Annotated in this window: 59 protein-coding genes, 1 tRNA gene and 2 pseudogenes (1 of these 62 running past the window's edge); 32 read left to right on the forward strand and 30 right to left on the reverse strand. The window is 63.0% G+C overall.

Annotated elements, in window-relative coordinates:
* Positions 1-120: 120 nt before the first annotated feature.
* The 3 genes from NKI88_RS12630 (at position 121) to NKI88_RS12640 (ending at position 2,408) form a co-directional block, all read left to right on the forward strand.
* The gene (locus NKI88_RS12630) at positions 121-699 is read left to right on the forward strand and encodes a cytochrome b (RefSeq protein ID WP_023687445.1); all 579 of its coding nucleotides are present in this window, start codon (positions 121-123) and stop codon (positions 697-699) included.
* A gap of 68 nt (positions 700-767) precedes the next feature.
* Positions 768-1,343, forward strand: a complete 576-nt coding sequence (locus NKI88_RS12635) for a YceI family protein (RefSeq protein ID WP_023681381.1) — start codon at positions 768-770, stop codon at positions 1,341-1,343.
* A 78-nt stretch (positions 1,344-1,421) separates the two neighbouring features.
* Positions 1,422-2,408 (forward strand): Gfo/Idh/MocA family protein, encoded by a 987-nt coding sequence (locus NKI88_RS12640; RefSeq protein ID WP_352655403.1) that lies wholly within the window; start codon positions 1,422-1,424, stop codon positions 2,406-2,408.
* Between the two features lie 86 nt (positions 2,409-2,494).
* Here NKI88_RS12640 and NKI88_RS12645 read toward each other — a convergent pair whose 3' ends face one another.
* A complete protein-coding gene (locus NKI88_RS12645; RefSeq protein ID WP_352655405.1) occupies positions 2,495-3,343 on the reverse strand; it encodes an alpha/beta hydrolase in 849 nt (282 codons plus the stop codon).
* Between the two features lie 53 nt (positions 3,344-3,396).
* Positions 3,397-3,762, reverse strand: coding sequence for a VOC family protein (locus NKI88_RS12650; RefSeq protein WP_352655407.1), 366 nt, complete (start codon positions 3,760-3,762; stop codon positions 3,397-3,399).
* A 147-nt stretch (positions 3,763-3,909) separates the two neighbouring features.
* Between NKI88_RS12650 and NKI88_RS12655 the strand changes: the two genes are divergently transcribed.
* Positions 3,910-4,218 (forward strand): hypothetical protein, encoded by a 309-nt coding sequence (locus NKI88_RS12655; protein WP_023687449.1) that lies wholly within the window; start codon positions 3,910-3,912, stop codon positions 4,216-4,218.
* A 32-nt stretch (positions 4,219-4,250) separates the two neighbouring features.
* The gene (locus NKI88_RS12660; RefSeq protein WP_352655409.1) at positions 4,251-5,141 is read left to right on the forward strand and encodes a sigma-70 family RNA polymerase sigma factor; all 891 of its coding nucleotides are present in this window, start codon (positions 4,251-4,253) and stop codon (positions 5,139-5,141) included.
* Between the two features lie 30 nt (positions 5,142-5,171).
* Here the strand turns inward: NKI88_RS12660 and NKI88_RS12665 are convergent, their stop codons facing one another.
* Positions 5,172-5,900 carry a GntR family transcriptional regulator gene (locus NKI88_RS12665; protein WP_023714481.1) on the reverse strand — a complete coding sequence of 243 codons (729 nt, stop codon included), beginning with the start codon at positions 5,898-5,900 and terminating at the stop codon, positions 5,172-5,174.
* A 160-nt stretch (positions 5,901-6,060) separates the two neighbouring features.
* On the opposite strand from NKI88_RS12665, the gene NKI88_RS12670 reads away from it, so the two are divergent.
* On the forward strand, positions 6,061-6,603 hold the full coding sequence (locus tag NKI88_RS12670) for an autotransporter (RefSeq protein ID WP_352655412.1): 543 nt from the start codon (positions 6,061-6,063) through the stop codon (positions 6,601-6,603).
* Positions 6,604-6,857: 254 nt separating this feature from the next.
* Here the strand turns inward: NKI88_RS12670 and NKI88_RS12675 are convergent.
* Together NKI88_RS12675 and NKI88_RS12680 are read right to left on the reverse strand one after the other, a co-directional pair.
* A tRNA-Arg gene (locus NKI88_RS12675) sits at positions 6,858-6,934 on the reverse strand.
* 195 nt (positions 6,935-7,129) lie between these two features.
* Positions 7,130-8,662, reverse strand: a complete 1,533-nt coding sequence (locus NKI88_RS12680) for an ATP-binding protein (RefSeq protein WP_352655414.1) — start codon at positions 8,660-8,662, stop codon at positions 7,130-7,132.
* A 301-nt stretch (positions 8,663-8,963) separates the two neighbouring features.
* On the opposite strand from NKI88_RS12680, the gene rpmH reads away from it, so the two are divergent.
* The 6 genes from rpmH (at position 8,964) to yihA (ending at position 13,818) form a co-directional block, all read left to right on the forward strand.
* Positions 8,964-9,098, forward strand: a complete 135-nt coding sequence (rpmH, locus tag NKI88_RS12685; protein ID WP_008833937.1) for a 50S ribosomal protein L34 — start codon at positions 8,964-8,966, stop codon at positions 9,096-9,098.
* Positions 9,099-9,114: 16 nt separating this feature from the next.
* Positions 9,115-9,468 carry a ribonuclease P protein component gene (gene rnpA, locus NKI88_RS12690; RefSeq protein WP_023672264.1) on the forward strand — a complete coding sequence of 118 codons (354 nt, stop codon included), beginning with the start codon at positions 9,115-9,117 and terminating at the stop codon, positions 9,466-9,468.
* 14 nt (positions 9,469-9,482) lie between these two features.
* The gene (yidC, locus tag NKI88_RS12695; RefSeq protein ID WP_023828837.1) at positions 9,483-11,297 is read left to right on the forward strand and encodes a membrane protein insertase YidC; all 1,815 of its coding nucleotides are present in this window, start codon (positions 9,483-9,485) and stop codon (positions 11,295-11,297) included.
* 340 nt (positions 11,298-11,637) lie between these two features.
* On the forward strand, positions 11,638-12,204 hold the full coding sequence (locus NKI88_RS12700; protein ID WP_023696020.1) for a fasciclin domain-containing protein: 567 nt from the start codon (positions 11,638-11,640) through the stop codon (positions 12,202-12,204).
* A 319-nt stretch (positions 12,205-12,523) separates the two neighbouring features.
* Positions 12,524-13,162, forward strand: coding sequence for a CatB-related O-acetyltransferase (locus tag NKI88_RS12705; protein WP_023673243.1), 639 nt, complete (start codon positions 12,524-12,526; stop codon positions 13,160-13,162).
* Positions 13,159-13,818: a ribosome biogenesis GTP-binding protein YihA/YsxC gene (gene yihA / locus NKI88_RS12710; protein ID WP_023673242.1), complete on the forward strand. Its 660-nt coding sequence runs from the start codon at positions 13,159-13,161 to the stop codon at positions 13,816-13,818. The genes NKI88_RS12705 and yihA overlap by 4 nt, the downstream gene beginning before the upstream one ends.
* 66 nt (positions 13,819-13,884) lie before the next feature.
* On the opposite strand, the gene NKI88_RS12715 is transcribed toward yihA, so the two are convergent.
* A complete protein-coding gene (locus NKI88_RS12715) occupies positions 13,885-14,628 on the reverse strand; it encodes a TetR/AcrR family transcriptional regulator (RefSeq protein ID WP_023673241.1) in 744 nt (247 codons plus the stop codon).
* Positions 14,629-14,774: 146 nt separating this feature from the next.
* Here NKI88_RS12715 and NKI88_RS12720 point away from each other — a divergent pair, with 146 nt between their 5' ends.
* On the forward strand, positions 14,775-15,956 hold the full coding sequence (locus NKI88_RS12720; RefSeq protein ID WP_352655417.1) for an HlyD family secretion protein: 1,182 nt from the start codon (positions 14,775-14,777) through the stop codon (positions 15,954-15,956).
* Positions 15,957-15,977: 21 nt separating this feature from the next.
* Positions 15,978-17,579, forward strand: coding sequence for a DHA2 family efflux MFS transporter permease subunit (locus NKI88_RS12725; protein ID WP_352655419.1), 1,602 nt, complete (start codon positions 15,978-15,980; stop codon positions 17,577-17,579).
* A 71-nt stretch (positions 17,580-17,650) separates the two neighbouring features.
* Here the strand turns inward: NKI88_RS12725 and NKI88_RS12730 are convergent.
* The 5 genes and pseudogenes from NKI88_RS12730 to NKI88_RS12750 all read right to left on the reverse strand — a co-directional run bounded on the left by NKI88_RS12730 (position 17,651) and on the right by NKI88_RS12750 (position 22,117).
* Positions 17,651-19,085 (reverse strand): annotated as a pseudogene (locus NKI88_RS12730) (FAD-dependent monooxygenase).
* A 285-nt stretch (positions 19,086-19,370) separates the two neighbouring features.
* On the reverse strand, positions 19,371-19,865 hold the full coding sequence (msrB, locus tag NKI88_RS12735; protein WP_352655421.1) for a peptide-methionine (R)-S-oxide reductase MsrB: 495 nt from the start codon (positions 19,863-19,865) through the stop codon (positions 19,371-19,373).
* A 211-nt stretch (positions 19,866-20,076) separates the two neighbouring features.
* Positions 20,077-20,634 (reverse strand): fasciclin domain-containing protein, encoded by a 558-nt coding sequence (locus NKI88_RS12740; protein ID WP_023693011.1) that lies wholly within the window; start codon positions 20,632-20,634, stop codon positions 20,077-20,079.
* A gap of 224 nt (positions 20,635-20,858) precedes the next feature.
* A complete protein-coding gene (locus NKI88_RS12745) occupies positions 20,859-21,581 on the reverse strand; it encodes an anti-sigma factor (protein WP_023703790.1) in 723 nt (240 codons plus the stop codon).
* Complete coding sequence (locus tag NKI88_RS12750; RefSeq protein ID WP_023673234.1) at positions 21,578-22,117, reverse strand: sigma-70 family RNA polymerase sigma factor; 540 nt, start codon at positions 22,115-22,117, stop codon at positions 21,578-21,580. The genes NKI88_RS12745 and NKI88_RS12750 overlap by 4 nt, the downstream gene beginning before the upstream one ends.
* Positions 22,118-22,419: 302 nt before the next feature.
* Between NKI88_RS12750 and NKI88_RS12755 the strand changes: the two genes are divergently transcribed.
* Together NKI88_RS12755 and argB are read left to right on the forward strand one after the other, a co-directional pair.
* A complete protein-coding gene (locus NKI88_RS12755) occupies positions 22,420-22,761 on the forward strand; it encodes an amidase family protein (RefSeq protein ID WP_023703791.1) in 342 nt (113 codons plus the stop codon).
* Positions 22,762-22,838: 77 nt separating this feature from the next.
* Positions 22,839-23,732: an acetylglutamate kinase gene (gene argB / locus NKI88_RS12760; protein WP_013528489.1), complete on the forward strand. Its 894-nt coding sequence runs from the start codon at positions 22,839-22,841 to the stop codon at positions 23,730-23,732.
* Positions 23,733-23,774: 42 nt separating this feature from the next.
* On the opposite strand, the gene NKI88_RS12765 is transcribed toward argB, so the two are convergent.
* The 3 genes and pseudogenes from NKI88_RS12765 to NKI88_RS12775 form a co-directional block, all read right to left on the reverse strand.
* Entirely contained in the window at positions 23,775-24,173 is a 399-nt protein-coding gene (locus tag NKI88_RS12765; protein WP_352655424.1) for a RidA family protein, read from the reverse strand.
* A gap of 314 nt (positions 24,174-24,487) precedes the next feature.
* Positions 24,488-24,820 (reverse strand): annotated as a pseudogene (locus tag NKI88_RS12770) (cobalamin-dependent protein); the annotation flags it as partial.
* Positions 24,821-24,931: 111 nt separating this feature from the next.
* The gene (locus tag NKI88_RS12775) at positions 24,932-25,408 is read right to left on the reverse strand and encodes an Lrp/AsnC family transcriptional regulator (RefSeq protein ID WP_352655426.1); all 477 of its coding nucleotides are present in this window, start codon (positions 25,406-25,408) and stop codon (positions 24,932-24,934) included.
* A gap of 139 nt (positions 25,409-25,547) precedes the next feature.
* Here NKI88_RS12775 and phhA point away from each other — a divergent pair, with 139 nt between their 5' ends.
* Complete coding sequence (phhA, locus tag NKI88_RS12780) at positions 25,548-26,384, forward strand: phenylalanine 4-monooxygenase (protein ID WP_352655428.1); 837 nt, start codon at positions 25,548-25,550, stop codon at positions 26,382-26,384.
* 196 nt (positions 26,385-26,580) lie between these two features.
* Here phhA and NKI88_RS12785 read toward each other — a convergent pair whose 3' ends face one another.
* The 3 genes from NKI88_RS12785 to NKI88_RS12795 all read right to left on the reverse strand — a co-directional run bounded on the left by NKI88_RS12785 (position 26,581) and on the right by NKI88_RS12795 (position 29,126).
* The gene (locus tag NKI88_RS12785; RefSeq protein WP_352655430.1) at positions 26,581-28,020 is read right to left on the reverse strand and encodes a GMC oxidoreductase; all 1,440 of its coding nucleotides are present in this window, start codon (positions 28,018-28,020) and stop codon (positions 26,581-26,583) included.
* On the reverse strand, positions 28,017-28,187 hold the full coding sequence (locus NKI88_RS12790) for a hypothetical protein (protein ID WP_023673226.1): 171 nt from the start codon (positions 28,185-28,187) through the stop codon (positions 28,017-28,019). Before NKI88_RS12790 ends, NKI88_RS12785 begins: the two co-directional genes overlap by 4 nt.
* 177 nt (positions 28,188-28,364) lie before the next feature.
* The gene (locus NKI88_RS12795) at positions 28,365-29,126 is read right to left on the reverse strand and encodes a GGDEF domain-containing protein (protein WP_352655432.1); all 762 of its coding nucleotides are present in this window, start codon (positions 29,124-29,126) and stop codon (positions 28,365-28,367) included.
* Between the two features lie 175 nt (positions 29,127-29,301).
* Here NKI88_RS12795 and NKI88_RS12800 point away from each other — a divergent pair, with 175 nt between their 5' ends.
* Positions 29,302-30,021: a pyrimidine 5'-nucleotidase gene (locus NKI88_RS12800; protein WP_023687469.1), complete on the forward strand. Its 720-nt coding sequence runs from the start codon at positions 29,302-29,304 to the stop codon at positions 30,019-30,021.
* A gap of 80 nt (positions 30,022-30,101) precedes the next feature.
* Here NKI88_RS12800 and NKI88_RS12805 read toward each other — a convergent pair whose 3' ends face one another.
* Positions 30,102-30,947: an LOG family protein gene (locus NKI88_RS12805; protein ID WP_023681343.1), complete on the reverse strand. Its 846-nt coding sequence runs from the start codon at positions 30,945-30,947 to the stop codon at positions 30,102-30,104.
* 148 nt (positions 30,948-31,095) lie between these two features.
* Here NKI88_RS12805 and dapD point away from each other — a divergent pair, with 148 nt between their 5' ends.
* The 3 genes from dapD to NKI88_RS12820 are packed head-to-tail and all read left to right on the forward strand — an operon-like array spanning position 31,096 to position 33,143.
* Entirely contained in the window at positions 31,096-31,950 is an 855-nt protein-coding gene (gene dapD, locus NKI88_RS12810; protein ID WP_023673222.1) for a 2,3,4,5-tetrahydropyridine-2,6-dicarboxylate N-succinyltransferase, read from the forward strand.
* Positions 31,947-32,351 (forward strand): DUF805 domain-containing protein, encoded by a 405-nt coding sequence (locus NKI88_RS12815; protein WP_081725464.1) that lies wholly within the window; start codon positions 31,947-31,949, stop codon positions 32,349-32,351. Before dapD ends, NKI88_RS12815 begins: the two co-directional genes overlap by 4 nt.
* Before the next feature lie 21 nt (positions 32,352-32,372).
* The gene (locus NKI88_RS12820; RefSeq protein ID WP_352655434.1) at positions 32,373-33,143 is read left to right on the forward strand and encodes a hypothetical protein; all 771 of its coding nucleotides are present in this window, start codon (positions 32,373-32,375) and stop codon (positions 33,141-33,143) included.
* Positions 33,144-33,201: 58 nt separating this feature from the next.
* On the opposite strand, the gene NKI88_RS12825 is transcribed toward NKI88_RS12820, so the two are convergent.
* Positions 33,202-34,239, reverse strand: a complete 1,038-nt coding sequence (locus NKI88_RS12825; RefSeq protein WP_352655436.1) for a 2-dehydropantoate 2-reductase — start codon at positions 34,237-34,239, stop codon at positions 33,202-33,204.
* A gap of 47 nt (positions 34,240-34,286) precedes the next feature.
* On the opposite strand from NKI88_RS12825, the gene dapE reads away from it, so the two are divergent.
* Together dapE and NKI88_RS12835 are read left to right on the forward strand one after the other, a co-directional pair.
* A complete protein-coding gene (dapE, locus tag NKI88_RS12830; protein ID WP_352655438.1) occupies positions 34,287-35,477 on the forward strand; it encodes a succinyl-diaminopimelate desuccinylase in 1,191 nt (396 codons plus the stop codon).
* A 2-nt stretch (positions 35,478-35,479) separates the two neighbouring features.
* The gene (locus NKI88_RS12835; RefSeq protein ID WP_352655440.1) at positions 35,480-36,085 is read left to right on the forward strand and encodes a transporter; all 606 of its coding nucleotides are present in this window, start codon (positions 35,480-35,482) and stop codon (positions 36,083-36,085) included.
* On the opposite strand, the gene truA is transcribed toward NKI88_RS12835, so the two are convergent.
* The 6 genes from truA to def form a co-directional block, all read right to left on the reverse strand.
* The gene (gene truA / locus NKI88_RS12840) at positions 36,082-36,837 is read right to left on the reverse strand and encodes a tRNA pseudouridine(38-40) synthase TruA (RefSeq protein ID WP_352595192.1); all 756 of its coding nucleotides are present in this window, start codon (positions 36,835-36,837) and stop codon (positions 36,082-36,084) included. The two genes, NKI88_RS12835 and truA, sit on opposite strands and share 4 nt — an antisense overlap.
* An 11-nt stretch (positions 36,838-36,848) precedes the next feature.
* Positions 36,849-37,355: a GNAT family N-acetyltransferase gene (locus tag NKI88_RS12845; RefSeq protein ID WP_023681337.1), complete on the reverse strand. Its 507-nt coding sequence runs from the start codon at positions 37,353-37,355 to the stop codon at positions 36,849-36,851.
* Entirely contained in the window at positions 37,352-38,302 is a 951-nt protein-coding gene (fmt, locus tag NKI88_RS12850) for a methionyl-tRNA formyltransferase (RefSeq protein WP_352655443.1), read from the reverse strand. The genes NKI88_RS12845 and fmt overlap by 4 nt, the downstream gene beginning before the upstream one ends.
* A 38-nt stretch (positions 38,303-38,340) precedes the next feature.
* Positions 38,341-38,766, reverse strand: coding sequence for a type II toxin-antitoxin system VapC family toxin (locus tag NKI88_RS12855; protein ID WP_023732763.1), 426 nt, complete (start codon positions 38,764-38,766; stop codon positions 38,341-38,343).
* On the reverse strand, positions 38,763-39,050 hold the full coding sequence (locus NKI88_RS12860; RefSeq protein WP_352655445.1) for a plasmid stabilization protein: 288 nt from the start codon (positions 39,048-39,050) through the stop codon (positions 38,763-38,765). The genes NKI88_RS12855 and NKI88_RS12860 overlap by 4 nt, the downstream gene beginning before the upstream one ends.
* A 99-nt stretch (positions 39,051-39,149) precedes the next feature.
* Positions 39,150-39,680 carry a peptide deformylase gene (def, locus tag NKI88_RS12865; RefSeq protein WP_023673213.1) on the reverse strand — a complete coding sequence of 177 codons (531 nt, stop codon included), beginning with the start codon at positions 39,678-39,680 and terminating at the stop codon, positions 39,150-39,152.
* Positions 39,681-39,783: 103 nt separating this feature from the next.
* Between def and NKI88_RS12870 the strand changes: the two genes are divergently transcribed.
* The gene (locus tag NKI88_RS12870) at positions 39,784-41,037 is read left to right on the forward strand and encodes a DNA recombination protein RmuC (protein ID WP_023692996.1); all 1,254 of its coding nucleotides are present in this window, start codon (positions 39,784-39,786) and stop codon (positions 41,035-41,037) included.
* A 101-nt stretch (positions 41,038-41,138) separates the two neighbouring features.
* On the opposite strand, the gene NKI88_RS12875 is transcribed toward NKI88_RS12870, so the two are convergent.
* The 4 genes from NKI88_RS12875 to NKI88_RS12890 all read right to left on the reverse strand — a co-directional run bounded on the left by NKI88_RS12875 (position 41,139) and on the right by NKI88_RS12890 (position 44,387).
* Positions 41,139-41,945, reverse strand: coding sequence for a class I SAM-dependent methyltransferase (locus tag NKI88_RS12875; protein WP_023703801.1), 807 nt, complete (start codon positions 41,943-41,945; stop codon positions 41,139-41,141).
* Between the two features lie 81 nt (positions 41,946-42,026).
* Entirely contained in the window at positions 42,027-42,431 is a 405-nt protein-coding gene (locus tag NKI88_RS12880) for a GFA family protein (protein WP_023703802.1), read from the reverse strand.
* A gap of 77 nt (positions 42,432-42,508) precedes the next feature.
* On the reverse strand, positions 42,509-43,462 hold the full coding sequence (locus tag NKI88_RS12885) for a cation diffusion facilitator family transporter (protein ID WP_352655448.1): 954 nt from the start codon (positions 43,460-43,462) through the stop codon (positions 42,509-42,511).
* 115 nt (positions 43,463-43,577) lie between these two features.
* Complete coding sequence (locus NKI88_RS12890) at positions 43,578-44,387, reverse strand: transglutaminase-like domain-containing protein (protein WP_023687480.1); 810 nt, start codon at positions 44,385-44,387, stop codon at positions 43,578-43,580.
* Positions 44,388-44,600: 213 nt separating this feature from the next.
* Between NKI88_RS12890 and NKI88_RS12895 the strand changes: the two genes are divergently transcribed.
* Both NKI88_RS12895 and sugE read left to right on the forward strand, forming a co-directional pair.
* Positions 44,601-44,726, forward strand: coding sequence for a hypothetical protein (locus NKI88_RS12895; protein ID WP_006200611.1), 126 nt, complete (start codon positions 44,601-44,603; stop codon positions 44,724-44,726).
* Positions 44,727-44,939: 213 nt separating this feature from the next.
* Positions 44,940-45,254 (forward strand): quaternary ammonium compound efflux SMR transporter SugE, encoded by a 315-nt coding sequence (gene sugE / locus NKI88_RS12900; protein WP_352655450.1) that lies wholly within the window; start codon positions 44,940-44,942, stop codon positions 45,252-45,254.
* 85 nt (positions 45,255-45,339) lie between these two features.
* Here sugE and NKI88_RS12905 read toward each other — a convergent pair whose 3' ends face one another.
* On the reverse strand, positions 45,340-45,768 hold the full coding sequence (locus tag NKI88_RS12905) for a DUF6481 family protein (protein WP_352655452.1): 429 nt from the start codon (positions 45,766-45,768) through the stop codon (positions 45,340-45,342).
* Between the two features lie 234 nt (positions 45,769-46,002).
* Here NKI88_RS12905 and NKI88_RS12910 point away from each other — a divergent pair, with 234 nt between their 5' ends.
* The 6 genes from NKI88_RS12910 to dnaJ form a co-directional block, all read left to right on the forward strand.
* Positions 46,003-47,064 (forward strand): LLM class flavin-dependent oxidoreductase, encoded by a 1,062-nt coding sequence (locus NKI88_RS12910; RefSeq protein ID WP_352655454.1) that lies wholly within the window; start codon positions 46,003-46,005, stop codon positions 47,062-47,064.
* A 110-nt stretch (positions 47,065-47,174) separates the two neighbouring features.
* Positions 47,175-48,344, forward strand: coding sequence for an AI-2E family transporter (locus tag NKI88_RS12915; protein ID WP_023673203.1), 1,170 nt, complete (start codon positions 47,175-47,177; stop codon positions 48,342-48,344).
* A gap of 82 nt (positions 48,345-48,426) precedes the next feature.
* Positions 48,427-48,630, forward strand: coding sequence for an arylamine N-acetyltransferase (locus tag NKI88_RS12920; RefSeq protein WP_352655456.1), 204 nt, complete (start codon positions 48,427-48,429; stop codon positions 48,628-48,630).
* 22 nt (positions 48,631-48,652) lie between these two features.
* Positions 48,653-49,651 (forward strand): LLM class flavin-dependent oxidoreductase, encoded by a 999-nt coding sequence (locus NKI88_RS12925; RefSeq protein WP_023673201.1) that lies wholly within the window; start codon positions 48,653-48,655, stop codon positions 49,649-49,651.
* Positions 49,652-50,022: 371 nt separating this feature from the next.
* Entirely contained in the window at positions 50,023-51,939 is a 1,917-nt protein-coding gene (gene dnaK, locus NKI88_RS12930) for a molecular chaperone DnaK (protein WP_023673200.1), read from the forward strand.
* Positions 51,940-52,158: 219 nt separating this feature from the next.
* On the forward strand, positions 52,159-53,246 hold the 5' portion of the coding sequence (dnaJ, locus tag NKI88_RS12935; RefSeq protein ID WP_023681322.1) for a molecular chaperone DnaJ. Its footprint extends 43 nt past the window's final position; 1,088 of the gene's 1,131 nt are visible here — the first part of the coding sequence; the start codon lies at positions 52,159-52,161; its stop codon lies beyond the right edge, outside the window.

The following is a 53,246-nucleotide window of genomic DNA, read 5'->3' on the forward strand; positions in this document are numbered from 1 at the left end:
GCGTCGGGGTGGGGGGGGGGCGGCTGCGTCGGCGCCCCCCCCCCCCCCGGGCGCTGCCCGCCCCCCCTCCCCACAAGGGGGAGGGTGGAAGAAAGCCCAGCTGCCATTCGTTCACCAGCCATGCCGGCATTCATCACCAACAACTCAACCCGCTACGGCTGGGCGGCGATCGTCCTCCACTGGCTGATCGGCATCCTGTTCATCGGCCAGTTCATGCTCGGCTTCATCATGGTGCGGTTGACCAGCCAGCGCACCGCCTTCGAGCTGATCCAGCTGCACAAATCCTTCGGCTTCCTGCTGCTCGGCCTCCTCATCCTGCGCATTGCCTGGCGGCTCGGCAACGCGGCCCCGGCCTTGCCGGCCTCGGTCGGAGGCCTGGAGCGTCGGACGGCGCCGCTGGCGCATCTGGCACTTTATGGCTTCCAGCTCGCGGTGCCGCTGTCCGGCTGGGCACTGGTTTCGGTGTCGATGCTGGAGATCCCCAGCATGCCGTTCAACCTTTTCGTGATGCCGAACCTGCCGCTCGGCGTGTCCGATGCGGCGGAAAACTTCTGGGCGGTAGCACACTGGTATCTCGCCTATGCCGGCATTGCCTTGGTTGCGCTGCATGCGCTGGCGGCGCTGCGGCATCATTTCTGGCTGCGCGACAGCGTGCTCACGCGCATGATCACGCCTTCGTCAGATCAGGACATGGAATAGCGCGCGCCGCGCATTCGTTCATTGGAGTGAGGGCGCAACACTTCGCCTGCCCCAGAAGGACAAAACCCATGTATGCGCGCATCTTCGGATTGGCGGCTGTTGCCGCTTGCCTTGCCATGCCTGTCTCCGCCGCTGTGGACCTCGGCGACGCCGCCGGCAGCTACACGGTCAACCCGGCCAGCTCCAGCATTCGCTTCTCCATCGGCAAGGTCGGTGGCGGCGGCCTCGACGGCGCCTTTGGCCGCTTCAAGGGCTCCATCCGCATCGACAACAGCGATGTCGGCCGTTCCGCGGTCAACTTCACCATCTATCCCGAAAGCGTCGGCACCGGCCAGGGCCGCATCGACGCCTTCCTGCGCTCCGATGCGGTGTTCGACGTGGCCAACAGCCCCGAAATCCAGTTCCGCTCGACCAGCGTAACCCGAACCAGCGACACCACGGCGCTGGTCAGCGGCCGGCTGACGGCGCGCGGCAAGACGTTTGCGGAAAAGTTCACTGCCGAGCTCGGCGGGCTGAAGGGCGGCGTCATTAAATTCCACGTCACCGGCAAGGTGCTGCGCTCCCGGTACGGCATGGATGTCGGCACGCCGATCTATTCGAATATCGTCAATTTCGACATGACGCTAACGGGCAAGCGAGGCTAGCAGGACCAGCGATCCGCATTGGCTTTTCCCGCAATTTCGGGCAAACCTCCTCGCCTGTAAATCGATAGGAGAAGCCTGATGTTCCGATGGGGTGTTTTGTCGACGGCCAAGATCGGCCGCGAGCAATTGTTGCCGGCAATCGTCGAGGCCGAGAATGGCGTTTTGTCCGCGATCGCCAGCCGCGACCTGTCGAAGGCCGAGGCCCTGGGCGAGCGGTTCGGCGCCAGGCATGCCTTTGGCTCGTATGAGGAGCTGCTGGCTTCGAAAGACGTCGACGGCGTCTACATCCCGCTGCCGACATCGCAGCATGTCGAATGGACGGCCAAGGCCATCGAAGCGGGAAAACATGTGCTGGTGGAAAAGCCGCTGGCGCTCGACGCCAAGGACATCGCGCCGCTGATCAAGCTGCGCGACCAGAAGAAGGTGCTGGTCTGCGAGGCTTTCATGGTTATCTACCATCCGCAATGGATCAAGGTGCGCGATCTCATCGCCGACGGCGCCATCGGCCGGCTGCGCCATGTGCAGGGCGCCTTCTCCTATTACAATGTCGATCCCACCAACATGCGCAACCAGCTCGATCTGGGCGGCGGCGCGCTGCCCGACATCGGCGTCTATCCTACGGTGTCGACGCGGTTTTCGACCGGCAAGGAGCCACTGCGCGTGCAGGCGACGATCGAGCGCGACAAGAAATTCGGCACCGACATCTATTCCTCGATCCGCGCCGATTTCGGCGATTTCGAACTGTCCTTCTATCTGTCGACGCAGATGGCGGCGCGACAGGTGATGGTGTTCCACGGCGAGAAAGGTTTCATCGAGGTGTTCTCGCCGTTCAATGCCGGGCTCTACGACCATCACCGCATCGAACTGCACAACCAGAACCATACGGAGGCGCAGGTGTTCCGCTTTCCCGGCACCCAGCAATACCGGTGCGAGGTAGAGACTTTTGCCAGGGCGGCACAGGGCGGCAAGGAGCGTGTCTTCACGCTGGAGGAGTCCGTGCTCAACCAGAAGGTCATCGACGCCATCTTCCGCGCCGGCGGCAAGGAAGGCTGGGAGGCCGTCTGATACAGCAATCTTAGCAGTTAATTTCATGGGAGAAGGGCGTCCGCATTGTGCATGCGGACGCTTCCTTTCCTATTGGACTGACGATCTCACGCGCCTCTGAGCGTCAGGTGCAAGGTCTCGGCGAAGCGGTCGGGATAGGGCGCAAAGCCCATATGGTCGCCGGGGAAGGCGGCGCGCTTGCTGCCGAGCCTGTCGGCCAGCGCCTTGCCCATGCCGTCGATCGGCTGGCCGATGGACTCTTCGCCGATGCCGACCACGACCGGGCGGCCGCGCAGCGCCTCGATATCGGGACGATAGAGCGACAGCGGCATGACGCCATGCGCCAGCCAGTATTCGAAATTGCCGCTGACCCTGGCAAAGGTCTCGGCCTCCTCGGGCGACGGTTCGAACGAAGGCGGTCCGTCCTGCGGCCCGGCTTCATCCTGGCCCGGCCCTTCCGACAGGCTGTTCTCGCTGAAGAATTTCTGCATCGCCGCCTCGACGCCCTGGCTGCGATAGGTGTCGTGCAGGTCGCGCATGCCGGCCAGTGACGGCGACGGGTCGTCGAGCAGCATCATGCTGGGCGGCTCATGCGCCACCAGCGCACGAACCCGGCCGGGATGGCGGGCGGCGAGGTTGAGCCCGATCTGGGCGCCGCCGCTGGTGCCGAACACATAGGCCGGTCCGGCGCCAAGCGCCTCGATCAATCGCGCGGCATCGTCGCCATGGACATTGAGGTCCTGCTCTTGCTGCTCTCCGTCGAAGGTGCTGCGCGAATTGCCGCGCGGATCATAGGCGACCACCGTGTAGCGGTCGGCGAGGTAGCCCGCGACATCGGCGAAGACGCCGGCATCCTGCGGTCCGCCGGGGATTATCAACAGTACGGGGCCGGAACCGCGCATCTCATAATAGAGGCTGGCGCCCGGTACTTTCAGCGTCGACGTTTGGGGGGTCATGTCCATCTCTCCTGTTGTTCTCATGTCAAAGTTCGGCTTTGCGCCGGGTCCGATCATTTGCCGGCGACAACCATGCGGTTGCCCTCGCTGTCGCGGAATTCGGCGACCGTGCGGCCCCGCTGCCAAGGCGTTTCCTGCGGCTCGGTGATGATTTCGACGCCGCGCGCCTTCAGGCCCGCGACCGTTGCCTCGACATCGCCATCAACGAGCACCAGCACGGGCTCAGTGCCCGGCGTGTCATCGGGGCGTTTGACGAAATGCAAATTGGTGACGGCGCCGGGAAATGTCAGCTCGATCCAGCGCCAGCCGCTGTCGCCCATCAGCTGGTCCTCCGCCACCTGGCAAGCAAGATGGCCGGTGTAGAAGGCCTTGGCGCGGTCCTGGTCGAACACCGGCAATTCGGCAAACTGGATGTGCATGATGGATCTCTCCTGCTCCTCGATGGCTGCCGCGCAGCCGTCGACGGGAAAGACGATCCGGACGATCGAAAAGATTCGCCGGCCGACGAATCTTTTCGAGGTCGCGAAACGTCTTCTCCGTGCAGAGTTGAAAAATAGGAGACGACAATGGGCTACAATCTCGTCCGCTACGGCGTGAAGGACGAAAGCATCGCCGAGAACCGTATGCTGGTTGCACAGGTGTTCGAGGCACTCGACGACACGAAGCCGCAATCCGTGCGCTACCTCGTCCTGGAACTGGAGAATGGCGAGTTCATCCATCTTGTCAGCCAGGATGGCGACGGCCTGACCGGGCTCGCAGCCTTCAAGGCCTTCAGCGCCGATCATGCCGGACGCCGCTCGACGCCGCTTGCCAGATCGCCGGCAAAGATCGTCGGCAATTATCGTATGCTGGCCGGCGAGGTCGTGCCGGCTTGAATGCAAAGACCGGCATTTTGGGAACGGACAGGATGAACACAGCAAAACTCGACCGCGTTGCCCTGGAGGCGATGCTCGGCTCCTTGCGACCGAAGCTGCACCGCTACTGCGCCCGCATGGCCGGCTCGGTGATCGATGGCGAGGACATCGTCCAGGAGACACTGATCAAGGCACTGCAGGCCATCGACGGCGACGCCGCGGTCGAGCGTCCGGAGCAATGGCTGTTCCGCATAGCCCACAATGCCGCGCAGGATCATCTGCGCCGGCGCCAGCGGGAGCAGGCGCGCATGAGCGAGACCGACATGACGACGATCGAAGACCCCTCCGCAAGCGCCGATGCGAGGCTCGCCACCGCCGCCAGCCTGCGAAGCTTCATGCAGCTGGCAACAGTGCAGCGCAGCGCCGTGATCCTTGTCGACGTGCTTGGCCTCAGCCTGCACGAAACCTGCGAAGTGTCCGGCGCGACGCTGGCCGCGACCAAGGCAGCGCTGCATCGCGGGCGGTCTAAGCTGCGCCTGCTGGCGTCACAGGACGAGCAGGCGCCTGCCCCAAAACTCGACGCCGGTGACGAGCGGCGCCTGCGCCGCTATGTCGACCTGTTCAACGCGCGCGACTTCGACGCCGTGCGCGCGTTGATCGCCGAGGACATCCAGCTTGAAGTCGTCAATCGCACCCGCATGCGCGGCAAAGCGCAGGTTTCCAACTATTTCGGCAATTACGACCGTGTCCAGGACTGGGCGCTGTCGCTCGGCTTCGTCGACGGCAGGCCGGCCATCCTGATCCGCAGCCCGCAAGCGGGAGATGACGCCGTGCGCGGCTTCATGCTGGTCGACTGGCAGGATGGAAAGGTCAGCCATATCCGCGATTTCCGCTACGCGCCTTATTGCCTTGCCGATGCGGACATCCGCTTCATCGACGAGTAAGCATCGGCCAGAGAGCGCGGGCTTCGCGCCTCAGGCGAAGCTTTGCAAATTGGCGTCCTGCAGCTTGGAGCCGGCGAGCAAGGCCTCGAGCACCTGCTTCTTGAGCGACAGGCACTGCGAGCGGGCAAGCTTTGCGATGGCCGAGACTTCGGCCAGCTCGCAGGCAAGCACCAACTCCTTCTGCTGGCCGATGATCGCTTGCGTGAAGTCGCGCGATTTGAAGCCGAGATGGAGGACACGCTCCGACTGGTCGAGCGTTTGGTCGAGCAGGCGAACCAGCCGCAGATTGCCGGAGAGTTCGGCCAGGGCCAGGCGAAAGGCGCGGTCGGCCGCCAGAAAGGCGACATGGCTGCGCAGCGTCTCCGGCTTCAGCACCTTCTGCGCCGCCAGCCTGATGTCGTCGAGCCCGCGTTCGGTGAGGTTTGCCGCGGCCACCCGGAACACTTCCGGTTCGATCAGGCTGCGGACGTCGAAGATCTCGTTGACGTCGCGCAGGCTAAGCGGTGCGATGACATAGCCGCGGCGCGGCTCGCTCTTGATCAGCCCTTCCTGCGTCAGGCGGGCCAAAGCCGAGCGGATCGTCGCCTTTCTGATCTGGTAGCGGTCGCCGATCTGCTTTTCGGTCAGGCTTTCGCCGGGTTGCAGGACGCAGGCGACGATGTCGCTCTTCAGCTGCTCATAAGCTTCCTCGCTGCGCAATATGTCGGCGGTCGACGGCGCCTTGACGGCGGACGGTGACACTGATTTCGGAAGAGCCATATCTGCCTGCCCGTGTGGTCTGCCCGCGTGGTCTGCCCGCGTGGTCTGCCCGCGTAGTCTGCTTGCCGGTTTCGACCATCCGGTTGACGGGTCTGCCGGCATTCGCTAGCCTGAGCATCTCAGTTGTATTGATTGAGCTTCCCAATGGAGATGACGACAAATGTCTCTTGCCGCCAACTCGCCTCTCTACGCCGTAACCGCCGATATCGTCAACGCAGCCAAAGGTGCTCATGCCTTCGAACGGGTCAAGGCGGTGCTGCGCGAACACACCGACCGCTTCCATGCATCAGGCGTGCTCGCGCATGAGGAAGACGACGATGAGGTGCTGCTGCATGCCAGCCCTGACTTGACCATCTACCACATCACGCTGTCGCCCGGCGTGCAGTACCCGCCGCACAACCATCTGATGGATGCGCTGATCGGCATCTACAAGGGCAGCGAGACCAACTTCATCTATCCCGTCGACGGCAGCGAGATCGATGCGCCGGAACGCCACGACATCGCGGCGCCCGCGGTGGTGCATATGACCCCGGATACGGTGCATGCGGTCGCCAACACCGGCAGCGCCCGCTCAGGCGCCCTGCATGTCTATCTCGGCAATCTGACCGAGACCCACCGCCACATGTGGAGCCCGGACAGCACCCACGCCGAGCCGTTCGACAATGAGCGGTATCTGGCTGGTGCGAGGCCGATTGGGTCCTGATCCGGGATAGGCGGAATAACGGTCGCCGCATACCGGCCCATTTCAAGAACACCGCAGCGCGTTGATTAGCGCAGTTAGTGCGGCAGGCTGATGCTGGCGACTGGGGTAATACATGAAGAAGCCTGGAATAGGCGGCGTCCAGTTCTCCAGCACTCGAATGAGGCGGTGCTCGGCAACGTGTTCCGCGACCTGCTCTTCATATGTGAGGCCAAGACCGGCTAGCGGATCGCAGGAAATCACAGTTTCGGCGGAAATGGCGCGCCCGAAGAGATTCGAACTCCTGACCCCCAGATTCGTAGTCTGGTGCTCTATCCAGCTGAGCTACGGGCGCGCAACAGGCCATGCTTTACATAGCCCCGCTAACCGATCCTGACGACCGGCCGCGACAAGACGTGTTCCCTAGCGACTGAATTTCCGAAAAGCAAGCCAATCCGGCAAAAGTTTTGTCGCAGCTGCTTTCGACGGTGCCGATCAAAGGGGTGCTGAGATTCAGCTCAGTCCGGCTTCGGCTGAATATCAATACAGCTCAGGCAGGGCGGCGCAGGCCGTTGCGGGCCTGGTCGAGGCGGACCGGCTGGTCGGGGATGGTGACGGCGAAGGTGGTGCGGCCGCCGATCGATTCGACCAGTTCCACCGTGCCGCCATGGGCGCGGATCAGCTCGTGCGCGATGGCCAGGCCAAGGCCGGTGCCGCCGCTGCGGGCCGAGCCTCGAAACGCCGCGAACAGGTTTTCTCGCGCCTTCGCCGGCAGGCCGGGACCGGTGTCGGTGACAATGATGCGGCTTACGCTGCCTATGCGCTCGGCCGATACGGCGAGCCGGCGCACCAGCGCGCTCTCGGCGTCGGCCGCCATCGCCTGCACCGCGTTTCGGCACAGATTGGTGAGCACGCGAAACAGCTGGTCGGAATCGGCATCGACCTCGAAGGCGAGCTCGACGGCATTGACGAATTCGATGCCGTCCTCGATGTCGAGCAGGCCGTGGACGTCGTCGACCAGCTGGCGCAGCCGCAAGCGGCGGCGTGAGGGCGCCGGCTCCTGTGTGCGGCCATAGTGGAGCACGCCTTCGGAATAGGAGACGGCGCGGTCGAGCGCGCGCAACAGCTTTGGCGCGAAGGCCTGCACCGTCGGGTCCTTGACCAGGCGCAGGCGGTCCGACATCAGTTGCGCCGAGGCCAGGATGTTGCGCATATCATGGTTGATCTTGGAGACGGCGAGGCCAAGATCGGCAAGATGCTTCTGCTCCGACAGCATCTTTTGCAGCCGTTCCTGCATCTGCGACAGTTCGCGCTCGGCAACGCCGATCTCGTCGGCACGGGCGGCCGGGTGGATGATGCGCCCTGGATCGTCGGGCGCCTCGGAAAAGGACAGCATCGAGCGCGTCATGGTGCGGATCGGGCCGATCATGATCAGGTCGATCGCGGCATAGACCAGCATTGCGGTGAACAGCGAGATCAGCAGCGAGACGAAGGCGACGTTGCGCGAATAGCGCAGCATGGCGTTGCGCAGGGAATAGTCGGGCATGATCAGCTCGAATTCCTTGTCGCTGTCGCCGACCGGGCCGAACACCCGCAGCATGCGCTTGCCGCCGAAGAACAGCGTATCCAGCGCCCCGGTCATGCCCTTGATCATGCCGACATTGGCGATGTCGATATGCTCGTCGACCTGCGGCGGCATCTCGGCCACGACCAGCAGGCGCGATACGCCGCCGTCGCGCACCGCGATCGCCTTGGCGCCGATTGCCATCAGCACGTCGTTCTGGGCGGCGCGGGAGAGCGAATTGGGCTCGCCCTGCACCAGCACGATCGACACCGCGGCAGCGGTGCTTAGCCGCTCCTTCAGCCAGGCCAGGCGGTAGCTGGCGATCCAGGGCAGGAAAATGAGGACTTCGGCCAGGAGCACGAAGACAATGGTGAGCAAGAGCAGCTTGGTCGACAGGCCGCGCGCCAAGGGCACTGAACGATTGGGCACCGAACGGCTCGCAACCGGGCGAACGGTCGCCGGGCTGGCATCGGCTGTCGCCCGGCCGCTCCCTTCATCCGCTGATGCAACTTCGCTCATTAAGGCCTGTCTTCACAAACGCTTGATCGGTTGAGATTAGGCGATTGCGGCTTTTTTGCCAATTTCATCCTTCGTTGGACGATGGTGCCAGCAATAAAAGACCGCCTCGAACTGGGTGTTCGCGCTGCGACGAACTCATAGTTCGCGCTGGATTGACTCCCAAAACCCTTCTTTCTATAAGCCGCTCACGCTCGGGCCATTCGTCCCGGCGCGGTTTCGATCGCGCCAATGCCGGCCCGGCAAAGCTCCTGTTACACAGTGACAGAATCAAGAAGGGCCGCACCCCGCGGTATTAAAACAAATGAAGCGTACCTACCAACCGTCCAAACTCGTCCGCAAGCGCCGGCACGGTTTCCGTGCTCGCATGGCCACCAAGGGTGGTCGCGGCGTCGTCGCAGCTCGCCGCAACCGCGGCCGCAAGCGGCTCAGCGCCTGAACGGAAGACGAGATCGTTGCCCGCAACCGGCAAGCCAGTGGGACCAAACCCCAAGCGGCTTCTGAAACGTGCGGAATTCCTGGCCGTCCGCCGCGGTGAAAAGCGGCGCGGGCGGCTTTTTCTCGTCGAAGTTCTCGACCGCAATGACGGCCTGCCGCCGCGCGTCGGCTTCACCGTCACCAAGAAGGTCGGCAATGCGGTTGTCCGCAACCGCGTCAGGCGGCGGCTGAAAGAAGCCGTGCGCACCCATGCCGCAAGTGACATGGCGCCCGGCAATGACTATGTCATCGTCGGGCGTGAAGACGTGCTCACCATTCCGTTCGGCCAGTTGAAGGCCGAACTCTCCCGCCGTCTCAGCGGAACACGATAGGCCAAGGGCTTTCGATGGAAAACAACCGGAACTTCTACATCACCATCGTCTTGTCGGTGCTGATCCTCGGGCTGTGGCAATATTTCTATGTGCTGCCGCGCAGCGAACAGCAGCGCGAGGCGGCCCGCATCGAAGAGCAGCGGGCGGCGGAGCAGAAGAAGGCGGCCGAGGCCGCCAACCCCGGCGGCACGCCGGCGCCCGCAGCGCCCGGCGCCATTCCAAACGCGCCCGGCACCTATGTCACGACGCCGGAAGGCCGCGCGCAGGAAGTGGCCAAGACGGCCCGCGTCAACATCGACACGCCGAGCCTGTCGGGCTCGATCAACCTCACCGGCGCCCGCCTCGACGACCTAAAGCTCAAGCACTACACCGAGACGGTCGACAAGACATCGCCGCAGATCCAGCTGCTCAATCCGCAGGCGCTGCCCACCGGCTATTATGCCGAGATCGGCTTTGTCGGCAGTGACACGACCGGCACGGTGCCAGGCCCGGAAACGGTCTGGAGCGTCGACGGCAATGCGACTCTGACGCCGGCGACGCCAGTGACGCTGACCTTCACCAACGACAAGGGCCTGACCTTCAAGCGCACGATCTCCGTCGACGGCGACTACATGTTCACCGTTTCCGATGCGGTGCAGAATTCAGGCTCGGCCCCGGTCACGCTGTCCAATTACGGCCGGGTCATCCGTTTCGACAAGCCGGCCGTCGCCAGCTCCTATGTGCTGCATGAAGGGCTGATCGGCGTCACCGGCACGGAAGGCCTGCAGGAGCACAAATACGCCGACATCGAGAAGAACAAGCTCTATACGCCGAGCAAATCGACCGATGGCTGGCTTGGCATCACCGACAAATATTGGGCGGTTACCCTGGTGCCGACCGAGAAGCAGCCGTTCCAGCCGCACTATGCCTATTACGACAATGGCCGCCCGCGCTACCAGTCGGACTTCCTCACCGACCCGATCACCATTGCCGCCGGGCAGTCGGCGACGGTCGAGACCGAGATCTTCGCCGGCGCCAAGGAAGTCAACAAGATCAACGCCTACGCCCAGGACCGCCAGATCAGGCTGTTCGACCGGCTGATCGATTGGGGATGGTTCATCTGGATCACCAAGCCGATGTTCTACCTGATCGACACGCTGTACAAATTCTTCGGCAATTTCGGTCTGGCCATCCTTGCCACCACCGTCGTCGTCAAAACCCTCTTCTTCCCGCTCGCCAACAAATCCTATGCGTCGATGGCGAACATGAAGAAGGTGCAGCCCAAGATGCTCGAGATCCGCGAGAAATACGCGGACGACAAGATGAAGCAGCAACAGGCGATGATGGAGCTGTACAAGACCGAGAAGATCAATCCGCTCGCCGGCTGCTGGCCGGTGGCGCTGCAGATCCCGGTGTTCTTCTCGCTCTACAAGGTGCTCTACATCACCATCGAGATGCGGCACGCGCCGTTCTTCGGCTGGGTCCAGGATCTGGCCGCGCCCGATCCGACCTCGGTCTTCAACCTGTTCGGCCTGCTGCCCTTCGCGCCGCCGGCATTCCTGCCGCATATGGGCGCCTGGGCGGTGGTCATGGGCATCACCATGTTCCTGCAGATGCGCATGAACCCGACGCCGCCGGATCCGACGCAGGCGCAGATCTTCACCTGGATGCCGGTGATCTTCACCTTCATGATGGGCAGCTTCCCGGCCGGTCTCGTCATCTACTGGGCCTGGAACAACACGCTGTCGATCCTGCAGCAGGGCGTGATCATGAAGCGCCAGGGCGCCAAGATCGAATTGTGGGACAATCTGACGGCATTGTTCCGAAAGAAACCCTCGCCGGCTGAATAAACGGCGTGGCAATCAAAGCCCCGGCTCGTCCGGTGTTTTTTGTGGACGAGGCGCTCATCACGTTCCCGTGAGGCGCGAAACTTGCGGCGTGCAACCGGCGTGGCTGCTGCTTGTACCGCCAAGGCCGATCAACACCGATCAGCCCTAATCCGAAGACCGTTGTTTTTGATCCGTGACCCCGTCATGTCCATCGCGGGGATGCGGCGCGTGGAATGGGCATTCGCCTTTAAGTATTTGTTATCATTATCATTTTTTACGCTGCACCGAAACTTTCCCGCAATCGCCGCGTAACTCTTCCCGACAATCGAATCAACAATTGTCGCACCAGAAGGGTTCTCCAATGGCAAAGTCCATCCTCAAGGCATTATGCTTTTCCGCCGGCCTGGCTCTATCGGGCCTCGCAGCGACGACGGCCTATACGCTCGCCAATCCCGCCGTTGGCGGCGCTGCGATGCTGACCTCCAAGAACATCGTCGAGAACGCCCTCAACTCGCCGATCCACAAGACGCTGGTTGCCGCCGTCAAGGCCGCCGGCCTGGTCGACACGCTGGAAAGCGCGGGACCCTTCACGGTGTTTGCGCCGACCGATTCCGCCTTCAAGAAACTTCCGGCCGGCACCGTCGCCACGCTGGTGAAGCCCGAAAACAAGGACAAGCTGACCAAGATCCTGACCGCCCATGTCGTGGCCGGAAAGATCTCGGCCAAGGAGATGATGACCAAGGCCAAGGCGATGGGCGGCAAGTATGAGATGAAGACCGTTAGCGGCGACACGCTGATCGCCGAGGTCAAGGGCGGCTCGCTCTACATCGTCGACGAGTCCGGCGGCGCCGCCAAGGTGACGGTCGCCGACGTCAACCAGTCGAACGGCGTCATCCACGTCGTCAACAAGGTGCTGTTGCCGAAGTAACGGCTTTACGCAACGGGGAATGACGGCGGGCTGCGACGGGCTTTCTCGGTCTGCCTTCCCCACCTCACGAGGAGGTGCCATTCTTTTGAAGCCGTCTTCGACACCACCGGGGTCCTGCTTGTCCTTCGCAGGGCCCCGTTTTTTTGGGTTTCAGGGCGCCTTAGCCGACGGCGGCGGTCGACCTGATCGTGATCTGCCGCGGCACGAACTGAACATCGAAGCCCAGCAGGGCTCGCTCATCGGGCGATTGGTGCTATAGGGCGGATCACGCCATCTAGAATGGCGGCTTTAATTTGCGCCACTCTCGACGGATCTCGCCATGGACGGACCCAACCCAGACATCAAACACCCCATCCCGATGCACACCCGCGTCGGCTTCCTCAAGCCCCTGGTCACCGCGCCGAATATCGAGATCGGCGAGTTCACCTACTATGACGATCCTGACGGACCGGACAAATTCGCCGAGCGATGCGTGCTGCATCATTATCCCTTCATCGGCGACAAGCTGATCATCGGCAAGTTCTGCGCCATCGCCGAGGGCGCGCGCTTCATCATGAACGGCGCCAACCATGCGATGTCCGGCTTTTCCACCTATCCGTTCAACATTTTCGGTCATGGCTGGGAGCAAGGCTTCGACCCGAAGACGTGGTCACAGGAAGTGCGCGGCGACACGGTGGTCGGCAATGATGTATGGATCGGCATGGATGCGGTGATCATGCCCGGCGTGTCGGTCGGCAATGGCGCCATCGTGGCGGCGAAATCGGTGGTGACGCATGACGTGCCGGCCTATGCGATCGTCGCCGGCAATGCGGCAAAGGTGGTGAAGATGCGTTTCGACGACAGGACGGTGCGGCGGTTGCTGGCTGTGGCGTGGTGGAATTGGCCGGTGGACAAGATCGGCCGCAACCTCAACGCCATCCGGGGCGCCGATATTTCGAGGCTGGAGGCAGCAATTTGAACGCGCTGGGCAACACCGTCATCGGCACCGACCTGTTCACCAAGGGGTGGATCTTCATCCGCGGCGTGCCGGCGATGAAGTTCCTGCCGCCGGAGGGGCCGCCTGAGATCGCCTTTGCCGGCCGCTCCAATGTCGGCAAGTCGTCGCTGATCAATGCGCTCGTCGGCCATAACGGGCTGGCGCGCACCTCCAACACGCCGGGGCGCACGCAGGAGCTCAACTATTTCGTGCCGGGCGGGTTTTCCGGCGAAGGCACCGACCTGCCGCCAATGGCGCTGGTCGACATGCCGGGCTACGGCTATGCCAGCGCGCCGAAGGAAAAGGTGGACGATTGGACCAAGCTGGTCTTCGACTATCTCAAGGGCCGCGTGACGCTGAAGCGGGTCTATGTGCTGATCGATTCCCGCCATGGCATCAAAGCCAAGGACGACGAAGTGCTGTCGCTGCTCGACAAGGCGGCGGTGTCCTACCAGATCGTGCTGACCAAGACCGACAAGATCAAGGCCGCCGGCGTGCCGCAGCTGATCGAAGAGACATTACTGAAGATCAAGAAGCGGCCGGCGGCGTTTCCGTTCGTGCTCGCCACGTCGTCGGAAAAGGGCGAGGGTCTGGACGAACTGCGCGCGGCGATCGTGCTGGCGGCCAATGGCGGTTAAAAGCAACTCCGGGAAAAGTGTGAAGCGGTTTTCCGTCCGGAGTTGCGAAAAAAGACCTTTGGCTAACTAGGCCTTTGCCTTGGACTTCGCCTCGAGCGCGATCATCTGATGGCTTTCTTCCTCGGCAAGCTTTTCGGTGCCGTAGGACTTCAGGAACAGGCTGACGCCCGACCGCACGATGTGGTCGATTTCATCCTGGCTCGGCGCCGTGGTGCGGTAGGCGAAGATGCACTGGCGAAACAGGCCGGCGAGGCACAGTTCGGTGAATTGATAGGCGGCAAGATCGACATCATCGATCTTGAGCAGGCCGCGTTCGATGGCTGCATTGAGGAACTTGACCACCTTGTCGTGGCCGCGTTTTGGGCCACGTTCGTAAAACCGCGCGCCCATGTCCGGTATCCTGTCGGAGGCGCCGATCACGGTGCGTTGCGCCTGGATGACCTTGGCCGAGGTGATCTTCATCGACAGCACCTTGCCGAATTTCACCAGCGTCTGGCGCAGATCGTCGGCGCGGTCGAGCATGTCGTACATGTTCTTGAAGATGGTGCCGCGCTCTTCCTCGATCAGCGCCTCGAACAGCTCTTCCTTGTTGGCGAAGTAGACATAGATCGTGCCCTTGGAGACGCCGGCCTCGCGGGTAATGTCGTTCATCGACGCCGCTTCGAAGCCCTTGTCGATGAACACGCGCCGCGCGCCCTCAATGATCTGGCTGCGCTTGACCGGATCCTGGCCCGCCGCCGGGCGGCCGCGACGCGCACTATCCAGCACATCGCACCGATCATTTTCGACGTCGGGTAACGTGTCGGCCATTAAAGTCACACCTCGCGAAATAATTCGAACCGAGCGGTTCGATTGCTCTTGATATGGGCCTGCTTTAGCGCTATGTCAACGTTCGCATCGAACCGAACGGTTCAGTATAACACATTTTCCTTATGTAGCTACGGTAGCGAGATATCATGTCCTCGAACACGTCAACCACCGCCGAAGTCCGCCCCTTTCCCCACGCCAAGGTCTCGCCGGTTATCGAAGCGCCGGAAGCGCCCATCAAGCCTGCCGCCGAAGTTTTGGCCGAGGTGCCGGCCAAGAAGAAGCGGTCGGCTCGCTCGTTCATGCTGCCGATCATCGGCCTCGCTCTGCTCAGCGCCGGCGCCTGGTATGGCTATAATTACTGGACCGACGGCCGGTTCCTGATCTCGACCGACGATGCCTATGTCCAGGCCGACATGTCGTTCGTCTCGCCGAAGATTTCCGGCTATGTCGATCAAGTCAAGGTCTCGGAGAACCAGCAGGTCAAGGCCGGCGATCCGCTGCTGACGATCGACGACGGCGACTACAGAATAGCCGTTGCCCAGGCGGAGGCGCAGATCGCCACGCTGGCCAAGACGCTCGACCGTATCGACGCCCAGACCAAGGCGGCGCAAGCTTCGCTGCAACAGGCGCAGGCGCAGAAGGTCGCCGACCAGGCGGCAGCCGACAACGCCGCTCGCGCCCAGCAGCGCGCCGCGCAACTGGTCAAGACGCATGTCGGCACGCAGGCGCAACTGGACGATGCCCAGACCGCTCTCGACCAGGCCAATGCGGCCCTTGTCGGCGCCGACGCGCAGATTGCAGCCGCACAGGCTAATATCGGCGTGTTCGAAGCGCAGCGCGCCGAATCGGCCAGCACGCTGGCTTCGCTGCGGCTGAACCGCGACAAGGCCGCGCGCGATCTTTCCTTCACCGTGCTCAAGGCGCCTTATGACGGCGTCGTCGGCAACCGCTCGGTCGAGCAGGGCGACCTCGTCAGCCCCGGCCAGAAGCTCGCCGTCGTGGTGCCGCTGGACAAGCTCTACATCGTTGCCAACTTCAAGGAGACGCAGCTGGCCAAGCTGGTGCCCGGTGAGAAGGTGCGGGTCTCGGTCGACGCCACGGACGGCCATGATTTCGAAGGCACGGTGTCGTCGCTGGCGCCGGCTTCGGGTGCGGTGTTCTCGCTGCTGCCGCCGGAAAATGCCACCGGCAACTTCACCAAGGTGGTGCAGCGCATCCCGGTTCGCATCGACGTGCCGGCCGATGTGCTGAAGGCAGGCAGGCTGCGCGCCGGCCTGAGCGTCGTCGTCGCCGTCGACAGCCGCACGGCTCCGGCTACGGCGAACTGAGCGAAAGCCGGGAGCAACGCCATGGCAACCGCAACCATAACTGCAGGAGCGGCGCCGGCGCCTGCCATGCCGGCGGTACCGACGACCATCTCGACGCGCCGCCTCATCGCCTTCCTGGCGATGGTGTTCGGCATGTTCATGGCGATCCTCGACATCCAGATCGTCTCAGCCTCGCTGGCCGAGATCCAGGCCGGCCTCAGCGCCAGTTCCGACGAAATCCCATGGGTGCAGACCGCCTATCTGATCGCCGAAGTGGTGATGATCCCGCTGTCGGGCTTCCTCAGCCGGATGCTGTCGACGCGCGTGCTGTTTGCAGGCGCCGCGGCCGGCTTCACGGCGGCCAGCGCGCTGGCCGCGACCGCCACCAACATCGACCAGATGATCGTCTACCGAGCCATCCAGGGCTTTATCGGCGGCGGCATGATCCCGAGCGTTTTCGCCGCCGCCTTCACCATCTTCCCGCCGTCGCGCCGCGCCATGGTGTCGCCGATGATCGGCCTGGTGGCGACGCTGGCGCCGACCATCGGCCCGACCGTCGGCGGCTATATCAGCCATGCCATGTCGTGGCACTGGCTGTTCCTCATCAATGTCATTCCAGGCATTCTGGTGACGGTCACGACTTGGACCCTGATCGATTTCGACAAGCCCAATCTCGGCCTGTTCAGCAAGTTCGACTGGTGGGGCCTTGCCGGCATGGCGGCGTTCCTCGGCTGCATGGAATATGTGCTCGAGGAAGGTCCGAACCATGACTGGCTGCAGGAACAGGCCGTGTTCATCTGCGCCATCATCATGGTTGTCGGTGCGGCGCTGTTCTTCTGGCGCGCCTTTACCGCCGAGGAGCCGATCGTCGATCTCAGGGCCTTCACCAACGTCAATTTCGCCTTCGGTTCGCTGTTCTCCTTCGTCATCGGCATCGGCCTGTACGGTCTGACCTATCTCTACCCAGTGTTCCTCGGACGCATCCGCGGCTACGATTCCTTGATGATCGGCGAAGCCCTGTTCGTCAGCGGCCTGGCGATGTTCGTCACCGCGCCGATTTCCGGCATCCTGTCGAGCAAGATGGATTTGCGCATCATGATGATGATCGGGCTGTTCGGTTTCGCTGCCGGCACATGGTGGATGACGCATCTGACCGCCGACTGGGATTTCTGGGAATTGCTGATCCCGCAGATCCTGCGCGGCAGCTCGATGATGCTGTGCATGGTGCCGATCAACAACATTGCGCTCGGCACCTTGCCGCCGGACCGGCTGAAGAACGCGTCGGGCCTGTTCAACCTGACCCGCAACCTCGGCGGTGCGGTCGGCCTTGCCGTCATCAACACCGTGCTGATCGATCGCAGCGCCTTCCACTACGCCAGGCTGGCCGAGCATGTGGAATGGGGCAGTGCAGCGGCGCAGGCCAAGCTGCAGAACATGACGCTCGACTTCCAGCAGACTCCCGGCCTCGACGCCACCAAGGCGGCGATCTCCAAACTGTCGGGCATGGTCCAGCAGCAGGCGTCGCTGCTGTCGTTCATGGATGTGTTCACCATGCTGACCGTGCTGTTCGCGACCATGGCGGTCTTCACCCTGGTCATCGCCAAGCCGGCGCCGCCCGCGGGCAGCGGTGGCGGAGGCCATTGAGCGCGCCGGATCCCCCGCCTGGCGCCCTCATGTGTGACCCCGGAAATCACCCCCGATTTCCGGGGTCACGCTTAAGCATCGATCGTTGTCAAGCTCCTTGGTCGAGGCGGCCCAAACCATTTGGTCAGCGAGTCGGTTAGCCCGGCTGCTTCAGGGCCGCCGACCCAGGCCACATAACCGTCAGGCCGGACCAGCACTGCGCGTGGGGCTTCGACTGCCCCCAGCACCGGAAGCTCCCACGCGCCATCGTAGCTGGCGTCGACCAGCTGAATCCGCTCCACCCACTGGCCGATACCAAAAGCGCCGGGCTCACCAAGATTAAGCAGCAGCGGCCGAGCGTCGTGCAGCAGGGCGAAAACCGGCAGCGGACCGGCAGCGGTGACGAGGTCGAGATCCGGCATGCGACGCCCCAGCAGCGGATGCCCCTCGCCAAGATCGTAGTGGATGTCCAGGCCGGACAACATGCCGGCAAAACGCTTGCGCGGCTCTTCCATGCCGAGAAGTTCCGACACTGTATCGCGCAGCGCCTTGGTGCGCTCGTCTTCGCGACGGAGCACGACCGACGCCATGGTGTTTTTCATCACACGCGCGGCAATCGGGTGGCGCTCTGCCTGGTAGCTGTCGAGCAGGCTTTCGGGCGCAGTTTTCCTGACCACTTGGGCGAGCTTCCAGCCCAGATTGACCGCGTCCTGCACGCCGGTCTGCAGCCCCTGTCCACCGTCCGGTGGATGCACGTGCGCGGCGTCGCCTGCCAGCAGCACCCGCCCCTTGCGGTATGAGGCTGCCTGCCGGGTCATGTCGGTGAAGCGGGCCAGCGATGTTGGATTGTGGACGCCGTAATCGGTGCCGTAGACGGCAATGAGCGCCTCGCTGAGCTCATGCAATGTGGGCACGCCGCCGGCCCCGACCTCGCGTTCGGTCACCAGCACCCGCACCGTACCGTCTTCCAGTCTGCTGAGGCCGTGATTCCGATGGCATCGCGGTGGATACCCCATTGCGGCTCTTCCGTTACCTCGATCTCGGCGATCAAATTGCTGGTTGTCGGCTCGGAACCGGGGAACTCGATGCCCGCCGCCTTGCGCACGAGGCTTCTGCCGCCGTCGCAGCCGACGAGATAATCGGCACGAAGCGACCCGCCATCGCTCAGCGCGACATCGACGCCGCCGCCATCCTGCACCAAGCCTGTCACCTCGCGGCCACGGTAGAACGTGACGCCAAGCTCCTCGACCCAGTCAGCAAGGATGCGCTCTATGTGCTTTTGCCACAGCGCCAGCCCGTAATTGTGGCGGGTGGGGAAGTCGCTGATATCAAGCGAAACGCCGGCGAAGCCTGCGACCTGTGCGGTCTGGCCTTGCGACAGGAACCGATCGGCAATGCCGCGCTGGTCGAAGATCTCGATGGTGCGCGAATGCAGGCCGCCCGAGCGCGCGCCCGCGAGGTCCTGGTTATCGCGCGCTCGACGATGGCGACATCGATGCCGGCCAGGGAAAGCTCGCCGGCCAGCATCAACCCGGTCGGGCCGCCGCCGGCGATCACCACGGAATGGGATATTCGCGGCCGGTCCGCATCAACACCGTCGGTCGATTTGGAGGTCGATTTGGGCTCGCCGTCGCGAGCCCGTGCTTCAGTTCGTTGCATAGGTTCTGGCCCTCTCGTTAAGGGCTGCGGAATCTACGCATAAAAAGCCGTCTGCCAATTCTTGAAGTTGACTGTTTTCGCCCCATTTCAAGATATAGGAGGCGGTCGTCACACCGGCGCCAAATCCCCACCCCGCTAAAAGACGCCGAACGGTCAGGCAGTGGCCGGCTTGAAGCTGAGCGCAACGCCGTTGATGCAATGGCGCAGGCCGGTCGGCGCCGGGCCATCGTCGAAGACATGGCCGAGATGGCCGCCACAGCGGCGGCAGTGGACCTCGGTACGGGTCATGCCGAGCGAACGGTCCTCGGTCTTGCCGACGGCGTTGGCAATCTCTTGCCAGAAGCTCGGCCAGCCGGTGCCGGAATCGAACTTGGTCTCCGAGGAATAGACCGGCAGGTCGCAACCGGCGCAGGCGAAAATGCCCTTGCGATGCTCGTTCAGCAGCGGGCTGGTGCCGGGATACTCGGTGCCTTCCTTGCGCAGCACGTTGAAGGCTTCGTCGGACAGGATGGCGTGCCATTCGGTGTCGGTCTTGGTGACCTCGAAGGTTTCGGCAGCCTTAGCGGGCCCGCCCATGCGCAACGTTGCCGCCGCGCCGGCCACGGCAGCGATGGCGGCGCCGCTCAAAAGCAAATCTCGACGGTTCATGACAGAAATCCTCCTGCGGGTTGTTTTGCCAAATTTGGCCGCCACTGGAAAATCAAAAGCCGGTGACGGTTGTCCTGCAAACGAACGCTCCACACCGGCTCCGCGCTTGTTGCGGACGGGATGGAGCGCTCGGTCGTTTGCTCGGCCCACGGGGGCGGGGCCGCGCAATCTGCAGGAGCTTACCGCCTGTTCGTCGGCGGCAGGGGCTTTGTTACATCTTCGGCAGCAGGACCTTGTCGATGACGTGGATGACGCCGTTCGACTGCTCGACGTCGGCGATCGTCACATTGGCGACATTGCCGTTCTCGTCGGTCACGGTGACCTTGCCGCCATCAGCCTTGAGCGACAGCTCGCAGCCGCCGACCGTCTTGACCTTGTGGGTGCCGCCATCGGCCTTGGCCATCGAGGCGACATCGGCGCCCATCGCCTTGGCGCCGATGACATGGCAGGTCAGGATCTTGGTGAGCTTGTCCTTGTTCTCGGGCTTGAGCAGCGACTCGACCGTGCCAGCCGGAAGCGCGGCGAAGGCCTCATTGGTCGGCGCGAACACGGTGAACGGGCCGGCGCCCTGCAGTGTCTCGACCAGGCCGGCAGCCTTGACGGCGGCGACCAGTGTCGTGTGATCCTTCGAATTGACGGCGTTCTCAACGATGTTCTTGTTGGCGTACATGGCGGCGCCGCCAACCATCGGATTCTCGGCATAGGCGATTGTGGCGAGGGCGGAGACGGCAATGGTACCGGCGAGCAAAAGGGTGGCGATTCTACGCATAGTGTTCGAACTCCTCGGGGTTATTGTTTCCTCTTTCGGGAACATGAGGAGATACGGAATAGAACTGCCTGAGTTTCCGCGCGCCGGGAAAAATTTATCCTTTATTTTGTCGCCGAATTATCTCCGGAGATCGAATCCGTAATCTCCAGCAGCGTATCCAAAACGAAAACAGCGGAAGATGTACTTCCGCTGTCTTCATTGTCACGTCATGATCTTACGATTTATCAGATGCCCTTCAGGTCGCCCGCGGCAACGACCGGTCCGGTCGGCTGTCCCGTCGTCGAACCGCCCGTCGGCTCGACGCTGACAGCAAGCACGGCGCCTTGCGCCAGCTTCTGCTGCACGGCCGGGGTAACCGGGATATGGGCGACCTGGCCGGCGGGGATGACGCCCATCGAGACCGGAGCATTCTTGCCTTCGATCATCCACAGTTCGAAGTCCTTGCCGGCGGCGCGTTCGCCCGAAACCAGCGACAGGCCGACATCGCGGCGGGAAGCGTCGTAGACGACAAGGTATTTGACATCGCTGCCTTCGGCAGCCAGCGAGGCGACGAGGCGCTCCTGCGGCACGACGACCGGCGACCTGACGTAAGGCACGGCGACATAGAGCACCAGGGCCGCGAGAGCCGCTGCGGTGAGGCCGCGCCAGAAGCTAAGGCTGGACCACAGGCTGCCGCTCGGGGCCGTCATCGACGCCGCGGTGGAGGAGAACAGCCGGCGATCGATAGCCGGCTTGATGGTGGCCGGCGGCTCTACCTCAGCATAAGCGGCAGCCATCGGCGAGAGGTTTACTTCCCAGGAATCGACGAGACGGGCAAAGCCGGTCTCCGCGTCGATGCGTCCGGAGGCTATCTGGCGCTCATCCGCCGGCAGCACGCCGAGAACGTATTCGGCTGCGAGCAGGTCGTCGCCTCCACGTTCCGGTCCATTTTCTTCTGCCAGGGTCATCTTTCCAGACATTCTCTAAGTTTCAACAGGCTGCGGCGCAGCCATGTCCGCATCGTGTTGAGCGGAACCTTGTGACGTTCCGCGAGCTCGGCGTAACTTTCGCCGTTCAAATAAGCACCCCGAACGGCTTGCGCCCGGTCTTGTTCCAACTCTTCAAGGCACTGATAGATGCGCTCGGATTCACCGCCCGCAACAACCATAGCCTCTGGCCCCGGACCGGGGTCAGCCACGTCGAGCGCGGCATCGATATCGGCAGCAGGCTTGCGTCGCGACCGGATGCGATCAATCGCATGATTGCGTGCTATGGCCACCAGCCAGGAGATTGGGCTGAGATCAGAAACAGCGAAACGATCCGCCTTCGTCCACACTTTGACGAAGACCTCTTGCAGCGCTTCTTCCGCATCTCCGCGATCCTTCAATACACGAAGGCACACGCCGAAAAGTTTCGCACTGGTTTGCCGGTAAAGCAGATCGAACGCAGTCCGATCCTTCATCGAGGTCCGGACAATCAGGGTGGAGATATCCTGCGGCGTCATACGGACAAGCTAAGCGATCACAATTTATTTGCAAAGGCAGAAATCTTGTTGTCCACGCAAACGATGTCCGCGCCCGATCGCCAGTAATCGCCGGTCGGTGCCAAGGAAATCGGCTGTCGTTAGCCTCCCGCAGAAAGGGGAACAGCAATGTCGGCCGAACGGATGCTGTGGGAGAACGATGCGACCGGGCTTGGCGGAGCTGGTGCATAGAGGCGAATCTCGCCGCCGGACCTTGTCGATGCTGCGATCGCGCGCGCCGAGGCAACCCGATCATTGTGCATCCGCCGCTTGCCTGAGGCGCCATGGGCCCGAAGGGGGCCGACGAGCTCATCGAAAACCTGCTCGACAAATTGCATCTGACCCGTCTCTTGGAGATCAGATCCCTGTTTGGGCAATTGATGGACAAGAGCCTGTGGTTCACCCACCGGCCGGCGATCCAGAATGTCAGCGGCCAGCCGTCGATCGCGCTGCCGGTCCATGTCACCGATGCCGGCCTGCCGCTTGGCATCCAGGCCGTCGGCCGCCCCGGCGACGAGCAGGACGCTTTTGTCGCTTGCCGCGCAGATGGAGAAGGTTTCCGGGTGGCTGACGCGGCGGGCGCCGCTCAAGGTGCCGGCCTGATCCGGCAGATTTCATCATCGTGATAGCAAAGCTGTTTGCGGCCTGGGCCAATTCCCGCTAAGACGCCGCCGTCCTTACCCGCATCCAGGGAACCATGCCGATGACGGAGATCACCGCCACCGCCGAAATGCAGGCCGCCCTGCTCTCGCGGGCCCTGCCCTATATGCAGCGCTACGAGCACAAGACGGTGGTGGTGAAATATGGCGGTCATGCCATGGGCGATATCGAGCTCGGCAAGGCTTTCGCCCGTGACATCGCGCTGCTGAAGCAGTCCGGCGTCAACCCGATCGTCGTCCATGGCGGCGGGCCGCAGATCGGCGCCATGCTGGCCAAGATGGGCATCGAATCCAAGTTCGAAGGCGGACTGCGCGTCACGGATCAGAAGACGGTCGAAATCGTCGAGATGGTGCTGGCCGGTTCGATCAACAAGGAGATCGTCGCGCTGATCAACGCCGAGGGCGAATGGGCGATCGGCCTGTGCGGCAAGGACGGCAACATGGTGTTCGCCGAAAAGGCTCGCAAGACCATGATCGACCCGGATTCCAACATTGAGCGTGTGCTCGATCTCGGTTTCGTCGGCGAACCGGTCGAAGTCGACCGCACCCTGCTCGACCTGCTGGCGCGCTCCGAAATGATCCCGGTGCTGGCGCCGGTGGCGCCCGGCCGCGATGGCCATACCTACAACATCAATGCCGACACCTTCGCCGGCGCCATCGCCGGCGCCTGCCAGGCGACGCGCCTTTTGTTCCTGACCGACGTGCCCGGCGTGCTCGACAAGAACAAGAAGCTGATCGACGAGCTGACGGTGGCCGAAGCCAAGGCGCTGATCAAGGACGGCACGGTGTCGGGCGGCATGATCCCCAAAGTCGAGACCTGCATCGAGGCGATCGAGCGCGGCGTCGAAGGCGTCGTCATCCTCAACGGCAAGACGCCGCATGCGGTGCTGCTGGAATTGTTCACCGAACACGGCGCCGGCACGCTAATCGTGCCCTGATCGGCAACTGGCTTGGCGGCCAGTTGGTCGGCTGGCCAGCCCTTAGGCAGGCTGGGGCAGGCGCGCGATGACCTTTATCTCGAAGTCGAAGCCGGCTAACCAGTTGACGCCGACCGCCGTCCAATTGGTGTAGGGCGGTTCACCGAACACCTTCAGCCGAACGGCATCGATCACGGGCCATTGCGTTGGCGGATCGGTGTGGAAGGTGGTCACGTCGACTATATCGTCGAACGTGGCGCCCGCTGCTTTCAGCACTGCCGCGAGATTATCGAAGGCAAGCTGGACCTGCTTTTCGAAGACAGGTTCGGGCGACCCGTCCTCGCGGCTGCCGACCTGGCCCGAGACGAACAAAAGATCGCCCGATCGTATTGCAGCAGAATAGCGATTGATCTCATAGAGAGCCTGCAGGCCGGCAGGAAAGATTGCGTCACGTTTGGTCATTTTCTCTCCATTGTCCGGGTACTCACATACGTCCCGTATGCATGAGGTGGATACATACGCTGCGTATGTCAATACGCATGCGGTATTATCTACGAATGGCAGCGAGCCTGTCAGGGGCCGGCCGAGATCGCGACAGCCGCTTCGGCCGCTTGCGCGACGGGCGCATGACGACCATGGATTCCTCATCGGCATCCTGCGGCGCGCCCCAGAACTCAGCCAGCGTCTGACCATCCTTGAGGCGGCGGTCGCGGGCCAGAAAACCCCAGACCTCGCGGAACCACACGCGGCGGCCCATTTGCGTGTACCAGCGCATCGTCGCGCCAGTGATAGGTCGGGAACACGCCGCCATAGATCACCAGCGTCGCCGGCTCGAGCGCCTTGACCATGCGGGCGATCGCGAGCGCGGTGGGATGCGCCGAGGTCGAGCCGGAATGGCCGATCAGGATGCAATCGGGCTGGCCGCTGAGCGCATCGCGCACCAGCGTTTCCAACGGCATCTGCCCGAATTCGGCATCGACCAGCCGGACTTTATGGCCGGCGTCGATAAGCGGGCCGCCCAGTGCCAGCAGGCCGAGCGGTGGCAGATGGTCATCGGGCACGCGGCTCCCGATGGCGGTGTGCGGCGGATTGATCAGCACGATGTTCATGACGGACCTTTGAGCGACGGTCCGCATGGCGTAGCCGGCGTTTCAGTTTCGCATTTGGGCTCCGTTCAGCAGTTTGCGTGCAGCTTTTCCGCAGAAATGGCGGTGCGTGTCCTACCGCCTGAGGTGGGCGAGCGGCACGTGGCCCGGGCCCTTGATGTTCTGCAGCACCAGCTGGGTGTGAACGTCGCGCACGCCGGCAAGGCGCATCAGGCGGTGCATGACGAAGGCGTTGAGTTCGTCGACCGACGGCACCATGACGTGCAGCAGGAAATCGTGGTCGCCGGTCATCGTCCAGCATGACGACACTTCGTCCATGCGTTGCACGGCGGCGATGAAGGTTTCGGGCGAACCGTCGCTGTGGCTGGTGAGCCGCACCTGGATGAACACCTCGACCATCAGGCCGACGGCGCGGCGGTTGAGCACGGCGGCAAAGCCCTTGATGATGCCGGCCTCCTGCAGCGCCTCGAAACGGCGGGCGCAAGGCGTCGTCGACAGGCCGATCTCCTGCGCCAGTTCGGACACGGGCTTGCGTCCATCGCGCTGAAGCACGTCCAGCATCTTGATCTCGAAATCGTCGAACTGAAGCATTTTCACTCTCTTTCGGCTTCTGCTTGGTGATTTTTACCTCAAATCATGGACCCAAGCCATCATCAAAGGTGAATTGCCTCGCCGGCTGCCGCTAGATTCGGCAGACAGATTCAAGCGTCACGATCAGGGGAGAAGAACCATGACGACGATGAGCGTTGCCGAATATGCCCGTGATTGCGCGGCGCAAGGCCTGCGTGGCGACTATTCGGTCTGCCGTTCCGATTTCACCGTGGCGCAGGGCTATGATTACAGCGCCGAAGAACAGGCGGTGTGGCGCACGTTGTGCGACCGGCAGACCAAGCTGACGCAGAAGCTGGCGCACCATTCCTATCTCGATGGCGTCGCCGCACTCGGCCTGCTCGACAAGATCCCGGATTTCGGCGCGGTCTCAGACAAGCTGCGCAAGCTGACCGGCTGGGAAATCGTCGCCGTGCCTGGCCTCATCCCGGCCGCGCCCTTCTTCGACCATCTCGCCAACCGGCGCTTTCCGGTGACCAACTGGCTGCGCACCAAGGACGAGCTCGACTACATCGTCGAACCCGACATGTTCCACGACTTCTTCGGCCATGTGCCCATCCTGACACAGCCGGTGTTTGCCGACTTCATGCAGATGTATGGCGAAAAGGCCGAGAGCGTGATTGCGCTGGGCGGTGACGAGATGATCACCCGGCTCTACTGGTACACCGCCGAATACGGGCTGATACAGGAGGAGGGCCAGAAGCTGAAAGCTTTCGGCGCCGGGCTGATGTCGTCATTCACCGAATTGCAGTTCGCCGTCGCGAGCCCGGACGCGCACCGCGTGCCCTTCGACCTCGAAACGGTGATGCGCACCGGCTACGAGATCGACAAGTTCCAGCGCGCCTATTTCGTGCTGCCGTCTTTCGACGTGTTGCGCGATGCGTTCCGGACCGCCGATTTCAAGGCGATCGTCGCCCGCCGCAAGGGGCAGCCAGCACTGGATCCAGCGACGGTTTAGCAAATCCTGAAGGGTTTGCGCGGCACCTACCCCCACCCTTAATCCCTCCCCACAAGGGGAGGGAGATCTCGTTGGCGCTGATTTCCGAGGGTTTCGACACCAAGGCATGGGTAGCGCCGGTAGCAATCCTGTCGCGCCGTTCGCTTTTTTGACAATCAGACGGTGATGACTTCTTCACACCGGGGGGATGACTTCGTCACACCGTGATTACTTTGGTCAGATGGTCGCCTAGCCGGCAGGCAAGTGCGGTGATCGTCGTCGTCGGGTTGCATTCGCCCGACGTGCAGAATACCGAGGAACCGCCGACATAGAGATTGTCCATGCCGTGCACCTTGCAGTTGGCGTCGACCACGCTCTTGACGACATCGGTGCCCATGCGCGTGCCGCCCATATGATGGTGGCCGGCCAGTTCCTCATCCGTCGGGTAGTCCTCGCCATTGGTCAGCCAGTCCATGATGCGGACGCGGCCGAGGTCCTTCTCGATCAGCGTCGTTCCGAACAGCTTGAGCCCCTCGAGGATGGTGCGGCGCTCCAACGGCGACTTCTTCCAGTGCAGCTCGATGCGCGGCACGCCGGCACGGTCGACATCGGTCTTCGACAATTCGATATGGTTCGAGGCCAGCGGCGCCTGTTCCCAGGCGACGTAGAGCTGGGCGGCGCAGCGCAGGTTCTGGCTGAGCTGGTAGGCGACCCATTCGGCGGCCTCGGGCGCGGTGCAGGCAAGGTCGGCAATCAGGCTCTTGACGCCGGCATAGGGCGTCTCGATCAGGCGTATGCCGAAATTCATGATCTGCAGCCGCTCCATGGCGGCGAGCGTCGGCGAGAAGAACGCCTCGTTGACGGCATCGACCTCGAACTCGCTGTAATCGGCCAGGATGGCATTGCCTCCCTCGAAGGTCGGGTGCTCCATCCAGTAGCGGCCAAGTGCCGTGGCGTTCGGCACCACGCCGCCATTGGAGCGCTGGTTCGACCATAGAAGCAGCCGCGAATTCTCCAGCCCGCCGGCGCAGACGATGAAATAATCGGCGCTGAAAGCGCCGGCATCCTTGCCGTTCGACCACAGCCCGGCGCCGGTCACTCGTTTGCCGTCCCCGGCAAGTTCGGTGGCATAGGTGTTGAGCACGAGCGCTATGTTTTTGCTCTTGTCGAGCTCGTCGGAGAATTTCTCGCCAAAGCGCACGGCCGGGCTCTTGATCAGCTGCACCCAGTGTATGTCGTCTGAAATCGGCACATCGGGCTTGAAGTCGGGAAGCTCGAGTATGTCGTGCACCTCGGACAGATAAGGCTCGATGTCGGCGCGGCTGATTGGCCAGCCGGTGTCCGGCGCCCATGCCTTGGGTTCGAAGTCCTGCTTGTCGAGCACGCGGCACCAGCCGGCCCAGTGGTTCGACGACCCGCCCATGAGGCGCAGCCGGGTGATGTCGAGATCGAAATATTGATCGCCGACCGTGGAGCCGCGGTAGAAATCCTGCGACTCGTCGCTGAATTCGCGTGCGCCGGCCTCCAGCACCACGACCGGAATGCCGGCGGCGCCGAGCTTTCTGGCAATGGTGGTGCCGGCCGGCCCGGAGCCGAGAATGCAGACCTTGGGCTTGAAATCCGAGGCTCGAAACGCCTCATAGCTGTCGAAGATCATGCCAGGTCGCTCCGCTTCAGGATCCAGCCATTGACCACGACGATCTCGTCGGGATCGGCCGGGGGGCGGTCGCTGTCAGGCAGCTTGCGAAAAAGCTGTAGCGCCGGCATCGCAATCAGCGCCTGCACGATGGTGCGGCGCGACATTTTCCTGATGAAGAAACTCATGACACGTCTCTGGATGGGGGCTTCGATCCACGCATGGCGTTCCCTGAACGGCACAGGTACCGGCCAGACATGCCATTCCCGTGCCAAGCCTTGCCTGTAAACGAGTTACAACCCGGTAAACGGCGCAGTTGCGTGGAAACAATGTTGGCGAACCGTTAACCGCCCCACCACCAACACCTAGGCAGCTTCGGAAATGTCCCGGTCGAGGATCGACAAATTGCGGCCGCGGTGCTTGGCCTCGTAGAGCCGGCGGTCGGCGGCGCGCATCAGGTCCGAGACATCGGCATCTTGCGCACAGGTGATGCCGCCGATCGAGACGGTCAGCGGCACCGTGCGCTCGTCGACCGGACGAAAGCGGACCAGCTCGACTTCACGGCGGATGCGCTCGGCCACGCGCCGGGCTTCGGCTTCCGTAGCGCCGACCAGGAAGGCGCCGAACTCCTCACCGCCAATGCGGCCGAGCACGTCGCCGCTGCGGACGCCGCGCTCGATGGCGCTGGCGATCAACACCAGTGCGTCATCGCCGGTCAGATGGCCGAAACTGTCGTTGATCGCCTTGAAATGGTCGGCGTCGATGATCAGCAGCGCGCCGCGATCGGATTTGCGCCGCGAGCCGTCCAACGCGGCAAAGAAGCTCTCGCGGTTGAGCATGCCGGTCATGTCGTCGCGGCTCGCCTTCGCCGACAGGCGCCGATGCGCGGTGGCGAGCTGGGCATGCGCGCGGGCGAGATCGCGATGCGCGTTTTTCAGTCGGTCGCTCTGCCAGAAGGTGCTGGCGCAGGCGATCCAGGCGAGCGCCAGCGGGCACACCGTCGATGTCAGCCAGACAGTGCGGTCGACCGGAAAACCCATGGCGGGAACGATGATCAGCGTCAGCAAAAGCGAGATGGCTACCGAGCCGAATGCGACCGCGGCGGACTTTAAGACTATGCGACTCATCGCTGGCTCCCACTGAACCGTCTCTGTGCCAGCAAGCCCTGAAGGCCACCTTTCCGTGATGGCTAAAATTTGAATGGTGAGCCCATTTTTACAACTCTAGATGCACATAGGTTGTGGATAAGCTCTACATCAGAAAGGGGTTCGAACGGCAGATATTTCATGCCATAAGGACGCCATGACCACGCTGCCCGATCCCGCCCGCTTCGCCCATGTCACCGACTGGGTGTTCGACCTCGACAACACGCTTTATCCGCACCATTCGAATCTGTTTTCGCAGATCGACGTCAAGATGACGGCCTATGTCGGAGAACTACTCACGCTGCCGCGCGAGGAAGCGCGCAAGCTGCAGAAGGAACTCTATCTCGAATATGGCACGACGCTGAACGGGCTGATGACGCGTCACGGCATCGACCCCGACGACTTTCTCGAAAAGGTGCATGATATCGACTATTCGTGGCTGGTGCCGGATCCGGTGCTGGGCACCGCTATCCGCCAGCTGCCCGGCCGCAAGTTCATCTTCACCAATGGCGACCGCAGGCACGCCGAGCGCACCGCGCGCCAGCTCGGCATACTCGACCATTTCGACGACATTTTCGATATCGTCGCCGCCGGGCTGACGCCGAAGCCGTCGCGGCAGACCTATGAGAAGTTTGCCGAACTGCACGCCGTCACCGGACACAATGCGGTGATGTTCGAGGATCTCGCCCGCAACCTCGAGGTGCCGAAATCACTGGGCATGACCACGGTGCTGGTGGTGCCGCGCAATTTCGAGCCGACCTTTGCCGAGATCTGGGAACGCGATCCGGCCAATGAGGACGACGTCGATTTCGTCACCGACGATCTCGCGACGTTTCTGACGGGGATAGTGGAGGGGGTAGAGGAATTGAGGAGCTGAAGAATTGAAGAACTGGTGAAAGGGAGACCGATCCGGACCTCCTTTTCCTCAATTCTTCAGTTCTTCAATTCCCGGTTCCCCTACTCCCCCAACTTGTAGAAGCGGCTGATGATCCCCCAGGCCTCGTCGGCGGTGTCGACAAAGTCGATGATATCCTGGTCGCCGGGCGTGATGGTGCCTTGTTCGGCCAGGAAATCGAGGTCGATCGCGCGCTGCCAGAACGCCTTGCCGAACAGGATCACCGGCACGCGCTCCATGCGGCCGGTCTGGATCAGCGTCAGCGTCTCGAAGAATTCGTCCATTGTACCGAAGCCGCCCGGAAACACCGCGACGGCCTTGGCGCGCATGACGAAATGCATCTTGCGGATGGCGAAATAGTGGAAGTTGAAGCACAGCTCCGGGGTCACATAGGCGTTCGGCGCCTGCTCGTGTGGCAGGACGATGTTGAGGCCGATCGACGGCGCGCCGACATCGTCGGCGCCGCGATTTCCCGCCTCCATCACGCCTGGGCCGCCACCGGTGACGACGACGAATTCGCGGTAGTAGGACGTGGCCGATTGCTGTGAGCAGAGGCGGGCGAATTTGCGCGCCTCCTCGTAGTATTTGCTGTTTTCCTCGAGGTTTTTCTTCTGCGTCTCGTTCTTGGCGGCCCAGGCCTCGCCGCCGGGCTCGGGAATACGCGCGCCGCCGAACAGGATGACCGTCGAGCGGATGCCGCGCTCGGCCAGGATCATTTCGGGCTTCAAGAGCTCAAGCTGCAAGCGCACAGCGCGCAATTCCCGGCGCGTCATGAAGTCGGGATCGTTCCAGGCCAGCCGGTAGGTTTCGGCGCGCGTCTGCGGCGTGTCGGGAACGCTTTTCGAGCGCTCCAGATCCTCGTCCGAATGCGGCAGCGGCGTCCATCCCGCCTTTTCCATAGGAGTCATATGCTTTCTACCCGTCCCAACAGTTCACTTGCGCCGTCCCATGGCGCACGCGCGATTGACCCCCAATACGCCTTAACATAGGGTCCGCGCGACTTTCAAAACAAGGTTAAGGCCGACGGCCTTAACAGCGTGGTAACGGAGCGAATTCATGTCGAAGCCTGATCTGGCCAGCCTCGAAAAGACGATCGAGAAGGCCTTCGAGGAGCGCGACACGATTTCGACCGCGACTCGGGGCGAAACGCGCGACGCCATCCAGTCCTCACTCGACCTGCTCGACCGTGGCACCGTGCGCGTTGCCGAGCGCCAGGCCGATGGCAAATGGCATGTCAACCAATGGCTGAAGAAGGCGGTGCTGCTCTCGTTCCGGCTCTATCCGATGGAGATCATCAAGGGCGGCCCCGGCCAGGCGGTCTGGTGGGACAAGGTGGCGTCGAAGTTCGACGGCTGGAGCGCGGTCGATTTCGAGAAGGCAGGCTTCCGCGCCGTGCCGTCTTCGATCGTGCGCCGCTCGGCCTATGTCGCGCCGGGCGCGGTGCTGATGCCGTCCTTCGTCAATGTCGGCGCCTATGTCGATAGCGGCACCATGGTCGACACCTGGGCCTCGGTCGGCTCCTGCGCCCAGATCGGCAAGAATGTGCACCTCTCGGGCGGCGTAGGCATCGGCGGGGTGCTGGAGCCGATGCAGGCCGGCCCGACCATCATCGAGGACAATTGCTTCATCGGCGCGCGCTCCGAAGTGGTCGAGGGCTGCATCGTGCGCGAAGGCTCGGTGCTCGGAATGGGTGTGTTCATCGGCCAGTCGACCAAGATCGTCGACCGCGCCACCGGCGAAGTGTTTTATGGCGAGGTGCCGCCGAATTCGGTCGTCGTCGCCGGCTCGATGCCGGGCAAGGCCTTTCCGAACAACGAGCCGGGCCCTGGCCTCTACTGCGCCGTCATCGTCAAGCGCGTCGATGCCAAGACCCGGTCGAAAACCTCGATCAACGAACTGCTGCGTGATTGATCCTGTCCGAGCAACCAGAGCGCTCCAGATTGCCCAACACACCACCACTTCCCTGGCTTTTCTTCAGCCTCTCAGGGCGCGTCAGCCCAAGTGCCTACGTGCTCGCCGGGCTGCTGCTGGTGCTTGCACAGTTTTTCCCGCTCTACCAGTTGTCGAGACTGGAACCCGGCACCGCAACCAGCCAGAACTGGGCACTTGTGTTCTGGGTCGTTTTGCTGATCTCGACATGGTCGAGCTTTGCGGTAACCGCAAAGCGGTTTCATGATTTCGGCAAGCCGACTTATTACGCGTTGATCTCTCTTATCATCGGCCCCATTCTTCTCATCGTTCTAGCGTGTTTCCGGGGTGACCCCGGTCCGAACCGCTACGGCAAGCGCAGCAACGCGCCGGCTGAACCATGAGCGCCGACCGGATATCTCGCCATGCGCTACCGCACGCTTGATCCGAAACTGATCATCGACACCGCCGAGCGGCTGGAAGAGCGCGTCGCCGAGCGTTTTCCCGATGCCGGCCTGCGCGGCGTCGCCGCCGAACTGGTGTCGCTGTCGCGCGACCTGGCCAAGGCGGCGCAGGCGCTGGAAGCGCCGATCTGGTGGCTGCGCGGCGCCATCGTCGCCGCAGTTGCCGCCGGCGCGCTGATCTTCCTGTTCGTCGGCACCATCCTGCCGCTCATCCATATCTCGCAGGCCGACGATGCGGTGCAGTCGGTGCAAGGCATCGAAGCCACGATCAACATGATGATCCTTGCCGTGCTCGGCCTGCTGGCGCTGATCCGCACCGAGGAGCGCATCAAGCGCAAGCGGGTGTTTCGCCAGCTGCATGGGTTGAGATCGCTGATCCATGTCATCGACATGCACCAGCTGACCAAGGATCCGGCAGCATTGTCCGCCAATTTCAGGCCGACCGCGCATTCGCCGGCGCGCATCACCAATGCCGCCGACCTGGCGCGCTACCTCGACTATTGCTCGGAGATGCTGTCGATCGCCGGCAAGATCGCGGCGCTGTTTGCGCAGTCGGTCAATGACGATGTGGTCATCGACGGCGTCAACGACGTCGAGAACCTGGCGTCCAACCTGTCGCGCAAGATCTGGCAGAAGATCACGCTGATCGAGAACCACCCGGCTGCGCAGCCCCTGCCGGCGCCAGGCTCGGCGAGCAAAGCGCCGGCTCCGAGGCGCGCACCAAAGCTGTGACGCGGCGGGCCTACGCGCCTATTTTGCGGGCCAAGGCCCGAGGCTCGCGGCAAGTAGACTATCCAGTGACGGTTTCCGGCGTCAGCCCGGGTGAGCCGCGCTTTTCCCGCTCGGCCTGCCGCACCAGCACGGTGACCCGCTTCAGCAGAGGCGCCGGCGTGCCGGCCTTTTCGGCGAGGCTCAGGACCGCCCCCTGCAGGTCACCGATCTCGGTCGGCCGACCACGCTGGAGGTCGTCCCACATCGACGAACGCGCCTGCGGGTCGATGGCGAGCATGCGGCGGGCGACCAGCCGGAACAGCCAGTCCGGCAGCCGGAGCAGTTTCGGCAGCAGGACGGGATGCAAGCCGCCGATTCGTGCCGGCGCGATATGTAACGCCTTCATCGCCGCCAGGGCCTCGTCGATCTGACCGGCCAGGATCCGCCGCCAGCGGCGGTCGGCAAGTTCGCTCGCCAGCGGCAGGCCGGACAAGGCGACAAGCGCGTTGTTGAGGTTGATCAGCAGCTTGCCCCACTGCACGGCTTTCATGTCGGGATGGGTTTCCACGCCAAGCCCTTCGACATCGAGAAGGCCGGCAAGGCCGGTCACGCCATCTTCGATCATGACCTTGCCGTTGCTGGCGCGATGCACGTGAAGCGGCAAATTGCCTATGGCCGACTGGACGACATTGAACGGCACCATGCCGGCGAGCACAGTCCGTCCACCGAGCCCGGCGCGTAACCGGTCGGCATTGCCGACGCCGTTCTGGAGGCTGACCACCACGACTTCGCCGCGCGCATGTCCGGCAACAAGCGACGCCATCTCCTCGGTAGCGCCGTTCTTGACCGTCACCAGCACCACGTCGGCACTGGCCAGGGCAGCGGCGGGATCAGTGGTGACGGACTCCGGCCGGATGGATCGGTCGCGATTATCGAGATCGGTGATGCGCAGGCCGCCGTCCAGCAAGACCGTCGCGATGCTTGGCCGCGCCAAAAACACCACCTTGCGTCCGGCCAGCGCCAGGCAGCCGCCGACATAGCAGCCTATGCTGCCGGCGCCGTGTTGGCCTGCACTATACGACAGGAAAACCATAATGTCGGCGGCAGGACCGGTCATCATCTCTGGCCGTGACAGGCCTTTCGCTTTCGACTATCGCTTTGCCCATGAAACTGCCGACCGATCCCGCCGCCAACCTCGCGACCCTCATACGCTGCGCCTCCGTAACGCCCGCCGAGGGCGGCGCGCTGGCTGCCCTGGAAGGCATGCTGAAGCCGCTCGGCTTTTCCGTCGAACGCCCGGTGTTTTCCGAAGACGGCACCCCCGACATCGAGAACCTCTACGCGCGTCGCTCCGGCAATGGGCCGCATCTGATGTTTGCCGGCCATACCGACGTGGTGCCGGCGGGCGACGAGGCGTCGTGGACGCATCCGCCCTTCGCCGCCGAGATCGCCAAGGGCGAGATGTATGGCCGCGGCGCCGTCGACATGAAGGGCGGCATCGCCTGTTTCATCGCTGCCGTGGCGCGCCATGTCGAGAACAAGGGTGGTCCGAAAGGCTCGGTCTCGCTGCTGATTACCGGCGACGAGGAGGGGCCGGCCATCAACGGGACGACAAAACTGCTCGACTGGGCGGCGGCCAGGGGCGAGAAATGGGACGCCGCGATCGTCGGCGAGCCCACCAATCCGGACACGCTCGGCGACATGATCAAGATCGGCCGGCGTGGCTCGATGTCGGGCAGTGTCACGGTCAACGGCCGCCAGGGCCATGTCGCCTATCCATTGCTCGCCGACAATCCGGTGCGCGGCCTGATCAGCCTGGTCGACGCCTTGCTGTCGCCCGTCTTCGACAAGGGCACGAAGGATTTTCAGCCGACCAATCTGGAAGTGACCTCGATCGATGTCGGCAACCCCGCGACCAATGTTATTCCGGCCAAGGCGACAGCCACCTTCAACATCCGCTTCAACGACACATGGACTGCCGAGACGGTGCAGGCCGAGATCCATAACCGCCTCGACCAGGCGGCGAAGCGCAAGAAATACCGGACCGGCAAGACGCCGGTCGACTACGAGTTGATCTGGCGCGACCGGCCGAGCGATGTCTTCCTGACGCGCGACGACAAGCTGATCGGGACGCTGCGCGGCTCGATCAAGGCGACGGTCGGCAAGGAGCCGGCGCTGTCCACCTCGGGCGGAACCTCGGATGCGCGTTTCATCAAGGACTATTGCCCGGTGGTCGAGTTCGGCCTGGTCGGCAAGACCATGCACATGGTCGACGAGCGCGTCGCACTGGCCGACCTCGAGACGCTGACCCAAATCTACCAGCGCTTCATCGATGACTGGTTCGAGCAGGGCTGATCATGCTTTCGGTTGACGAGACCTCTTCATCGCTTAACGGCGCCTGGCGGCTGATGCTCGGAAAGGCCGACGGCTTGCGGCTGCTCGACCTGTCGGCGGACGGCTTCTGGAATTCCTTCTTCTCCATCGTCGTCGCCGCGCCGGCGATGATCGTCGGCTGGGTCGGCACGGCCAACGAGATCGGCGATCCCAATGCGTTCGCCGGCCGGCTGGGCATGTTGATTCGCCTGGCGACCGTCGACCTCGGCTCGTGGCTGCTGCCCCTGGTTGTGCTTGCCCTGGTCGCATCGCGCGCCGGCATCGGCGACCGCTTCGTCCACTATGTCGTCGCCAGCAACTGGGCGTCGGCGATCACCGCCTGGATGCTGCTGCCTTCAGCGCTGATCAGGCTTTTCCTGCCGTCCGGCAACCCGGTTGCCGAATTGGTGTGGCTGGTTCTGGTGGTGCTGTCGCTGGTACTCACCTGGCGGATGACCAACGCCGCGATCGGCAAGGGCGCGGCTGTCGGCAGTGCCGTGTTCGCAGGCATGTTGGTGGTGTCTCTGGCCGTCTTGTTCGGCCTGGTGGCGCTGCTCGGCATCACTGTGCCGACCGCCGCTCCGGCTTAGAACTTTTCCGGATAGTCTACACCGACGAGAAAAAGCCCGTCGGGCGGCGCCACCTGGCCGCAGGCGGCGCGGTCTTGCGCCGCGAGCGCGGCCTTGAGGTCGGCGGCGGTCCAGCCGCCGTCGCCGACGCGTTTCAGCGAACCGACCATGGAGCGCACCTGGTTGTGCAGGAAAGAGCGCGCCGAGGCCCTGACTTCGATCAGGTCGCCCTGGCGGCTTACATCGAGCAGCTCCAGCGTCCGCACCGGACTGTTGGCCTGGCATTGCGTCGAGCGGAAGGTGGTAAAGTCATGTCGGCCGAGCAGGACTTTCGCCGCTTCGTGCATGGCGTCCGCATCGAGCCGCTTCGGCACCCACCAGACCTTGCCCTTTTCCATCGCTGCAGGCGCGCGCCGGTTGAGGATGCGGTAGAGATAGTGCCGTCCGCTGGCCGAGAAACGGGCGTCGAACTCATTGGGGACAACCGTCGCCTGCAGGATGGCGATGCGCGCGCCTGCCGCCTGCAGGTGGGCGTTGACGGCGTCGCGCACCTTGTCGTTTGGCCATGCCTTGGCGAGGTCGACATGCGCCACCTGGGCGGTCGCATGCACCCCGGCGTCGGTGCGGCCGGCGGCGCGTATCCGCACCGCCTCACCGCAGAATTTCTCGATCGCCTGCTCTATAGCCTGCTGCACCGAAGGCTGATCCGCCTGGTGTTGCCAGCCGGCGAAGAGGCTGCCGTCATATTCGATATCGAGACGAAAACGCGGCATACACCCTTCGTTCAGGCGGCGAGTGCGGTAAAGGCCTGGGCGTAGACCAGTTTGCCTTTTTCGGGTGCGTCACCCCAGGCCAGCGCCTGCAGCGCTTCGCCCTGATATTCGCTCTCGAACTTTTCGGCGCGCGCATGATTGTAGCCGAAGCGGCCGTAATAGGCCGGATCGCCCAACACAACGGCGAGCGTCTCGCCGGCATCCCTGAGGCGGATATGCGCCTCGCGGATCAGCGCACCGCCAATGCCCGAGCCGTGGAACGAAGGTTCCACCGCCAACGGCGCCAGCGCCACGGCTGCAAACTGCTTGCCGCCGTTCCTAACGAACAGCCTGGAAAACAGGATGTGGCCGACCACCTGGCCGTCTTCTTCCGCCACCAGTTCGACAACGGCGTCGCCGCCGGTGACCAGAGCGTCGACCAGCCCGGCCTCCGCCTGCTGGCCGAATGCGTGTTCCTCGACCAGGCGTATGGCCTCGCGGTCCCGCGGCGTCGCGCCGCGTATCGACATCATGCTCATGAGAACTTCATTCCTTTTTCGATCTTGGCCCCGCGCAGAAACTCCTTCGCGGCAGCAGGCTTTCCGCCCGCCCGTTGAACTTCGACCAGCCTGACCGCGCCCGACCTGCAGGCGACCGTCAGCCGGTCATCGAGAATTCCTCCCGACTCGCCCATGCTTTCAGAAAGCGTACCTTCAGAAAGCGTCGAGCGAAGCAGTTTCAGCCGTTCCGTGCGGCCGCCGATGTCGGCCTCGCACCAGGCGCCGGGGAATGGCGACAGCCCGCGAATGTGATTGTGGACCTCCGCAGCCGGGCGCGTCCAGTCCACACGTGTCTCCGACTTATCGATTTTCCTGGCGTAGGTCACCCCGTCAGCCGCCTGCAAAGTCGATGCCAGGGTATTTGTCTCCAATCGGGACAGCGCTTCCACCATCAGCGTGGCAGCAATATTCATCAAGCGGTCGTGCAGATCGCCGGCCGTCATATCGGGCTCTATGGCGCATTTTTCAACCAGTGCCACCGGACCGGTGTCCAGGCCCTCTTCCATGCGCATCACCATCATGCCGGTCTCGACGTCGCCGGCCATAATGGCGCGCTGGATGGGAGCTGCACCACGCCAACGCGGCAAAAGCGAGGCGTGGCCGTTGAGGCAGCCGAGGCGCGGAGCCTCCAGAATAGCCTTCGGCAACAGCAAACCATACGCGACGACGACCGCGACATCGGCACGCAACGCCTGGAAAGCAGCTTGCTCGGCCTCGCCCTTCAGCGACAGCGGCGTGCGCACTTCGATGCCCAGCCGCTCAGCCTCGCGCTGCACCGGGGACGGTGTCAGCTCCAGCCCGCGGCGGCCCGCGGCGCGCGGCGGCTGGGTGTAGACGGCTGCTATCTCGTGCCCGGCCTCGGCAATCGCGCGCAGCACCGGCACCGAAAACTCCGGCGTGCCCATGAAGATGACGCGAAGCGGCATTTTTCGTCCAGTATCCTGTTCTGCGCGCGGCCGTCCGCTCAAGCGTCTGCTTCAAACGGGTTTACGATCTTGAGGTCAAGCTCTTCGAAGTCCTTAATATTGCGCGTCGCCAGCATAGCGTCGTGCGACAGGCAGATGGCAGCGATCATGGCATCGGAAAGGCTGATCGGCCGGCCGATAGTTTCCCGCATTGCCCGGAGCTTGCCCGCCAGACGGGGAATGGGACCGGCAAATTCGACGACACGTCCCGAAAACTGCTTCGAAACCAGGTGGTCAAGTGCACGGACGTGGCGGTCCGAGCCGGTCTTGTTGAGAAACCTTTCGGCTCCAAAGGACTGCTCCATGACAACAGGACCGCAGAGATAGAGGTCGAGCAGGTCCTGTCTGCGAAACCACTTAGCGACGTTTGGATCGGGCGCGGGCCGGCTCGCTTCCGAGACGACATTGGTATCGAGGATTATCACTCGAAATTCTCAATGGTGCGGCCAAAGTCGCGTTTCCGTTCCGCTTCGATCTCATCCATCATCTGCGCAAATTCGTCGCTGATTGCATTTTCCGAGGCGAAGGCAGCGCGAATCGCATCCCAAGCCGTGAGTCCAGGCTCGGCCTTGCCTTCTTTTTCCGCAACCATGCCTTTTCGCAATAAATCGATCGCCTTGATCGAGAGGCTTTGGCCGCCCTTGCGTGCCGCATGCTCGATGTCACGCTTCAACGGCTCGGGAATATCTCTGATCAACATATCGCCCATCTGAGTCTCCAGTCTGATATCAATGATATCACGCAAGGAAGCGTCTCTCAATAGGGGCGGGTCGAGACGGGATTTTGTGCGAGTCGCCGAAAGCAGGGCCTATCCCACCAGCTTGCCCGGCGCCTTGTCCTTGGCGAGCTTCTTGAACTTCTTGACCACCATGTCGCGCTTCAGCTTCGAGATGTGGTCGATGAACAGCACACCGTTGAGATGGTCGATCTCGTGCTGCAGGCAAGTTGCCATCAGGCCTTCGGCCTCGATCTCCTGCAGCTTGCCGTCGCGGTCGAGATATTTCACGCGCACCGAGGCGGGACGCTCGACCTCGGCGTAATAGTCCGGGATCGACAGGCAGCCTTCCTCGTAGACCGAGCGGGCGTCGGCGCTTTCGAGGATTTCGGGATTGATGAAGACATGCGGCGCCGGCGGCTCGTCTTCCTTGGCGAGGTCGATGACCAGCATGCGCAGCGGCTCGCCGATCTGGATTGCGGCCAAGCCGATGCCCGGCGCATCATACATCGTCGCCAGCATGTCGTCGGCCAGTTTGCGCAAAGGCGCGTCGACGCGTTCGACTGGTTTGGAAACCTGGCGCAGGATGGGATCGGGAAGGATGATGAGCGGCTTGATCGACATGGCGCCTCACCTAAAACGTCGCAGGAGAAGCGTCAACCGGTGCGAATCGGTCTCGTTCACGTTTTGATCTGTGCCAGGTCTGCGAATCGGCTATGCTGGCGGGATGAACGACCTGAGCACCATCCTTTCCGAACCCGTTGCCCGGCTTGGCGCCACGACGATCACGCTCGGCCATGCACTGGCCCTCGGCGCGCTGGTGTTTCTCGGCCTGTTCCTGGCGCTTGTCGTGGCGCTGTGGCGATCGGCCAAGGCGCGCACCATCGCCGCGGCGGAAGCCGCCGACCACGCCCGCGACGCCGAGGCGCGGATGGCCGGCATTTTGCAAAGCCAGGCCGAGATGCAGGGCCGCATGGGCGCCATCGCCGACGTGTTCGGCGCAAGGCAGGCCGAACTCAACCAGTCGATCGGCCAGCGCCTCGACGCCATGACCGGCAGGCTCGGTCAAACCATGACCGAACAGACCAAATCGACGCATGAGAGCCTCGCCAAACTGCAGGAACGGCTGGCGGTCATCGACACCGCGCAAGGCAACATTCAGTCGCTGGCCGGCCAGGTCGTGCAATTGCAGGCGATCCTGTCCAACAAGCAGACGCGCGGCGCCTTCGGCCAGTCGCGCATGGAGGCGATCGTCGCCGACGGCCTTCCGATGGGCGCCTACGAGTTCCAGGCAACGCTGTCAAACGGCAGCCGTCCCGACTGCCTGGTCAGGATGCCGAACGGTGCGCCGCAGCTTGCCATCGACGCCAAGTTTCCGCTGGAAGCCTGGAACGCCATCCGCGCCGCCGATGGCGCCGAACAACAGAAGATCGCGGCCCAGGCTTTCCGCCGCGACATCGAAATTCACGTCCGCGATATCTCGGAAAAATACCTGATCCAGGGCGAGACGCAGGACACCGCCTTCATGTTCGTGCCGTCGGAATCGGTGTTCGCCGAAATCCACGAGAATTTCGACGCCGTGGTCCAGAAGGCGCACCGGGCGCGTGTCATCATCGTCTCGCCGTCGCTTTTGATGCTGTCGATCCAGGTCATCCAGGCCATCCTCAAGGACGCCCGCATGCGCGAACAGGCGCATCTGATCCAGGGCGAGGTGATCCGGCTGATGGAAGACGTCGCGCGCGTCGACGAACGCGTGCGCCGGTTGCAGACGCATTTTGGCCAGTCGGCCAAGGATATCGACGAGATACTGGTGTCGACGTCGAAGGTGACCAAGCGCGGCCAAAAGATCGAAGCGCTGGAGTTTGGCGAAAGCGAAGCCGAAGTGCGCGGTGGCGGACCCGCCAAGGCCGAAGCCGGGGTGCGGGTGGCGGATTCCAAGACGGGGCAGCTCAGGCTGCGTGTCGTCGAAGGCGACGATTAAAGCGCGTCGCGCTGAACGGATTCATACGACGCGCTTTAAAAGTCTTTGTTTTGATGCATGTCGTTGTCCCAGAACCGCGGCACACTTCTGGGCGCCATGCATTAGACCGTAGCCACGATCACGTGCGCCTGGATCTTGGCCGCAACCTCGCCGCTGCCGTGTCTGGCTGCAATCACGGACGCGGCGTGATCGGTTGCGGCTTCCAGTTTTCCTCTAGCCTCGATTTCGTTGCGAAGCGGAGTTCCCTGGCAATAGGCAACCGCCGGAAGGCGCGGCGAGGAGGCACGGCTTTGTTCGGCCCTCGTGTCGATCACCACACGGGAGAAACCTGCGGCTTCCAACTCGCCGCGGATCAATGCAATGTCATTGTAGCCGTGCGGCGTGCGGGCGAGAAAGCGGGGCGGATCGTTCGGAAAAATCTCCGCAAGAGCATTCGTCACATCATTGGCGAATACATTCTCTTCGATGCGATCCCACACGTTGAACAGGAAATGGCCGCCGGTCTTCAGGACCCGCTTTGCTTCGCGATAGCCGGCGGCTCGGTCGGGAAAGAACATCGCGCCGAACTGACAGCAAACGAGATCGAAAGCCGCATCTTCGAACGGCAGCGCCAGAGCATCCGCCTGACGCCATTGTATACGACTGTCGGGAGCTTGTCGCGAGGCCGCGTAGTCGAGCATAGGCTGGTTGAGGTCGGTCACGACATAGCTTGCGCCGGGAGACAGTTTTGGAGCCAATGCGCGGGTGACAACGCCGGTGCCGGCGGCGACTTCCAGGACGGCGCCGGGCGACAAGGACGCTGCCCGTCGTGCCAAATCCGCGGCGAACGGCTCGAAGATCAGCGGCACCATGTAGCGGTCGTAGTTTTCCGGAATCGAGCCGGCAAACACTTTGTCCGTTTCCGACATTGCTATCCCCCGCCATCCGTTTGATGGCTAGCCTAGCACATTATTGGCTGGTTTGGGCCGCGTTTAACCGGGAGGCAGGTGCTACTGCGCCTCTACGATGCTTACGCCCTCGAATTCCGGAAGCCAGTGCAGGGCCGATCGGTGCCATTTCTGTTGGGTCGGAACGAGATCCTCGCGTTGCCGCGCGGTCCCCGCCCTGATCCCATAGACCTTCGGCCCGTCGCCAACCGACGTTGCGTAAAGATGCGAACCGCAGTCGCCGCAGAACGCCTGGGCACGCTTGGCGCCGCTCGATCCCGTCTTGATATAAACCTTCGGTGTTCCCTTGGTGATCCTATAATGATCCTCAGGCGCGGGAACAGTGACACGAAAGGCGGTGCCGGTCAGTTGCTGGCAGTCGGTGCAATGACAGATAGAGGTCTTTTCCGGGTCGACCTCTGCTTCATAAGCTATGGCGCCGCAATGACACCCACCATCGATTTTCATGGTTGATTCTCCGAATTCCGCCGAGTGATCTTAGCGGGACCAGGCGATGGGGCCAACGGTGGACTGCTGGTCCAGAACTAGTCCGACGCCGCCTCGACCTGCTTGCACCGGTGCTCCCAGGTTCCGGTCGTCTGCGGCTTGACGAACAGCCTGGTGATCTCCGGCATTTCTTTTTTCAAGAGCGCCTCGATGCGCTCGACACAGGCTTCGATCTCAGGCGCCGTCAGATGGTCCTCGAATTCGATGCTCAGCCCAGCGACGATCTGTCGAGGGCCGAGATGGACGGTGAGAACGCCGTTGGCCCGCTGCACTGCCGGATTCTGCTGGGCGATGGTCAGCACCTTGGCCTGCACTTCCGGCGAGGCCGGCTCACCGATGAGCAATCCCTTGCTTTCGCGCGCCAGAAAGATGGCGGTGGCGCCGAGGATCATCGCGATGCCGATCGAGGCGACGCCGTCGAGTTCGGGCATGTCGAGGAGTTCGGCCGCCAATATGCCGGCAAAGGCGACGAACAGACCGAGCAGGGCGGCGCTGTCCTCGAACAGGATCGTGTAGACGCTCGGATCCTTGCTCGATTGCACGGCCTGCAGCCAGCCTTGCTTGCCCTTCTGCTGGCGGAACTCCTTCAGCGCCACGTACCAGGAGCTGCCCTCGAACAGCATTGAGAGGCCCAGCACGATGTAGTTGATTTTGGGATTGGCGACCGGCTCAGGCGCCATGATGTGGACGACGCCTTCATAGAAGGACACGCCGGCGCCGAGCGCGAATACGAGCAGGGCGACAATGAAGCTCCAGAAATACAGCTCGCGGCCATGGCCGAGCGGATGCGTGCGGTCCGGCGGGCGGGCGGCGCGGTGCATGCCGTAGAGCAGCAGCCCGCCATTGCCGGTATCCACCAGCGAGTGCACGCCTTCCGACAGCATCGCCGAGCTGCCGGTGAAGAAGGCGGCGACGAATTTGGTCACAGCAATAGCGAGATTACCGGCGAGCGCCGCGTAGATGACCGTCTTCGACCCGCCATGTGCTGCCATGCTGTCCCTCCAAGGAACCTGATGTAACGCCCCTGCCGCCGAGCTCCACAGGCATCACAACGCACGAATCGCCCGGTCGTTCAGGGTCTTGTAGGCAGCTTGCGGAAAGACGCCCCTATTCGATGATCTCGTCCGTCCACACCTTGAAACCAGCCAGCGTGCCCGGTCCGAAGATGTGGGTCAGCGGCACGTCGGCGGCGTCGCGACCCGACGCGATCAGGATGCGGCCGATGCGTGGCGAATTGTTGCGCGGGTCAAAGACATGCCAGCGGCCACCGAGATAGACCTCCATCCAGGCTGCGAAATCCATGCTCGCCCAAGGTTTGGGCAGGCCGATGTCGCTGATGTAGCCGGTGCAGTAGCGGGTCGGGATGTTTAGCGCACGGCAGAAGGTGACGGCGAGGTGGGCAAAGTCACGGCAGACGCCGCTTTGCTCGCGATAGGCTTCCGCCGCGGTGCGGGTCGGCCGCGCATTGCCGTAGCTGAAGACGATATGGTTGTGGACGAAGTCGCAGACCGCCTGGACGCGCGCAATGCCAAGCGGCGTATGCCCGAACAGCCGCCAGGCTTCGCTGGCCAGCAGATCGCTCTCGCAAAAGCGGCTCGGCAACAGGAAGAGCAATGTGTCCGACGGCAGATCGCGCACCTCGTGCTGCCAGGCCATCAGGTCGCCCATCTCGAACGTGCCGGGGTCGCGGATTACCGAATCGGTGCCGAAGGTGAAGCGACCGGGCGGGGCGACGAAACGGTTGCACCAATTGCCGAAACTGTCGCGGTAGCTCTGGATCGGCACCGGCGGGTTGGAGGTCAGGAAATCCGGGCGCTCGAGATCGGAGGCCCTGGAGTAGTGGACATTGAGCATCGCGATCAGCGGCGTTTCCTGCGGAAAATCGAAACTCATCTCGCTGCCGATGCGGATTCGCATTGTCGTCCTGACCGCACTTCCTGATCATCGCCGGGCGAAGGCATGGCCGATGCTGCAGTGCGAAGGCAACCATGGCACGGACCGGAATGGTTTACGAGCAAATTAGAAACCGGTTGAAAGCGGCCCGCCGGCGCCGGCGACGGACGCCCGCCCCCTTGCAGTCCGGCGTTTCTCTTGTTTCACTTGGCCTCCCAGCAACTGGAGGAACGAATCATGGCTAAAGGTGCGATGAAGGCGGGCAAGGAAGCTCGCAAGCCGAAAAAAGACGCCAAGAAGCCCGCCGCGGCTCCGGCACTCAAGGCGCCGCCCGTCAAGGCGATGAGGCTCAAGGAAAAGTAAGCCCGCCTTAGGTCCTCAATATCTTGGGACGGTTGAGATTCGGGCAAACCGTTTCGGCGCAGATTTTGACACCGGCGGCATGAACGATGCTGCCGGCGTTTTGTTGATCGGACCGGCGCAGCCGCTTATACCGAAGCGGCGAGGACGACCTCGCGCCTTTCTCAAAAGTCCGGCCGGGACGCCCCGCCATCCTCATGGAAGGAGTGCATCCCGATGTCGTGGATTTTTCTGTTCTTCGCTGGTCTGTTCGAAATCGGCTGGGCGATCGGCCTCAAATACACCGACGGCTTCTCGAAGCCGCTGCCGACGGTGCTCACTGTCGCCTCGATGATCATCAGCCTGGGGTTGCTCGGCCTAGCGCTCAAGACGCTGCCTGTCGGGACGGCCTATGCGGTGTGGACCGGCATCGGCACGGTCGGCACGGCGCTGCTTGGCATCTGGCTGCTGGGCGAGCCGGCGACGGCCATCCGGCTCGCCTGCATTGCGCTCATCGTCTGCGGCATTACGGGGCTGAAGCTCGCCGCCTGACCAAAGCAACCAAGGAAATCGACGCACAAACACGTTCAGGGCCGCTGGAAGGCGACCCTGATGTCCGATCGTTTCGATCGAAGCGTTAGCGGGCGGAGAAGCCCGGAGGCGTCCTGCCGGTACGCTGCTTGCGCGCCGCATAGCGTGCGTCGCGCTTGGCCTTGCGTTCGGCTTCGTCGGCCAGCAAACGGGCGATGCGCTCGTTTTCTTCGGCTTCCTTGATCTTCGCTTCAGCCTGCGCTGCCTCTTCGGCCGCAATACGCGCCGCTTCGGCTGCCGCCTCGCGCTCGGCCTTCTCGACCGCCTCGCGTGCCAGCTTTTCCTGCTTCAGCCTGGCCTTTTCGGCCTCGCGTATCTCGCGAGCCTCAAGAATCGCCTTGCGTTCGGCCTGTTTGGCCAGAACCGCAGGATCATCAGCCGCCGGCTTCGCCTTGAAGCGCTCCAGAAGCGCCTTCTTTGCCTCGTTCGCGGCATTGCGCCGCTCGAAAATGTCTTTTTCCCTGTAGATAGCCAAGTCCACTTCCCTGAAGTCAATTCGCGACGCTTACATACGCGCGAAAACCGAGAGTTCAAGCGCCAAAACGGTATGCCAGCCATGAAAGTTTATGCTGTTGCAGCCGGGAGACGCGTTTTCCCTGAAACAAAGCCGGCCGAAACCGACATGCACTGTTCACCATCCGCCCCTCTGGCGGCCGGGGCGGCTCGCCGCTACCTCTAGCGGCAAATCAGAACATTTGGATGACATGCCATGGAACTCGGTCTCTACACTTTCGCCGACGTCAGCCCGGAGCCCTGCCCCGGCGCGATCGGCCCGCATCAGCGACTGCGCAATCTGATCGAGGAGGTCGAGCTGGCCGACCAGGTCGGCCTCGACGTCTTTGGTCTGGGCGAACATCACCGCCCCGACTATGCCGCGTCCGCGCCGGTGGTGGCGCTGGCCGCTGCCGCCGAACGCACCAAGCGCATCAAGCTGACCAGCGCGGTCACCGTGCTGTCCTCCGACGATCCGGTTCGCGTCTTCCAGCAGTTCGCAACGCTCGACCTTTTGTCGGGCGGCCGGGCCGAGATCATGGCCGGGCGCGGCTCGTTCATCGAATCCTTCCCGCTGTTCGGCTACAATCTCGAGGACTATGACGAGCTGTTCGCCGAAAAGCTCGATTTGCTGCTGGCTATACGCGACGGCGTCAAAGTTACCTGGTCCGGCAATCTGCGCGCGTCGATCAATGACCGCGGCGTCTATCCGCGGCCGCTGCAGGACAAATTGCCGATCTGGATCGCAATAGGTGGAACGCCGCAATCTGCGGCGCGCGCGGGCGTGCTCGGTTTGCCGCTGGCACTGGCCATCATCGGCGGCGAGCCGGCGCGGTTTGCACCGCTGTTCGACATTTATCGCGATGCCGCCAGGCGGGCCGGTACCGACCCCTCGGGCCTTGCCACCAGCATCAATGTGCACGGCTTCATCGCCGGCACCACTGAACAGGCGGCCGACGATTTCTATGGCCCGCAGGCCGAAGTGATGAACCGCATCGGCCGCGAGCGCGGCTGGGGCCCGACCTCGCGGGCGCATTTCGATCAGTCGCGTGGTCCGAACGGCGCGCTGTTCGTCGGCGATCCGGAGCAGGTGGCGGAAAAGATCGTCGCCCAGCACAAGATCTTCAACAATGACCGCTTCCTGCTGCAGATGGCGATCGGCGCCATGCCGCACGCCAAGATCATGAAGGCGATCGAACTCTACGGCACCAGGGTGGCGCCGATCGTGCGCAAGGAGACCGCCAAGCCCGGCGTCGCCGTCGCAGCGCCAGCCGCCTGAGCGACGGGCGGCCCGGATTGAGGGCCTTGCCGGCTAACGGAACCTTGGGCTTGCAGAGGCGTTTCCGTCAGGGGAATGCACCAATTGCGGTGCGCCGCTGAGGGAAAATCATGAAAGCCGAACCCGCCGCTTTGGGTGCTGGCCTTGCCGAGACCGAAGAGGCGAGAGTTGTGGCGCGTGCCGACACGCATCTGATGCGTTCGCTGCTCATCGGGATCTTCCTGTTCATGGCCATCTACGCGCTGTATTTCGCGCGTGCTTTCTTCATGCCGGTTATCCTCGCCTTCCTGCTGACGCTGACGCTGACGCCAATCGTGCGCTTCCTGCGCAAGCGCGGCATTCCGGAAGTGGTTTCGGCGACAATGTTGGTCGTGCTGTCGATCTGCGTCTTCGGCGTTGCCGGCTATCTGCTCAGCGGCCCGGTCATCGACCTTCTCAACAACACCTCCTCGATCGGCCAACAACTTACCGAACGGCTGGCGCAATTACGGCGTCCGCTCGAGAGGATCATGCAGATCTCGCATCAGATTGAACAGATGACGGAGACCTCGCAGGAGCCGGGCATCCAGAAGGTGGCGATGGCGCAGTCCGGCGTCCTGTCGGCCGCCGCCAGCAACGTCCTGTCGGCGGGGACAAGCCTGACCATCATCTTCGTGCTGTCGCTGTTCCTGCTGGCGTCGGGCACGATGTTCTATGAGAAGATCATCCAGTCCTTCGCCAGCCTCAGCGAGAAGAAGCGGGCCTTGCGCGTCGTCTATGACGTCGAGCGCGAAATCTCGCATTATCTGCTCACCGTCACCGTCATCAATGCCGGTCTCGGCGCGGTTATCGGCCTTGGCCTGTGGGCGCTCGGCATGCCCAACCCGCTGGTCTGGGGAACGATGGCGGCGCTGCTCAACTTCCTGCCCTATGTCGGCGCGCTGATCACCATCGTGCTGGTCAGCGTCATTGCGATGATCAGCTTCGACTCGATCACCTACGCCCTTTTGGCGCCAGGCTTCGTGCTTTTGTGCGACATCGTCGAAGGCCAGTTCGTTACGCCGATGGTTGTCGGCCGGCGCCTCGAGATCAACGCCGTGGCGATCTTCATCGCCATCGCTTTCTGGTCCTGGCTTTGGGGCTTTGTCGGCGCGCTGATGGCGGTGCCGCTGCTGGTCGTCGTCAAAGTGTTCTGCGATCATTTCGATGGCCTCAGCCATGTCGGCAATTTTCTCGCCGCACAGCAGACGGCCGTGGTTGAGGAAGAAGCGGCCGAAGAGAACGGAAAGGCAGCGGCATAAGCTTGCCGCGCCTGTCCGTCATCGCGCATTTGTTGTCTTCAGGCGGAGTGCCTATATCGAGCCGGTCAAGCCGGACCCTGCGATGAACGATGCCTCCTTCGAACTCGATTCCTATTTCGACCGCATCGGCTATCGCGGTCCGATCGATGCGTCGCTCGACACGCTGAGCGCGCTGCATCGCCAGCATCCGCAGGCGATCCCGTTCGAGAATCTGGACCCGTTGCTTGGTGCCAGCTCGACATCGTCATTCCCGACCGCGCCTTCGAAACCAGGGTCAGGCAGTTGAACATCGTAAAGGCTTGAGGCCCATGACCGCACTTTCCGTTCTCGACCTATCGCCGATCGTCGAAGGCAGCGACGCCTCGCAATCGCTGGCAAATTCGCTCGACCTGGCCCGCCATGCCGAGCGGCTCGGCTACAGGCGCTACTGGCTGGCCGAGCACCACAACATGCCGGGCATCGCCAGCGCGGCGACCGCCGTGGTCATCGCCCATGTCGCCGGCGGCACCAAGACCATCCGCGTTGGCGCCGGTGGCATCATGCTGCCCAACCATGCGCCGCTGGTGATTGCCGAGCAGTTCGGCACGCTGGCGGCACTGCACCCCGGCCGCATCGACCTCGGCCTCGGCCGCGCGCCCGGCACCGATATGGGAACAGCGCGCGCGCTGCGCCGCAATCTCGAGGCGTCAGACAATTTCCCCCAGGATGTCGTCGAGCTGATGGGCTATTTCCAGCCGGCCGCGGAAGGCCAGCGTATCCACGCCGTGCCCGGCGAAGGCCAGAAGGTGCCGGTCTGGATCCTCGGTTCCAGCCTCTATGGCGCGCAGCTCGCCGCCATGCTCGGCCTGCCCTATGCGTTTGCCTCGCATTTCGCGCCGGCCGAACTCGACCATGCGCTGGAGATCTACCGTTCGCGCTTCCAGCCTTCGGAACAGCTGGACAAGCCCTATGTCATGCTCGGCCTCAACGTTTTCGCCGCACCGACCGATGGAGAGGCCAAACTGCTGTTCACCTCGTTGCAGCAGGCCTTCGTCAATCTGCGCACGGGGCGGGCCGGCCGCCTGCCGCCGCCGGTCGAGGGCTATGACCAGACGCTCGAGCCGATGGCAAAAACCATGATTTCGCAGGCGCTGTCCTGCGCCGTCGTCGGCTCCCCCGAAACCGTCCGGCAAGGCATAGACGCGTTCGTGCGCCGCACCGGCGCAGACGAGCTGATGGTGACCGCGCAGATCTTCGACCATGCGGCACGCGTGCGCTCGTTCGAAATCCTGGCCGAGGCGCATAAATCGCTGTCGCAGGCCGCGTGACGCTTTTGCCTGTGTCTGCTGTGGGCAGGCGCCTTCCTCAGCCAGGAGCCGCCTCTCTCACGCATAGGTGACGTTTTCTTGTGGTTTCGAAGCCGTGACTGGGCGCTTCGCCGGGGGATCGCGCAGATCCTGGGGTTTTGAGCGCGGTTTGAGCACATCCGGGCCGCCGGGCGGCTGTTCAAAGGCGCCAAGCGCGGCGCGGTGGATGCCATGCGCAGAATGCTTGCGCCCGATGCCGCCTGTTCTTATATACGCGCCAAGCCGCCCAGTGCCGGAATGCCGGTTGCCGGAGCGGAATTTCTTGTGAACAGGGGCTTTCGTCGGAACGCCTTACGGGTCCTGAGAGCCTGCTTAGCGGAGAGACTAGAAAAATGGCAAAAGTAATCGGTATCGATCTCGGCACCACCAACTCCTGCATCGCCATCATGGATGGCAAGGAGCCCAAGGTCATTGAAAATGCGGAAGGCGCGCGCACGACGCCTTCCATCGTCGCCATCTCGGGCGACGGCGAACGTCTCGTCGGCCAGCCGGCCAAGCGCCAGGCGGTCACCAATCCTGAAAACACCATCTTCGCGGTCAAGCGCCTGATCGGCCGCCGCTATGACGACCCGGTGACGGAGAAGGACAAGAAGCTTGTCCCCTACAAGATCGTCAAGGGCGACAATGGCGATGCCTGGGTCGAGGCCGGCGGCAAGAAGCAGTCGCCCAGCCAGATCTCGGCCATGATCCTGCAGAAGATGAAGGAAACGGCGGAGGCCTATCTCGGCGAGAAGGTCGAGAAGGCGGTCATCACCGTTCCGGCCTATTTCAATGACGCCCAGCGCCAGGCCACCAAGGACGCCGGCAAGATCGCCGGCCTTGAGGTGCTGCGCATCATCAACGAGCCGACGGCTGCAGCACTTGCCTACGGCCTCGACAAGAAGGATGGCAAGACCATTGCCGTCTATGACCTTGGCGGCGGCACGTTCGACATTTCGGTGCTCGAAATCGGCGACGGCGTGTTCGAAGTGAAGTCGACCAATGGCGACACCTTCCTCGGCGGCGAGGATTTCGACATGCGTCTCGTCGAATACCTGGCGGCCGAGTTCAAGAAGGAACAGGGCATCGACCTGAAGAACGACAAGCTTGCGCTGCAGCGCCTCAAGGAGGCGGCTGAAAAGGCCAAAATCGAGCTGTCGTCGACGACGCAGACCGAAATCAACCTGCCCTTCATCACCGCCGACGCGACCGGCCCCAAGCACCTGACACTGAAGCTGACCCGTGCCAAGTTCGAGCAGCTGGTCGACGATCTCGTCCAGCGCACCATCGAGCCCTGCAAGGCAGCGCTCAAGGATGCCGGGCTGAAGGCTGGCGAGATCGACGAAGTGGTCCTGGTCGGCGGCATGACCCGCATGCCCAAGATCCAGGAGATCGTGAAGCAGTTCTTCGGCAAGGAGCCGCACAAGGGCGTCAACCCGGATGAGGTCGTCGCACTCGGCGCCGCAATCCAGGCCGGCGTGCTGCAGGGCGACGTGAAGGACGTGCTGCTGCTCGACGTGACGCCGCTGTCGCTCGGCATCGAGACGCTGGGTGGCGTGTTCACCCGCCTGATCGAACGCAACACGACCATCCCGACCAAGAAGAGCCAGGTGTTCTCGACCGCTGAAGACAGTCAGTCGGCCGTGACCATCCGCGTCTTCCAGGGCGAGCGTGAAATGGCTGCCGACAACAAAGCGCTCGGCCAGTTCGACCTGGTCGGCATTCCGCCGGCGCCGCGCGGCGTGCCGCAGATCGAGGTCACTTTCGACATCGACGCCAACGGCATCGTCAACGTTTCGGCCAAGGACAAGGGCACCGGCAAGGAGCACCAGATCCGCATCCAGGCCTCTGGTGGCCTTTCGGACGCCGACATCGAGAAGATGGTCAAGGACGCCGAAGCCAATGCCGAGACCGACAAGCAGCGGCGTGCTTTGGTCGAGGCCCGCAACCAGGCCGAGGCGCTGGTGCACTCCTCCGAGAAGTCGCTGAAGGAATATGGCGACAAGGTTTCGGAAACCGAGCGCACGGCGATATCGGAGGCTATCACGGCGCTGAAGGCTGCTGCCGAAGGCGACGATGCCGCCGACATCGAGGCCAAGTCGCAGACGCTTGCCGAAGCATCCATGAAGCTCGGCCAGGCCATGTACGAAGCTTCGCAGAAGGAAGCGGCGGAAGCCGACGCCAAGGCGGACGCGGCCAAGGATAGCGACGTGGTCGACGCCGATTTCGAGGAAATCGACGAAAACGACGAGAAGAAGAAGTCGGCCTGACCGGTTGACGGCAAATAAAGCGGAAAGCCCGGCGCAAAGCCGGGCTTTTTTGCAACCCTCGCTGAAAAAGTGCGGGCCTTGCCGAAAAAGTCACTGAAAAACACAGGCACAAGCGCGCCGGCCCTAGCATCCGGGCATCACCGCTCCTAAATCGAGACAACGTGCCGGCAAACGACGCAACATGCATCAAGACGTTGAGCATCCGGACTGCGGGAAAAGATGAAAGCTGATTTCTACGAGACGCTGGGCGTGCAAAAGGGCGCCGACGAGAAGGAGCTCAAGAGCGCTTTCCGCAAGCTGGCCATGCAGTTCCATCCCGACCGCAATCCCGGCGATCACTCCTGCGAGCACAAGTTCAAGGAAATCAACGAAGCCTACGAAACGCTGAAGGACCCGCAGAAGCGCGCGGCCTATGACCGTTTCGGTCACGCCGCCTTCGAGCAGGGCGGCATGAATGGCGGCGCGCAAGGTTTTGGCGCCGGCGGCTTCGCCGACATTTTCGAGGATATTTTCGGCGACATGATGGGCGGGCGCCAGCGCCGCTCGTCGGGCGGCCGCGAGCGTGGCGCCGATTTGCGCTACAATATGGAAATCACGCTGGAAGAAGCGTTTGCCGGCAAGACCGCGCAAATCCGCGTGCCGGCCTCGATCTCATGCACGGAATGCTCCGGGACCGGCGCCAAGCCCGGCACCCAGCCGGTGACCTGCTCGATGTGCCATGGCCACGGCAAGGTACGAGCGACACAAGGCTTCTTCTCGATCGAGCGTACCTGCCCGCAATGCCAAGGCCGCGGCCAGACGATCAAGGACCCGTGCCCGAAATGCGCCGGCCAGGGCCGCGTCACCGAGGAACGCTCGCTGTCGGTCAATATCCCGGCCGGCATCGAGGACGGCACCCGCATCCGGCTTGCCAATGAGGGCGAGGCGGGCCTGCGCGGCGGCCCATCGGGCGACCTCTATATTTTCCTGGCGGTGAAGCCGCATGAATTCTTCCAGCGCGACGGCGCCGATCTCTACTGCAAGGTGCCGATATCGATGACGACGGCCGCCCTTGGCGGCTCGTTCGAGGTGACGACGCTGGACGGCAGTCAGACCAAGGTGAAAGTGACCGAAGGCACGCAGAACGGCCGCCAGTTCCGCCTCAAGGGCAAGGGCATGCCGGTGCTGCGCCAGCCCAATGTCGGCGACCTCTATATCCAGACCGCGGTCGAAACGCCGCAAAACCTGTCGCGCCGCCAGCGCGAGCTGCTGGAAGAGTTCGAGCAGCTGTCGTCGAAGGACAATTCGCCCCAGTCGAGCGGCTTTTT

It is taken from the genome of Mesorhizobium sp. M0317 (genome assembly GCF_040321555.1).
In the GTDB taxonomy this organism is placed as follows: Bacteria; Pseudomonadota; Alphaproteobacteria; order Rhizobiales; family Rhizobiaceae; genus Mesorhizobium.

Bases quoted from the DNA above. Each gene is read 5' to 3' on its own strand.
- dnaK (WP_023673200.1), top strand. From the start codon at position 50,023: ATGGCAAAAGTAATCGGTATCGATCTCGGCACCACCAACTCCTGCATC.
- fmt (WP_352655443.1), bottom strand. From the start codon at position 38,302: ATGCCGCTTCGCGTCATCTTCATGGGCACGCCGGAGTTTTCGGTGCCG.
- NKI88_RS12835 (WP_352655440.1), top strand. From the start codon at position 35,480: ATGCTTTCGGTTGACGAGACCTCTTCATCGCTTAACGGCGCCTGGCGG.
- NKI88_RS12870 (WP_023692996.1), top strand. From the start codon at position 39,784: ATGAACGACCTGAGCACCATCCTTTCCGAACCCGTTGCCCGGCTTGGC.
- truA (WP_352595192.1), bottom strand. From the start codon at position 36,837: ATGCCGCGTTTTCGTCTCGATATCGAATATGACGGCAGCCTCTTCGCC.
- NKI88_RS12895 (WP_006200611.1), top strand. From the start codon at position 44,601: ATGGCTAAAGGTGCGATGAAGGCGGGCAAGGAAGCTCGCAAGCCGAAA.
- dapD (WP_023673222.1), top strand. From the start codon at position 31,096: ATGTCGAAGCCTGATCTGGCCAGCCTCGAAAAGACGATCGAGAAGGCC.
- NKI88_RS12875 (WP_023703801.1), bottom strand. From the start codon at position 41,945: ATGTCGGAAACGGACAAAGTGTTTGCCGGCTCGATTCCGGAAAACTAC.
- NKI88_RS12925 (WP_023673201.1), top strand. From the start codon at position 48,653: ATGACCGCACTTTCCGTTCTCGACCTATCGCCGATCGTCGAAGGCAGC.
- NKI88_RS12660 (WP_352655409.1), top strand. From the start codon at position 4,251: ATGAACACAGCAAAACTCGACCGCGTTGCCCTGGAGGCGATGCTCGGC.
- NKI88_RS12670 (WP_352655412.1), top strand. From the start codon at position 6,061: ATGTCTCTTGCCGCCAACTCGCCTCTCTACGCCGTAACCGCCGATATC.
- NKI88_RS12715 (WP_023673241.1), bottom strand. From the start codon at position 14,628: ATGGCCGACACGTTACCCGACGTCGAAAATGATCGGTGCGATGTGCTG.
- NKI88_RS12860 (WP_352655445.1), bottom strand. From the start codon at position 39,050: ATGGGCGATATGTTGATCAGAGATATTCCCGAGCCGTTGAAGCGTGAC.
- NKI88_RS12665 (WP_023714481.1), bottom strand. From the start codon at position 5,900: ATGGCTCTTCCGAAATCAGTGTCACCGTCCGCCGTCAAGGCGCCGTCG.
- NKI88_RS12700 (WP_023696020.1), top strand. From the start codon at position 11,638: ATGGCAAAGTCCATCCTCAAGGCATTATGCTTTTCCGCCGGCCTGGCT.
- NKI88_RS12790 (WP_023673226.1), bottom strand. From the start codon at position 28,187: ATGAGTTTCTTCATCAGGAAAATGTCGCGCCGCACCATCGTGCAGGCG.
- NKI88_RS12745 (WP_023703790.1), bottom strand. From the start codon at position 21,581: ATGACCCTGGCAGAAGAAAATGGACCGGAACGTGGAGGCGACGACCTG.
- argB (WP_013528489.1), top strand. From the start codon at position 22,839: ATGACGGAGATCACCGCCACCGCCGAAATGCAGGCCGCCCTGCTCTCG.
- NKI88_RS12820 (WP_352655434.1), top strand. From the start codon at position 32,373: ATGCGCTACCGCACGCTTGATCCGAAACTGATCATCGACACCGCCGAG.
- def (WP_023673213.1), bottom strand. From the start codon at position 39,680: ATGTCGATCAAGCCGCTCATCATCCTTCCCGATCCCATCCTGCGCCAG.
- NKI88_RS12775 (WP_352655426.1), bottom strand. From the start codon at position 25,408: ATGCTTCAGTTCGACGATTTCGAGATCAAGATGCTGGACGTGCTTCAG.
- NKI88_RS12650 (WP_352655407.1), bottom strand. From the start codon at position 3,762: ATGCACATCCAGTTTGCCGAATTGCCGGTGTTCGACCAGGACCGCGCC.
- NKI88_RS12920 (WP_352655456.1), top strand. From the start codon at position 48,427: ATGAACGATGCCTCCTTCGAACTCGATTCCTATTTCGACCGCATCGGC.
- NKI88_RS12795 (WP_352655432.1), bottom strand. From the start codon at position 29,126: ATGAGTCGCATAGTCTTAAAGTCCGCCGCGGTCGCATTCGGCTCGGTA.
- NKI88_RS12785 (WP_352655430.1), bottom strand. From the start codon at position 28,020: ATGATCTTCGACAGCTATGAGGCGTTTCGAGCCTCGGATTTCAAGCCC.
- NKI88_RS12640 (WP_352655403.1), top strand. From the start codon at position 1,422: ATGTTCCGATGGGGTGTTTTGTCGACGGCCAAGATCGGCCGCGAGCAA.
- NKI88_RS12680 (WP_352655414.1), bottom strand. From the start codon at position 8,662: ATGAGCGAAGTTGCATCAGCGGATGAAGGGAGCGGCCGGGCGACAGCC.
- dapE (WP_352655438.1), top strand. From the start codon at position 34,287: ATGAAACTGCCGACCGATCCCGCCGCCAACCTCGCGACCCTCATACGC.
- NKI88_RS12805 (WP_023681343.1), bottom strand. From the start codon at position 30,947: ATGACTCCTATGGAAAAGGCGGGATGGACGCCGCTGCCGCATTCGGAC.
- NKI88_RS12750 (WP_023673234.1), bottom strand. From the start codon at position 22,117: ATGACGCCGCAGGATATCTCCACCCTGATTGTCCGGACCTCGATGAAG.
- msrB (WP_352655421.1), bottom strand. From the start codon at position 19,865: ATGAACCGTCGAGATTTGCTTTTGAGCGGCGCCGCCATCGCTGCCGTG.
- NKI88_RS12845 (WP_023681337.1), bottom strand. From the start codon at position 37,355: ATGAGCATGATGTCGATACGCGGCGCGACGCCGCGGGACCGCGAGGCC.
- yidC (WP_023828837.1), top strand. From the start codon at position 9,483: ATGGAAAACAACCGGAACTTCTACATCACCATCGTCTTGTCGGTGCTG.
- NKI88_RS12885 (WP_352655448.1), bottom strand. From the start codon at position 43,462: ATGGCAGCACATGGCGGGTCGAAGACGGTCATCTACGCGGCGCTCGCC.
- NKI88_RS12725 (WP_352655419.1), top strand. From the start codon at position 15,978: ATGGCAACCGCAACCATAACTGCAGGAGCGGCGCCGGCGCCTGCCATG.
- NKI88_RS12915 (WP_023673203.1), top strand. From the start codon at position 47,175: ATGAAAGCCGAACCCGCCGCTTTGGGTGCTGGCCTTGCCGAGACCGAA.
- NKI88_RS12800 (WP_023687469.1), top strand. From the start codon at position 29,302: ATGACCACGCTGCCCGATCCCGCCCGCTTCGCCCATGTCACCGACTGG.
- NKI88_RS12910 (WP_352655454.1), top strand. From the start codon at position 46,003: ATGGAACTCGGTCTCTACACTTTCGCCGACGTCAGCCCGGAGCCCTGC.
- NKI88_RS12755 (WP_023703791.1), top strand. From the start codon at position 22,420: ATGGGCCCGAAGGGGGCCGACGAGCTCATCGAAAACCTGCTCGACAAA.
- sugE (WP_352655450.1), top strand. From the start codon at position 44,940: ATGTCGTGGATTTTTCTGTTCTTCGCTGGTCTGTTCGAAATCGGCTGG.
- NKI88_RS12655 (WP_023687449.1), top strand. From the start codon at position 3,910: ATGGGCTACAATCTCGTCCGCTACGGCGTGAAGGACGAAAGCATCGCC.
- NKI88_RS12880 (WP_023703802.1), bottom strand. From the start codon at position 42,431: ATGAAAATCGATGGTGGGTGTCATTGCGGCGCCATAGCTTATGAAGCA.
- NKI88_RS12645 (WP_352655405.1), bottom strand. From the start codon at position 3,343: ATGACCCCCCAAACGTCGACGCTGAAAGTACCGGGCGCCAGCCTCTAT.
- NKI88_RS12740 (WP_023693011.1), bottom strand. From the start codon at position 20,634: ATGCGTAGAATCGCCACCCTTTTGCTCGCCGGTACCATTGCCGTCTCC.
- NKI88_RS12890 (WP_023687480.1), bottom strand. From the start codon at position 44,387: ATGCGAATCCGCATCGGCAGCGAGATGAGTTTCGATTTTCCGCAGGAA.
- NKI88_RS12825 (WP_352655436.1), bottom strand. From the start codon at position 34,239: ATGACCGGTCCTGCCGCCGACATTATGGTTTTCCTGTCGTATAGTGCA.
- phhA (WP_352655428.1), top strand. From the start codon at position 25,548: ATGACGACGATGAGCGTTGCCGAATATGCCCGTGATTGCGCGGCGCAA.
- NKI88_RS12635 (WP_023681381.1), top strand. From the start codon at position 768: ATGTATGCGCGCATCTTCGGATTGGCGGCTGTTGCCGCTTGCCTTGCC.
- rpmH (WP_008833937.1), top strand. From the start codon at position 8,964: ATGAAGCGTACCTACCAACCGTCCAAACTCGTCCGCAAGCGCCGGCAC.
- NKI88_RS12720 (WP_352655417.1), top strand. From the start codon at position 14,775: ATGTCCTCGAACACGTCAACCACCGCCGAAGTCCGCCCCTTTCCCCAC.
- NKI88_RS12630 (WP_023687445.1), top strand. From the start codon at position 121: ATGCCGGCATTCATCACCAACAACTCAACCCGCTACGGCTGGGCGGCG.
- NKI88_RS12765 (WP_352655424.1), bottom strand. From the start codon at position 24,173: ATGACCAAACGTGACGCAATCTTTCCTGCCGGCCTGCAGGCTCTCTAT.
- NKI88_RS12705 (WP_023673243.1), top strand. From the start codon at position 12,524: ATGGACGGACCCAACCCAGACATCAAACACCCCATCCCGATGCACACC.